The organism is Planomonospora corallina, from assembly GCF_042650625.1.
Lineage (GTDB): Bacteria > Actinomycetota > Actinomycetes > Streptosporangiales > Streptosporangiaceae > Planomonospora_B > Planomonospora_B corallina.
On the sequence record NZ_JBHSBM010000042.1, the window covers coordinates 68163 to 122879 of the forward strand.

Annotated in this window: 56 protein-coding genes and 3 pseudogenes; 32 read left to right on the forward strand and 27 right to left on the reverse strand. The window is 70.0% G+C overall.

Annotation, left to right across the window (positions count from 1 at the left end; genetic code table 11):
- Nucleotides 1-474 (reverse strand): annotated as a pseudogene (locus ACFOWE_RS28845) (hypothetical protein); the annotation flags it as partial.
- A gap of 133 nt (nt 475-607) precedes the next feature.
- Here ACFOWE_RS28845 and ACFOWE_RS28850 point away from each other — a divergent pair.
- From ACFOWE_RS28850 to ACFOWE_RS28870, 5 genes and pseudogenes are all read left to right on the forward strand, one after another.
- The gene (locus ACFOWE_RS28850) at nt 608-3112 is read left to right on the forward strand and encodes a GcvT family protein (protein WP_377293345.1); all 2505 of its coding nucleotides are present in this window, start codon (nt 608-610) and stop codon (nt 3110-3112) included.
- 222 nt (nt 3113-3334) lie between these two features.
- Nucleotides 3335-4381 (forward strand): hypothetical protein, encoded by a 1047-nt coding sequence (locus ACFOWE_RS28855; RefSeq protein ID WP_377293347.1) that lies wholly within the window; start codon nt 3335-3337, stop codon nt 4379-4381.
- A gap of 50 nt (nt 4382-4431) precedes the next feature.
- Nucleotides 4432-4713, forward strand: a complete 282-nt coding sequence (locus ACFOWE_RS28860) for a metal-sensitive transcriptional regulator (protein WP_377293349.1) — start codon at nt 4432-4434, stop codon at nt 4711-4713.
- Between the two features lie 152 nt (nt 4714-4865).
- Nucleotides 4866-5108: pseudogene (locus ACFOWE_RS28865) on the forward strand (heavy-metal-associated domain-containing protein); the annotation flags it as partial.
- 260 nt (nt 5109-5368) lie between these two features.
- On the forward strand, nt 5369-7594 hold the full coding sequence (locus ACFOWE_RS28870; RefSeq protein WP_377293351.1) for a heavy metal translocating P-type ATPase: 2226 nt from the start codon (nt 5369-5371) through the stop codon (nt 7592-7594).
- A gap of 66 nt (nt 7595-7660) precedes the next feature.
- On the opposite strand, the gene ACFOWE_RS28875 is transcribed toward ACFOWE_RS28870, so the two are convergent.
- The 5 genes from ACFOWE_RS28875 to ACFOWE_RS28895 all read right to left on the reverse strand — a co-directional run bounded on the left by ACFOWE_RS28875 (nt 7661) and on the right by ACFOWE_RS28895 (nt 11508).
- A complete protein-coding gene (locus ACFOWE_RS28875) occupies nt 7661-8308 on the reverse strand; it encodes a Pr6Pr family membrane protein (protein WP_377293353.1) in 648 nt (215 codons plus the stop codon).
- A gap of 27 nt (nt 8309-8335) precedes the next feature.
- Entirely contained in the window at nt 8336-9280 is a 945-nt protein-coding gene (locus ACFOWE_RS28880) for an inositol monophosphatase family protein (protein WP_377293355.1), read from the reverse strand.
- 236 nt (nt 9281-9516) lie between these two features.
- Entirely contained in the window at nt 9517-10131 is a 615-nt protein-coding gene (locus ACFOWE_RS28885) for an HAD-IA family hydrolase (protein ID WP_377293357.1), read from the reverse strand.
- Nucleotides 10091-10825: a thymidylate synthase gene (locus tag ACFOWE_RS28890; protein WP_377293359.1), complete on the reverse strand. Its 735-nt coding sequence runs from the start codon at nt 10823-10825 to the stop codon at nt 10091-10093. Before ACFOWE_RS28890 ends, ACFOWE_RS28885 begins: the two co-directional genes overlap by 41 nt.
- Nucleotides 10825-11508, reverse strand: a complete 684-nt coding sequence (locus ACFOWE_RS28895) for a hypothetical protein (RefSeq protein WP_377293361.1) — start codon at nt 11506-11508, stop codon at nt 10825-10827. Before ACFOWE_RS28895 ends, ACFOWE_RS28890 begins: the two co-directional genes overlap by 1 nt.
- Before the next feature lie 493 nt (nt 11509-12001).
- Here ACFOWE_RS28895 and ACFOWE_RS28900 point away from each other — a divergent pair, with 493 nt between their 5' ends.
- From ACFOWE_RS28900 to ACFOWE_RS28915, 4 genes are all read left to right on the forward strand, one after another.
- A complete protein-coding gene (locus tag ACFOWE_RS28900; protein WP_377293363.1) occupies nt 12002-12415 on the forward strand; it encodes a ribonuclease domain-containing protein in 414 nt (137 codons plus the stop codon).
- Between the two features lie 7 nt (nt 12416-12422).
- Complete coding sequence (locus tag ACFOWE_RS28905) at nt 12423-12803, forward strand: barstar family protein (RefSeq protein WP_377293365.1); 381 nt, start codon at nt 12423-12425, stop codon at nt 12801-12803.
- A 184-nt stretch (nt 12804-12987) separates the two neighbouring features.
- Complete coding sequence (locus ACFOWE_RS28910; RefSeq protein ID WP_377293367.1) at nt 12988-13626, forward strand: LysE family translocator; 639 nt, start codon at nt 12988-12990, stop codon at nt 13624-13626.
- 159 nt (nt 13627-13785) lie between these two features.
- Nucleotides 13786-14871, forward strand: coding sequence for a calcium:proton antiporter (locus ACFOWE_RS28915; protein WP_377293369.1), 1086 nt, complete (start codon nt 13786-13788; stop codon nt 14869-14871).
- A gap of 131 nt (nt 14872-15002) precedes the next feature.
- On the opposite strand, the gene ACFOWE_RS28920 is transcribed toward ACFOWE_RS28915, so the two are convergent.
- Nucleotides 15003-15245 (reverse strand): hypothetical protein, encoded by a 243-nt coding sequence (locus ACFOWE_RS28920; RefSeq protein ID WP_377293371.1) that lies wholly within the window; start codon nt 15243-15245, stop codon nt 15003-15005.
- A 208-nt stretch (nt 15246-15453) separates the two neighbouring features.
- On the opposite strand from ACFOWE_RS28920, the gene ACFOWE_RS28925 reads away from it, so the two are divergent.
- The gene (locus ACFOWE_RS28925; RefSeq protein WP_377293373.1) at nt 15454-16053 is read left to right on the forward strand and encodes a DUF1349 domain-containing protein; all 600 of its coding nucleotides are present in this window, start codon (nt 15454-15456) and stop codon (nt 16051-16053) included.
- Nucleotides 16054-16083: 30 nt separating this feature from the next.
- Nucleotides 16084-16452: a nuclear transport factor 2 family protein gene (locus ACFOWE_RS28930; RefSeq protein WP_377293374.1), complete on the forward strand. Its 369-nt coding sequence runs from the start codon at nt 16084-16086 to the stop codon at nt 16450-16452.
- 47 nt (nt 16453-16499) lie between these two features.
- On the opposite strand, the gene ACFOWE_RS28935 is transcribed toward ACFOWE_RS28930, so the two are convergent.
- The 3 genes and pseudogenes from ACFOWE_RS28935 to ACFOWE_RS28945 all read right to left on the reverse strand — a co-directional run bounded on the left by ACFOWE_RS28935 (nt 16500) and on the right by ACFOWE_RS28945 (nt 19302).
- Nucleotides 16500-18299, reverse strand: coding sequence for an AMP-dependent synthetase/ligase (locus ACFOWE_RS28935; RefSeq protein WP_377293376.1), 1800 nt, complete (start codon nt 18297-18299; stop codon nt 16500-16502).
- 308 nt (nt 18300-18607) lie between these two features.
- Nucleotides 18608-18805: pseudogene (locus ACFOWE_RS28940) on the reverse strand (helix-turn-helix domain-containing protein); the annotation flags it as partial.
- A complete protein-coding gene (locus ACFOWE_RS28945) occupies nt 18805-19302 on the reverse strand; it encodes a DUF2975 domain-containing protein (RefSeq protein WP_377293378.1) in 498 nt (165 codons plus the stop codon). The gene ACFOWE_RS28945 and the pseudogene ACFOWE_RS28940, both read right to left, overlap by 1 nt.
- Nucleotides 19303-19522: 220 nt before the next feature.
- Between ACFOWE_RS28945 and ACFOWE_RS28950 the strand changes: the two genes are divergently transcribed.
- Together ACFOWE_RS28950 and ACFOWE_RS28955 are read left to right on the forward strand one after the other, a co-directional pair.
- A complete protein-coding gene (locus ACFOWE_RS28950) occupies nt 19523-19876 on the forward strand; it encodes an ArsR/SmtB family transcription factor (RefSeq protein ID WP_377293380.1) in 354 nt (117 codons plus the stop codon).
- A complete protein-coding gene (locus ACFOWE_RS28955; protein WP_377293382.1) occupies nt 19873-20367 on the forward strand; it encodes an SRPBCC family protein in 495 nt (164 codons plus the stop codon). Before ACFOWE_RS28950 ends, ACFOWE_RS28955 begins: the two co-directional genes overlap by 4 nt.
- A gap of 63 nt (nt 20368-20430) precedes the next feature.
- Here ACFOWE_RS28955 and ACFOWE_RS28960 read toward each other — a convergent pair whose 3' ends face one another.
- Complete coding sequence (locus ACFOWE_RS28960; RefSeq protein ID WP_377293384.1) at nt 20431-20973, reverse strand: DUF6461 domain-containing protein; 543 nt, start codon at nt 20971-20973, stop codon at nt 20431-20433.
- Nucleotides 20974-21188: 215 nt separating this feature from the next.
- Here ACFOWE_RS28960 and ACFOWE_RS28965 point away from each other — a divergent pair, with 215 nt between their 5' ends.
- The 3 genes from ACFOWE_RS28965 (at nt 21189) to ACFOWE_RS28975 (ending at nt 23982) form a co-directional block, all read left to right on the forward strand.
- A complete protein-coding gene (locus ACFOWE_RS28965; protein WP_377293386.1) occupies nt 21189-21893 on the forward strand; it encodes a class I SAM-dependent methyltransferase in 705 nt (234 codons plus the stop codon).
- Nucleotides 21894-22135: 242 nt separating this feature from the next.
- The gene (locus tag ACFOWE_RS28970) at nt 22136-23107 is read left to right on the forward strand and encodes an ATP-binding cassette domain-containing protein (protein ID WP_377293388.1); all 972 of its coding nucleotides are present in this window, start codon (nt 22136-22138) and stop codon (nt 23105-23107) included.
- The gene (locus ACFOWE_RS28975) at nt 23104-23982 is read left to right on the forward strand and encodes an ABC transporter permease (RefSeq protein WP_377293390.1); all 879 of its coding nucleotides are present in this window, start codon (nt 23104-23106) and stop codon (nt 23980-23982) included. Before ACFOWE_RS28970 ends, ACFOWE_RS28975 begins: the two co-directional genes overlap by 4 nt.
- Before the next feature lie 73 nt (nt 23983-24055).
- Here the strand turns inward: ACFOWE_RS28975 and ACFOWE_RS28980 are convergent, their stop codons facing one another.
- Complete coding sequence (locus ACFOWE_RS28980) at nt 24056-27166, reverse strand: ATP-binding protein (protein ID WP_377293392.1); 3111 nt, start codon at nt 27164-27166, stop codon at nt 24056-24058.
- A gap of 152 nt (nt 27167-27318) precedes the next feature.
- Between ACFOWE_RS28980 and ACFOWE_RS28985 the strand changes: the two genes are divergently transcribed.
- The gene (locus ACFOWE_RS28985) at nt 27319-28119 is read left to right on the forward strand and encodes a MerR family transcriptional regulator (protein WP_377293394.1); all 801 of its coding nucleotides are present in this window, start codon (nt 27319-27321) and stop codon (nt 28117-28119) included.
- 319 nt (nt 28120-28438) lie between these two features.
- Here ACFOWE_RS28985 and ACFOWE_RS28990 read toward each other — a convergent pair whose 3' ends face one another.
- The 5 genes from ACFOWE_RS28990 to ACFOWE_RS29010 all read right to left on the reverse strand — a co-directional run bounded on the left by ACFOWE_RS28990 (nt 28439) and on the right by ACFOWE_RS29010 (nt 33270).
- A complete protein-coding gene (locus ACFOWE_RS28990; protein WP_377293396.1) occupies nt 28439-28942 on the reverse strand; it encodes an SRPBCC family protein in 504 nt (167 codons plus the stop codon).
- A 1104-nt stretch (nt 28943-30046) separates the two neighbouring features.
- Nucleotides 30047-30535: an SRPBCC family protein gene (locus ACFOWE_RS28995; protein WP_377293398.1), complete on the reverse strand. Its 489-nt coding sequence runs from the start codon at nt 30533-30535 to the stop codon at nt 30047-30049.
- A gap of 228 nt (nt 30536-30763) precedes the next feature.
- On the reverse strand, nt 30764-31198 hold the full coding sequence (locus tag ACFOWE_RS29000; RefSeq protein ID WP_377293400.1) for a hypothetical protein: 435 nt from the start codon (nt 31196-31198) through the stop codon (nt 30764-30766).
- A 183-nt stretch (nt 31199-31381) separates the two neighbouring features.
- Entirely contained in the window at nt 31382-31825 is a 444-nt protein-coding gene (locus ACFOWE_RS29005) for a hypothetical protein (protein ID WP_377293402.1), read from the reverse strand.
- A gap of 809 nt (nt 31826-32634) precedes the next feature.
- The gene (locus ACFOWE_RS29010; protein ID WP_377293404.1) at nt 32635-33270 is read right to left on the reverse strand and encodes a hypothetical protein; all 636 of its coding nucleotides are present in this window, start codon (nt 33268-33270) and stop codon (nt 32635-32637) included.
- Nucleotides 33271-34187: 917 nt separating this feature from the next.
- On the opposite strand from ACFOWE_RS29010, the gene ACFOWE_RS29015 reads away from it, so the two are divergent.
- The gene (locus ACFOWE_RS29015) at nt 34188-35057 is read left to right on the forward strand and encodes a DUF1963 domain-containing protein (protein WP_377293405.1); all 870 of its coding nucleotides are present in this window, start codon (nt 34188-34190) and stop codon (nt 35055-35057) included.
- A 38-nt stretch (nt 35058-35095) separates the two neighbouring features.
- On the opposite strand, the gene ACFOWE_RS29020 is transcribed toward ACFOWE_RS29015, so the two are convergent.
- Nucleotides 35096-35338, reverse strand: coding sequence for a hypothetical protein (locus ACFOWE_RS29020; RefSeq protein WP_377293407.1), 243 nt, complete (start codon nt 35336-35338; stop codon nt 35096-35098).
- Between the two features lie 279 nt (nt 35339-35617).
- On the opposite strand from ACFOWE_RS29020, the gene ACFOWE_RS29025 reads away from it, so the two are divergent.
- Nucleotides 35618-35953 carry a hypothetical protein gene (locus ACFOWE_RS29025; RefSeq protein WP_377293409.1) on the forward strand — a complete coding sequence of 112 codons (336 nt, stop codon included), beginning with the start codon at nt 35618-35620 and terminating at the stop codon, nt 35951-35953.
- A gap of 345 nt (nt 35954-36298) precedes the next feature.
- On the opposite strand, the gene ACFOWE_RS29030 is transcribed toward ACFOWE_RS29025, so the two are convergent.
- The 3 genes from ACFOWE_RS29030 to ACFOWE_RS29040 form a co-directional block, all read right to left on the reverse strand.
- Nucleotides 36299-36544 carry a hypothetical protein gene (locus tag ACFOWE_RS29030; RefSeq protein ID WP_377293411.1) on the reverse strand — a complete coding sequence of 82 codons (246 nt, stop codon included), beginning with the start codon at nt 36542-36544 and terminating at the stop codon, nt 36299-36301.
- Nucleotides 36545-36981: 437 nt separating this feature from the next.
- The gene (locus ACFOWE_RS29035) at nt 36982-37164 is read right to left on the reverse strand and encodes a hypothetical protein (protein ID WP_377293413.1); all 183 of its coding nucleotides are present in this window, start codon (nt 37162-37164) and stop codon (nt 36982-36984) included.
- Nucleotides 37165-37227: 63 nt separating this feature from the next.
- On the reverse strand, nt 37228-37560 hold the full coding sequence (locus ACFOWE_RS29040; RefSeq protein WP_377293415.1) for a DUF6247 family protein: 333 nt from the start codon (nt 37558-37560) through the stop codon (nt 37228-37230).
- Between the two features lie 284 nt (nt 37561-37844).
- On the opposite strand from ACFOWE_RS29040, the gene ACFOWE_RS29045 reads away from it, so the two are divergent.
- From ACFOWE_RS29045 to ACFOWE_RS29055, 3 genes are all read left to right on the forward strand, one after another.
- Entirely contained in the window at nt 37845-38456 is a 612-nt protein-coding gene (locus ACFOWE_RS29045; protein ID WP_377293417.1) for a hypothetical protein, read from the forward strand.
- A gap of 1416 nt (nt 38457-39872) precedes the next feature.
- Nucleotides 39873-40217: a type II toxin-antitoxin system RelE/ParE family toxin gene (locus tag ACFOWE_RS29050; protein ID WP_377293419.1), complete on the forward strand. Its 345-nt coding sequence runs from the start codon at nt 39873-39875 to the stop codon at nt 40215-40217.
- Nucleotides 40218-40222: 5 nt separating this feature from the next.
- On the forward strand, nt 40223-40522 hold the full coding sequence (locus ACFOWE_RS29055) for a helix-turn-helix domain-containing protein (RefSeq protein WP_377293421.1): 300 nt from the start codon (nt 40223-40225) through the stop codon (nt 40520-40522).
- 501 nt (nt 40523-41023) lie between these two features.
- Here the strand turns inward: ACFOWE_RS29055 and ACFOWE_RS29060 are convergent.
- Complete coding sequence (locus tag ACFOWE_RS29060; RefSeq protein ID WP_377293423.1) at nt 41024-41266, reverse strand: hypothetical protein; 243 nt, start codon at nt 41264-41266, stop codon at nt 41024-41026.
- 65 nt (nt 41267-41331) lie between these two features.
- Between ACFOWE_RS29060 and ACFOWE_RS29065 the strand changes: the two genes are divergently transcribed.
- Nucleotides 41332-41880: a DUF4829 domain-containing protein gene (locus tag ACFOWE_RS29065; RefSeq protein WP_377293425.1), complete on the forward strand. Its 549-nt coding sequence runs from the start codon at nt 41332-41334 to the stop codon at nt 41878-41880.
- Nucleotides 41881-42125: 245 nt separating this feature from the next.
- Here the strand turns inward: ACFOWE_RS29065 and ACFOWE_RS29070 are convergent, their stop codons facing one another.
- The 3 genes from ACFOWE_RS29070 to ACFOWE_RS29080 all read right to left on the reverse strand — a co-directional run bounded on the left by ACFOWE_RS29070 (nt 42126) and on the right by ACFOWE_RS29080 (nt 45873).
- Entirely contained in the window at nt 42126-43721 is a 1596-nt protein-coding gene (locus tag ACFOWE_RS29070) for a hypothetical protein (RefSeq protein ID WP_377293426.1), read from the reverse strand.
- 3 nt (nt 43722-43724) lie between these two features.
- On the reverse strand, nt 43725-44459 hold the full coding sequence (locus tag ACFOWE_RS29075) for a hypothetical protein (protein WP_377293428.1): 735 nt from the start codon (nt 44457-44459) through the stop codon (nt 43725-43727).
- A gap of 121 nt (nt 44460-44580) precedes the next feature.
- Nucleotides 44581-45873, reverse strand: a complete 1293-nt coding sequence (locus tag ACFOWE_RS29080; protein WP_377293430.1) for a hypothetical protein — start codon at nt 45871-45873, stop codon at nt 44581-44583.
- A gap of 346 nt (nt 45874-46219) precedes the next feature.
- Here ACFOWE_RS29080 and ACFOWE_RS29085 point away from each other — a divergent pair, with 346 nt between their 5' ends.
- Together ACFOWE_RS29085 and ACFOWE_RS29090 are read left to right on the forward strand one after the other, a co-directional pair.
- Nucleotides 46220-46510, forward strand: coding sequence for a hypothetical protein (locus ACFOWE_RS29085; protein ID WP_196466501.1), 291 nt, complete (start codon nt 46220-46222; stop codon nt 46508-46510).
- 261 nt (nt 46511-46771) lie between these two features.
- A complete protein-coding gene (locus ACFOWE_RS29090) occupies nt 46772-47506 on the forward strand; it encodes a GntR family transcriptional regulator (protein WP_377293433.1) in 735 nt (244 codons plus the stop codon).
- A 65-nt stretch (nt 47507-47571) separates the two neighbouring features.
- Here the strand turns inward: ACFOWE_RS29090 and ACFOWE_RS29095 are convergent, their stop codons facing one another.
- Entirely contained in the window at nt 47572-48015 is a 444-nt protein-coding gene (locus tag ACFOWE_RS29095; RefSeq protein WP_377293435.1) for a hypothetical protein, read from the reverse strand.
- A gap of 176 nt (nt 48016-48191) precedes the next feature.
- Here ACFOWE_RS29095 and ACFOWE_RS29100 point away from each other — a divergent pair, with 176 nt between their 5' ends.
- From ACFOWE_RS29100 to ACFOWE_RS29110, 3 genes are all read left to right on the forward strand, one after another.
- Nucleotides 48192-48620: a plasmid replication, integration and excision activator gene (locus ACFOWE_RS29100; RefSeq protein ID WP_377293437.1), complete on the forward strand. Its 429-nt coding sequence runs from the start codon at nt 48192-48194 to the stop codon at nt 48618-48620.
- A complete protein-coding gene (locus ACFOWE_RS29105; RefSeq protein WP_189236977.1) occupies nt 48620-48892 on the forward strand; it encodes a hypothetical protein in 273 nt (90 codons plus the stop codon). Before ACFOWE_RS29100 ends, ACFOWE_RS29105 begins: the two co-directional genes overlap by 1 nt.
- 82 nt (nt 48893-48974) lie before the next feature.
- The gene (locus tag ACFOWE_RS29110; RefSeq protein ID WP_377293439.1) at nt 48975-50399 is read left to right on the forward strand and encodes an FtsK/SpoIIIE domain-containing protein; all 1425 of its coding nucleotides are present in this window, start codon (nt 48975-48977) and stop codon (nt 50397-50399) included.
- Nucleotides 50400-50410: 11 nt separating this feature from the next.
- On the opposite strand, the gene ACFOWE_RS29115 is transcribed toward ACFOWE_RS29110, so the two are convergent.
- Nucleotides 50411-50935, reverse strand: a complete 525-nt coding sequence (locus tag ACFOWE_RS29115; RefSeq protein WP_377293441.1) for an Imm21 family immunity protein — start codon at nt 50933-50935, stop codon at nt 50411-50413.
- Nucleotides 50936-50991: 56 nt separating this feature from the next.
- Here ACFOWE_RS29115 and ACFOWE_RS29120 point away from each other — a divergent pair, with 56 nt between their 5' ends.
- From ACFOWE_RS29120 to ACFOWE_RS29135, 4 genes are read left to right on the forward strand one after another with little or no spacing between them, the layout of a single operon-like run.
- Complete coding sequence (locus ACFOWE_RS29120) at nt 50992-51144, forward strand: hypothetical protein (protein WP_377293443.1); 153 nt, start codon at nt 50992-50994, stop codon at nt 51142-51144.
- Nucleotides 51141-52802 (forward strand): replication initiator, encoded by a 1662-nt coding sequence (locus tag ACFOWE_RS29125; RefSeq protein WP_377293445.1) that lies wholly within the window; start codon nt 51141-51143, stop codon nt 52800-52802. Before ACFOWE_RS29120 ends, ACFOWE_RS29125 begins: the two co-directional genes overlap by 4 nt.
- A 12-nt stretch (nt 52803-52814) precedes the next feature.
- Nucleotides 52815-53021, forward strand: a complete 207-nt coding sequence (locus ACFOWE_RS29130) for a helix-turn-helix domain-containing protein (RefSeq protein WP_189236974.1) — start codon at nt 52815-52817, stop codon at nt 53019-53021.
- Nucleotides 53021-54349, forward strand: a complete 1329-nt coding sequence (locus ACFOWE_RS29135) for a tyrosine-type recombinase/integrase (protein ID WP_377293447.1) — start codon at nt 53021-53023, stop codon at nt 54347-54349. The genes ACFOWE_RS29130 and ACFOWE_RS29135 overlap by 1 nt, the downstream gene beginning before the upstream one ends.
- Nucleotides 54350-54717: the final 368 nt, after the last annotated feature.

A 54717-nucleotide genomic window follows, 5' to 3' on the forward strand; every position in this document is an offset into this window, starting at 1 on the left:
CGCCGGGAGCACGTCCTCGTAGCCGCCGGGGACGCGCAGGCCGTGCTCCCGGCAGAGGGCGAGGAACTCCTCCAGCTTCCGGAAGACGGAGAAGTCGTTCGCGAACCGGGGCCCCGCGTGCAGGCGACGGCAGGCCGCCGCGATCGGCTCCGGCGACTCCCGAACCGCCTGCGCGTCCAGCGTGACGCCGTCGAGGTACTCCAGCAGCAGGGCGCCGGGCATGCGGTGCAGGACCCGCGGGCCGACCCCCGCCTCGGCGGCCCGCAGGGTGTTGGTGATCTCCTGCTCCAGGGGGATGCCGAGACCGGCGGCCGAGACGCGCGGGTCGAGGACCCGCAGCAGCCAGCGACGCCCGTCGGCGGCCTCCAGCCGGGAGACCCGGTGGCTGAGGCCGCCTTTGAGGGGCGTCTCGGTGACGGGTTGTCCGGCCCAGTCGCGGACAAGCGTCAGGATGTGCGAGAGAGCGTCTGGCATGCCGCACTCCTTTGGCCTACCTTCAGACCATTGATCCGATTCTGCGGACGAGTCGTTACAGAGGCCGTCGCAGAGGCCGCCACAGAGGCCGTCGCAGAGAACGTCACAGAGAACGTCACAGGGGGGACCGGACGTGAGACTTCCCGGCTCCGCGCGGGCCGTCGTGATCGGCGGCGGCGTGGCCGGCTGCAGCGTCGCCTACCACCTGGCGAGGCTCGGCTGGAGCGAGGTGCTCCTGGTGGAGCGGCACGAGCTCACCGAGGGGACCACCTGGCACTCGGCCGGGTTCGTGGGCCAGCTCCGCTCCACCGTCACCCAGACAAAGATGATCATGTATTCGGCGGGCCTCTATCCCGAGCTGGCCGGGCTCACCGGCCTGGACCCCGGCTGGCGCGGGGTGGGCGGGCTCCGGCTGGCGACCACGCCCGAGCGGGTGGAGGAGTCGCTGCGCCTGGCGGGGGCCGCCGAGACCTACGGGCTCGACGTGGAGGTGGTCTCCGGCGCGCGGGCGGGGGAGATGCTGCCGCTGCTGGAGACGGCGGACGTGCGGGCCGCGCTCTGGCTGCCGGGCGACGGCCGGCTCGACCCGGCGCTGCTGGCCCGGGCCCTGGCGGCCGGGGCGGAGAAGCTGGGCGTGCGGATCCTCACCGGGACCCGGGTGACCGGGTTCGACGTCGCCGGGGGCGCGGTCACCGGCGTGCGGCTGGCCGCCCGGGACGGCGCCGGGGCGGGGGCCGGTCCGGCGGCGGGCCGGCGAGGGCCGTGGCCTCCGGAGGACCCGCGGGGCCTCCGGGCCCCGGAGGGCGCACCGGCCCCGGAGGAGGAGTGGACCGTCCGGGCCGAGACGGTCGTCATCGCCGCCGGGGCGGCCAGCGGGTCGCTCGGGCGGCTGGCGGGGGTGGACATCCCGGTCGTTCCGATCAAGCACCAGTACGTCGTCACCGAGCCCTTCGGAGTCTCGCCGTCCGTTCCCACGGTGCGGGACCCGGACAACATCGTGTACTTCCGCGAGGAGGGCGGGGGCATCCTCGTCGGCGGCTACGTCAGGAGCCCCGAGGTCTGGGACACACCCGCCCCGCTGGACGAGCCTCGCACGCTCTTCCCCGCCGACATGCCGAAGTTCCAGGAGTCGTGGGACTCGGCGGTGCGGCGGGTCCCGGCGCTGGGCCGTACGGGGATCGTGCGGGTGGTGCACGGGCCGGAGGCGTTCACCCCGGACGGGGAGTTCCTGCTCGGCCCGACCGCGGTGCGGGGCCTGTGGGCGGCGGCCGGGTTCTGCGTGCACGGGCTGGCCGCGGCGGGCGGCGTGGGCAAGGTCATGGCCGAGTGGATCGTGGACGGCGCGCCGGAGTACGACCTGTTCGGCATGGACCTGCGCCGCTTCGGCGGCCACGCCCGCTCCGCCTCCTGGGCCCGGGCCAGGGCGCTGGACTCCTACTCGAAGTACTACGACATCGTCTACCCGGGTGAGGAGCGCACCGCCGCCCGGCCGCTGCGCCGTTCCCCCGCCTGGGCGCGGCACGCGGAGCTGGGCGCCGTCTTCGGGGAGAAGGCCGGCTGGGAGCGGGTCGACTGGTTCGCCTCGAACGCCGCGCCGGGCGCGGCGGGGGAGCACAGGCCCCGGGGGTGGGCGGGACGGGTCTGGTCTCCCGCCGTGCGCGCCGAGTGCCTGGCCACCCGGGACGCGGCGGGGCTGTTCGACCAGACCTCCTTCGCCAAGCTGGAGGTGTGCGGGCCGGACGCGCTGGAGCGGCTCCAGCGGGCCTGCGCCGCGCAGCTGGACCGGCCCGTCGGCTCGGTCGTCTACACCCAGCTGCTGAACGCCCGCGGCGGCGTCGAGGCCGACCTGACCGTCACCCGGCTGGCCGCCGACCGCTTCCGCCTGGTCACCGGGACCGCGTTCGGCGTGCACGACGCCGCGCTGCTGCGCGGGCACGGGCTGGAGGCGCGGGACGTCACCTCCGCCCACGCCTGCTACTGCCTGTGGGGCCCGCGCGCCCTCGACGTCCTCGGCTCGCTCTCCCCCGACGACCTGTCCTTCGGGTACATGCGGGCGCGGGAGATCAGCGTCGGGAACGTCCCGGTGCTCGCCCAGCGGGTGACGTTCGTCGGCGAGTTCGGCTGGGAGCTGTACTGCCCGTCGGAGTACGGGCTCACGCTCTGGGACGTGCTCATGGAGGCCGGCGCGCCGTACGGCATGCGCCCGGCCGGCTACCGGGCGATCGACTCGATGCGGCTGGAGAAGGGCTACCGGGTCTGGGGCCTGGACATCACCCCGGAGACCACCCCGCTGGAGGCGGGCCTGGGCTTCGCGGTGGCCCGGGACAAGGACTTCCTCGGCCGGGCCGCGCTCGCCGAGCCCGCCCGGCGGCTGTGCTGCCTGGTCCTCGACGACCCCGCCGAGGTCTGCCTGGGCGGCGAGCCGGTCCGGCTGGACGGCGCGCCCGCCTCCCGCGTGACGAGCGGCGGGTACGGCCACCGCGTGGACCGCTCGATCGCCTACGCCTATCTCCCGGCCGGCACCGCCCCCGGCACCCGCGTCCGGATCGGCGTCACCGGCGTCTGGGTGGACGCCGTCGTGGCGGCGGAACCCCTCTACGACCCGGCCTCCGAGCGGGTCAGGAGGCTCCCCGCCTGACAGGCCCGCCGGCGGCGGGATCTGCGAGGTGAGGGACGCCTCCGCCGCCGGAGGACCGGCCCTCGCCGAGGAGCCGGTCCCGGGTCCGCCGGCGCCGTCCGTGTGCCGAGGCGGTCCGCCCTCCTCCGAGACATACCCCCCCGGGGTTGCGGAATCCTGTCCGGGTGTGGCATGTTGGGGATGTCGAGATACCCTATAGGGGTATGAACGAAGGAGGCGGAGATGAACGGCGCAACCAAGGTGGGCGCGTACGTGCTCGGGTTGGCGGCGGTGTTCGGCGGGGCCCTGGGCGTCGGCAGGGCCGTCGGGCCGATCGGGGACACCGCGGCCGAGGCCTCCCGCACCACGGCCGGGGCCTCCCACGGCACGGACCATGCCGCCGCCCCCGCCGCCCCGGCGGCGTCCGGCGGGGCCGCAGGGGTGCCGGGCGGGCTCCAGGTGTCGGCGGGCGGATACACGCTGACGCCGCGGACCGACGTCGTGGAGCCGGGAGAGGAGGCGGACTTCCGCTTCTCGGTGACCGGCCCCGACGGCCGGCCGGTGACCCGGTTCACCCCGCAGCACGAGAAGGAGCTGCACTTCATCGTGGTCCGCCGCGACCTGACCGGTTTCCAGCACCTCCACCCGGAGATGGCGGCCGACGGCACCTGGTCGGTGCCGCTGACCCTGCCCGAGCCGGGGGAGTACCGCGCGTTCGCCGACTTCGCCCCCGGGGGGAAGGCGGGCATGACGCTCGGCATGGACCTGTCGGCCCCCGGCGACTACCGGCCGGAGACTCTCGGGGAGACCGCGCGCACCGCCACCGTGGACGGCTACACGGTCACACTCGCCGGCGACCTGGTCGCCGGGCGGTCGAGCGGGCTCACGCTCTCGGTGAGCAGGGACGGAGAGCCCGTCACCGACCTGGAGCCCTACCTCGGCGCCTACGGCCACCTCGTCGCGCTCCGCGACGGCGACCTGGCCTACCTGCACGTCCATCCCGGCGGCGAGCCCGGCGACGGGAAGACCGCGGCCGGGCCCGGCATCACCTTCCACGCGGAGGTGCCCAGCCCGGGGGCCTACCGGCTGTTCCTGGACTTCAAGCACGGCGGCACCGTGCGGACCGCCGAGTTCACCGCGGCCACCGCGGACGCGCCGGCCGGGCCGGCGTCGGAGCCGGAGGAGGGGGCGAAGGAAGGGCCGCAGGAGCCGCCCGCCGGGGAGGGGACGGGGAAGGCGAAGCCCGCGTCCGGAGACGACGGACACGCCGGCGACGGGCACGATCACTGACCGGAATACCCTGGGGGGGTAAGGTGTTGGCAGGGATGGGAGGGAACGACATGACCGGACACACCCATCGCAAGGACGACCGCCTGCGCCGCCTCCGCAAGATCGAGGGCCAGGTGCGCGGCCTGCAGCGCATGGTCGACGAGGACAGATACTGCATCGACATCCTGACGCAGGTCTCCGCCGTCACCCGGGCACTGCAGGCGTTCAGCCTGGACCTGCTCGACGAGCACATGCGGACCTGCGTCGCCGAGGCCGTCACCCGGGGCGGCGACGAGGCTGAGAGCAAGCTCCGCGAGGCCGGCGACGCCATCGCCCGCCTGGTCCGGTCCTGACGGCCACCCGCGCGGAGCACCGCCGGGAGCGCCGCCGCGGCGCCGGCCGCGGGGCGGCCCGCGTCACAGGGCCGCTCACGCCATAAGACCACTCGTGTCATAAGACCGCTCACGGAACGACCGATGAGACCACTCGAGAGGAAGAGAACACCATGACCACCGCGACCACCGCGACCACCGTGACCACCGTGACCACCGTGACCACCTACCGCGTCGAGGGCATGACCTGCGGCCACTGCGTCAGCTCGGTGACCGCCGAGGTGGGCCGGGTGCCCGGCGTGACCGGCGTGGACGTCGACCTGGCGGCCAAGCTGGTCACCGTGACCAGCCAGGGCCCGCTGGATGACGCCGCCGTCGGCGCCGCCGTGGACGAGGCGGGTTACGAGCTCACCGGACGCGCCGGCGCCCCGGCCGCGGAAGCCCCCACGGCCCCCGCCACCGGGCTCCCGGTCATCGACCTCCTGCCGGCGGGCGGGATCGCGGACGGGCAGGCGGACTCCTGCTGCGGCTCCGGCGGCTGCCACTGAGCGCGGCCGCCCCGTCCTCCCCCGGCCGGGCGGGCGACCGTACCCGCCCCCGGAGGAGACGGGGACCCCCGATTACCACTCGCGGCCGCGCGCCGCGCACGATTGAGTGACGAGTGACAGGAGAGGTCATGTCCGTGACCACCACCAGGCCGCCCGCGGGCGGCGGCGAGATCGAGCTGGCCATCGGCGGCATGACGTGCGCGTCGTGCGCCAACCGGATCGAGCGCAAGCTGAACAAGCTCGACGGCGTGACCGCCACGGTCAACTACGCCACCGAGAAGGCCAAGGTCGTCTACTCCGACGGCGTCAGCCCCGAGGACCTGGTCGCCGAGGTGGAGAAGGCCGGCTACACCGCCGAGCTTCCCCCCGCCCCCGAGGCGGAGGCGGCGCCGGAGGCGGCCGAGCGCGACGAGCTCGCCCCGCTCCGCCAGCGGCTGGTCACCTCGCTCGTGCTCTCCGTCCCGGTCATCGCGATGGCGATGATCCCGGCGCTGCAGTTCGACAACTGGCAGTGGCTCTCGCTCGCCCTGGCCGGGCCCGTCGTGGTCTACGGAGGCTGGCCGTTCCACAGGGCGGCCTGGACCAACCTGCGCCACGGCACGGCCACCATGGACACCCTGGTCTCGCTCGGCACCGTCGCCGCCTTCGGCTGGTCGCTGTGGGCACTGTTCTTCGGTACGGCCGGCATGCCGGGCATGCGGCACGGCTTCGAGTTCGCCCTGACCCGGGGCGACGGCTCGGGCAACATCTACCTCGAGGCCGCCGCCGGGGTGACCGCCTTCATCCTGGCCGGCCGCTACTTCGAGGCCCGCTCCAAGCGGCGGGCCGGCGCCGCGCTCCGCGCGCTGCTCTCGATGGGCGCCAAGGAGGTCACGCTCGCCTCCGGGAAGACCGTCCCGGTCGAGAAGCTCACGGCCGGCGACCTGTTCCTGGTCCGGCCCGGCGAGAAGATCGCCACCGACGGCGTGGTCGAGGAGGGCTCCTCGGCGGTGGACGCCTCGATGCTGACCGGCGAGTCGGTCCCGGTGGAGGTCCGCCCCGGCGACGCCGTGGTCGGCGCGACCGTGAACGCCGGCGGGCGGCTCGTGGTCCGGGCCACCCGGGTCGGCTCCGACACCCAGCTCGCCCAGATGGCCCGCCTGGTGGAGGAGGCGCAGAACGGCAAGGCCGCCGTGCAGCGGCTGGCCGACCGCATCTCCGGGGTGTTCGTGCCGATCGTGATCGCCCTCGCCCTCGCCACCCTCGGCTTCTGGCTCGGCACCGGCAACGGCACGGCCGCCGCCTTCACCGCCGCGGTCGCGGTGCTCATCATCGCCTGCCCCTGCGCGCTGGGCCTGGCCACGCCGACCGCGCTGATGGTCGGAACCGGCCGCGGCGCCCAGCTCGGCATCCTGATCAAGGGGCCGGAGGTGCTGGAGTCGACCCGCCGGGTGGACACGATCGTGCTGGACAAGACCGGCACCGTGACCTCGGGCAAGATGACCCTCAAGGACGTCGTCACCGCCGGCGGCACCGGCCGCGAGGAGGTCCTGCGGCTCGCCGGGGCCCTGGAGTCGGCCTCCGAGCACCCGATCGCCCAGGCGATCGCCCGCGCCGCCTCCTCCACCGCGAAGGTCGAGGACTTCGCCAACGTCGAGGGCCTGGGTGTGCAGGGGATCGTGGACGGCCACGCCGTGCTCGTCGGCCGCCCGCAGCTGCTGGCCGAGTGGTCGCAGCACCTGCCCGCCGAGCTGGAGCGGGCGATGACCGAGGCGCAGGCCCGGGGCGAGACCGCCGTCGCGGTCGGCTGGGACGGCGAGGCCCGCGCGGTCCTCACCGTGGCCGACGTGGTCAAGCCCACCTCGGCCGAGGCGATCGCCGAGCTGCGCCGGCTCGGGCTGCGCCCGGTCCTGCTCACCGGCGACCACGAGACGGTGGCCCGCCAGGTCGCCGCGGAGGTCGGCATCGACGAGGTCATCGCCGATGTGCTGCCCGCCGACAAGGTGGACGTGGTCAAGCGGCTGCAGGCCGAGGGCCGTACGGTCGCCATGGTCGGCGACGGCGTCAACGACGCCGCCGCGCTGGCCCAGGCCGACCTCGGCATGGCGATGGGCACCGGCACCGACGTCGCGATCGAGGCCTCCGACCTGACGCTGGTCCGCGGTGACCTGCGGGTGGCCGCCGACGCGATCCGCCTGTCGCGCCGGACGCTGGCCACCATCAGGGGCAACCTGTTCTGGGCCTTCGCCTACAACGTGGCCGCCCTGCCGCTGGCCGCGCTGGGCCTGCTCACCCCGATGATCGCCGGCGCCGCGATGGCGTTCTCCTCGGTCTTCGTGGTCAGCAACAGTCTCCGCCTGCGCCGCTTCAACTGAGCGGCCGGTCGTTCCGCGGCCCCGGTCTCCCGTGCGGGACCGGGGCCGCGCCGTGCGCGGGGCCGGTCAGCCCGCGGTCCCGGCCTCCGGCGTGAGCCGGGGCCGCGCCGTACGGGAGACCAGGCGGTGCAGGGCGACGACGGCGTAGCCGAGGACGGCGAAGGCGGCGGTGAGGACGACCGCCTGGAGCGCGACCCCGTCGTAGCCGAGCCGGTCCACGTCGAGGAACGGGTAGGGGTAGCGGCGCTCGGCGCCCGGCTCGAGCAGGGCGCCGCGGGTCAGCGCGAAGACGAGGTAGGCGAGCGGGTAGGCCAGCCAGAGCAGCGGCCCGGCCCAGCCGGGGCGCAGGGCGCGGTCGAAGAGCAGCCAGTCGGCGAAGGCCATGGCCGGCGTCACGTAGTGCAGCAGCAGGCTGCCCATCTGGCTGACGTCGTCGCCCCGGCCGTCGGGGAGCAGCCCCAGCGGGCTGGCGCCGTGGGCCAGCATGAAGTGGTAGACCAGGCCCGTGATCGAGATGAACAGGGTCACCGCGCCCTTGAGGGAGGCCGACGGCGCACCCCGGCCGGAGAGCTGCCAGGCGTAGTAGGCCGTCAGCATGATGTTGCTCTGCACCGTGAAGTAGATCAGCGGCTCGTTGCCGGAGATCCAGGTGCAGACCAGTCCCGCCAGTCCCGCGACGACCAGCACGGCGCGATAGATGTTCGTTCCACTCACGCGCCGACCATACCGGTAGGTATTGCACTAATCGGACAGCAAGGTCATCAATTCGCCGTAGACGGCCGGGGCGGCCACGACGAGGCCCTCGCCGTCCAGGTCCGGCGGGAGCGGGCCCGGGGCGAGGTTGCCGCGCCGGGCCCCGGCCTCGGTGGCGACCAGCCCGGCGGCGGCCACCTCCCAGGGGCGGAGCGTGCCGGTGCAGGCGTCCAGGCGCCCGCAGGCCGTCCAGCAGACGTCCAGCGAGGGCGCGCCGGAGCTGCGGACGCCCTCGCAACGGGTGAGCAGTCGCCGTACCCGCTCCACCACCGCCTCCACACCGGACCCGCCGGGGGACGGGTCAGCCACGGGCCGCGCGTTGGAGGCGCCGGGGGACAGACCTGCTCCGGGCTCCGCGCCGGACCTGCCGGACGGGCCCGCGGGCTCCGTGCCGGGCCCACCGGGCGGGAGGCCGAGCGGCTCCCTGCCCGGGCCGCGGGACGGGAGAACCGCGCCGACGACCGACCGTCCCAGACCCTCCGGCTCGCCGGCCCGGATCGGCCTGCCGTTCAGGAACGCCCCGCGCCCCCGGACGGCGGTGAAGGTCTCGTCCAGGAACGGCGCGTGCACGACCCCGGCGCGCACCTGCCCGTCGACGGCGTAGGCGATGGAGACGGTCACGTGGCGGTGGCCGCGGGAGAAGTCGGCGGCACCGCCGATCGGGTCCACGATCCAGAGCGGCCCGTCGAGGTCGTCGAGGTCGCCGAGGTCACTGAGGCCGCCGGGGCCGGGAAGAGGGGAGACGTCCCCCTCGGACAGGACCCGTCCGGGCAGGGAGTCGCGGATCAGGCCGTCGGAGGCGAGGTCCGCCACGGTGACCGGCTCGAACCCGCCCCGGTAGTCGGCCAGCGCCCTGCCCTCGGCCGAGTACTCGGTGATCAACCGGCCCGCGGCAACGGCGGTGCGGACGGCGAGATCCAGCTCGTAGGTCAACGTCGGACACCTCTCATCCGGGCGGGAACACCCCTGCGACGATGCCACAGCATCCACCGTGCCGTGTCCGGGGTCCGCGGTGGGTCCGTACCGTGTCCGGGGTCCGTGGTGGGGCTCGGGGGCCACGGTGGGTCCGGGGGCGGACCTGCGCCGCCGCCGCCGCACCGGCGGCTCCGGCGGAGCGTGCCGGGGACGCTCCCGCGAGGCTCAGAGGTGGCCGGAAGTCCAGAGGAGGCTCAGAGAAGTCCCAGGTGGGGGACCATCCGCTGGACGGGGACGCCGGGCACGGGCCGCACGCCGGTCCGGTTCACCCAGCAGAAGCCGACCCCGGCCTCCCGCGCGCACCCGCCGTCGCTCACCGGGGAGTCGCCGACCATCAGGGCGTCGTCGGGCTTGGCCTCCAGCAGCGCCAGGGCGTGGTGGAGCAGCGCGCCGTCCGGCTTGCGCAGGCCCACCTCGGGCGCGATCACGACGTGCTCGAAGAACCGCTCGATCCGCGTGCGGCGGAGCTTGACCCGCTGGACGCGGGCGATGCCGTCGGTCACCAGCGCCAGCCGGAAGCGCCGCGAAAGCCGCCGCAGGGCCCCGCGCGCCTCAGGGAACAGCACCGTGTTGCGACCCAGGGCCTCCTCGAACGCGGCGGCCACCCCCGGACCCGCGCCCAGCCGGGCCCAGCGCTCCAGGCGCAGCTCGGACAGCTCGATCCGGCGCTCGCGGTAGGCGGCCCACAGGGGCTCGTTGGCCGTGTGGAAGGCGCGCAGGAACACCGGGAGATCCGGCAGGGCGCCGCGGAAGAAGCGGCGGTGCACCTCACGGAGCGCCCCGTCCTCGGTCCGGGCGTAGTCGACCACGGTCCCGTCCAGATCGACCAGCAGGACCTGGTGACCCCTCGCCGCTGTCCTCGCCCTCGCCGAGCCCATCGTGCTCCGAACGCCGGAGGATCTCCTCGACCGTCGCCGCGTCGGCGACGTAGATGTGCGGAACGTCGATGAAGACCCTCGTTGACCCACATCCGACCCCGAGGTCGTCGGCGACCTCGCTCTGGATACTACGCAGGGGTACGTAGTTCAGGTAGGACGTGAGCACGTTCTGCGACCGGAACGCCGCGGTCATGACCAGCCGCCCGTCCCTCAGCCGGAAGGCCAGGCTGGTCAGGCAGGGCACGGCGTCCGGCCGCTCGCCGGGCACGGTCAGCGAGATCCAGGCGCTCTTGCTGTACGGCCGGGCGCGCAGCAGGCCGGAGACCCAGGAGAGCTGGTCGGTGCCGAGCAGCCGGCGGAGCCGTCCGCCGTAGCTGTACTTGAACGGCGGAACGACCGTGACCTCGGTGAACTTGCTGGCGTACAGGGCGGTCTTCCCAGCGTCGCCGTACGCCGCCAGGACCGGGTCGTCCCAGCCGATCCGGTCGATCTCGAACAGTACGGCCGGCGCCTCGATGACCGGTCCCCGGTCGTCCTCGGCGGGCCCGCCCTCGTCCCGCACGTGGCGCATCAGCCACACCCAGCTCTCCCCACAGGTCGCGAATCGTCGGAGGAGATCGGCCATCAGGTCTCCACGTTGGGGAAATGGAACGGGTTCTGCGGGAGCCGGCGCTGGCGGGAGACGTTGGAGCGCACGTAGTAGACGAGGTAGTGGACCAGGGTGAGCAGTGCGATGACCAGCAGGAGCAGGGTCGTGGTGGGATCGGCCCCGGCCATGCCGAGCAGGCCGACCGCGATGTAGGTGGAGTTGACCAGGGCCAGCATCATCACGTTGATCCCCGGCCAGGCCAGCGGGGCGTAGGTCTCCGGGTAGCGGGGGTCCACCGGCAGGTTCGGCGACCAGCCCAGGCCGGAGAAGTGGTCCTTGAGCTGGACCACGTAGAGCAGCCGGAAGTTGTTGATCGCCCGCGCGGTGCGCATGTGCGCGTTCACCGCCTCGATCAGCCGCAGGAACGGCAGCACGCTCAGCAAGCCGAACGCGGCGGTGGTCGCGAACAGGTACCACGGCACGGTGCTCCAGGAGGTGAGCAGCGCCGGGCTGACGACCTTCGCGCTCGCCAGCGCTATGGCGGCGGCGAAGGGGGCGGAGAGCAGGCTCATGGAGAGCCGGGTCATTTTGATGCGCTCGTCCTTGGCCGCGAGGTAGACGTTGTAGGTCCCGGCGAAGTCCACGGTGACGAGCTGGAGGAAGTCCTTGGCGTTCACGGGAAGGTCGTCGAGGCGCTCGGGCAGGGATTCGGCGCTCATGCGCGGCAGCATCTTCCGCATCGGGACCTCGGCTTCACAAGGGGCGAACAGACCCGGTAAGGAAATTTTGACGCACTTGTAAGCCAGGTGCGCGTCTTTTACCGACTTATCTCAAATAACTTTGCCAAGGTCACGGGCTCGGTGGGGGGAATTGCCGGAAAAGGTTCGCCCCGCACGCCGTACCGGGACTCCAGGGCGTCTCGCGCGGCCGGAGATCCCGGTGAGAGGAGGCGGTGGGCCGGCGAAGGGGTCGGGGTGCGGGGCCGGTGGAGAGGCCAGGGTGGGGAGAGGTCAGGGCGGGGAGAGGCCGGGGTGCGGGGTCGGATGAGGCTGACGCCGGCCGGGTCGCTCCGATGTCGGCCCGGTGCCGCGAAGAGTTCACTGTGCCTTTGGCGACCTTTGCCTTTATCGCCGGGAGTGGAGGGTGATCAAATGAATGTCCGTCTCCCTTGGTTCCGTCGCTTCCGCCGGTTCCGTCCGCAAGGAGGTCCTCTTGCGCACCCTGCACGCCCAGAGAGTGTCCTGGCCGGCGCGGCTCGCCGTCGTGCTCGCCGCCCTCGTGTCCCTGACCGCCCTGGTCGGGGTCGTCCCCGCCGAGGCCTCGGTCCACAACTCCTGCACCATCTCCCGCTGCTCCGACGCGCGCTCGGCCGCGTCGATCTGGGCGGGTAAGGGCTACCCCACCACCCGCACCTGGCACTCCTGGCCGGACGGCAGGTACAACTTCGCCGGCGGACGCTTCTACAACCGGGAGGGGCAGCTTCCCGGCGGGGCCACCTACCACGAGTACGACGTGTACTCGCGGGCGAAGGGCGCCTCGCGTGACGCGTACCGGATCGTCGTCAACCGCAGCACGGGCGCGGTCTGGTTCTCGCCCAACCACTACACCGACTTCTACCGGCTCTAGGACCTCCATGACATCCGACGCACGTCCGCTGCCGCACTGGCTGACGATCTCCACCGGACCGGCGCCGGCGGTCGTCGACGGGCGCGCGTGCCGGACCCGGGCCGCCTTCTTCGAGGAGGTGGCCCGGGCCCTGCGGTTCCCCGCCCACTTCGGCCGCAACTGGGACGCCCTCACCGACTGCCTGCGCGATGTGACGGCCCGGGACGGGATCGTCGCCCTGGTCGTGGAGCACGCGGAGGACCTGCTCGCCGCCGACCCCCCCGGACGGTTCGCCACCTTGCTGGAGATCCTGGCGGAGTCCGCCGAGGACGGCCTGGCCGTGACGCTGTGCGCGACTCCCGGTCACGACGTCCCGCTCCGCGACCGGGTCACCGCAGCCCTGCCGTGACCGTTCTGCCGTGACCGTTCTGCCGTGACCGTTCTGCCGTGACCGCCTCGTCCCGGCAGCCCTGTCATGACCGCCTCGTCCTGACCGTCTCGTCCCGGCGGCCGGGAAGGGGCGGATGGCAGGGCCGCCGGGAAGGGACGGTGCGGCGAGACGGCGGTGGGGCGTCCCGGTGCCGGTCCCTACGATGAAGGCCGTGGACATCATCACCGCGCTCGCCTCGTTCGCCGTCGTCGTGGGCTTCCTGACGATCACTCCCGGCGTCGACACGGCGCTCGTGCTGCGCACCTCCCTGCTGGCCGGGCGGGGCTCCGCCTGGGGGGTGGTCCTCGGCATCCAGGCCGGGACGCTCACCTGGGGCGTGCTCTCCGCGGCGGGCGTCTCCGCCGTCCTGGCCGCCTCCCGGCTCGCCTACGACGTCCTGCGCTGGGCGGGCGCCGCCTACCTGATCTGGATGGGCGCCCGCATGCTCTGGGAGAGCCGTAGAGCGGCCGGGGCCGCGCAGGAGGCGGCCGGGCCCGCGGCGGGCGGGTTCCTCTCCGGTTTCCGGCGGGGTGTGGTCACCAACCTCCTCAACCCGAAGGTGGGCGTCTTCTACGTCGCGATGATCCCCCAGTTCATGCCAGAGGGTGTGCCGCACGCGGTGATGGGGCTGCTGCTCGCGGGCGTCCACGTGTGCGAGGGGCTGCTGTGGAGTCTCCTGCTCGTCGGGTTCACCGCCCTGCTGCGCGGCTGGCTGAGCCGGCCGGCGGTCAGGCGCGGCCTGGACCAGCTGACGGGGCTCGTCGTGGTCGGCTTCGGACTGCGTCTCGCCGTGCAGGACTGAGCCCCGTGCAGGACTGGGCCCCGTGCAGGACTGAGCCCCGCGCGCAGGGGCGGGCTCCGCCGTACGGGATCGGGTCCCGGGGGACCGGTGCCGGATGCGCGGGTCGGCGCCCGTCAGCGGCCCGTCATGGACTCTGCCTGGCTGGGCAGGATGAGGCACATGGTCCGCCTTCCTGCCGTCTCGTGGAGTTCGGTCGTCCCCGTGCTCGCGATCGTGGCACTCGCCCTGGCCTGGGGGCGGGAACTCTCGGTCGCCGGGGCGCTGATCCTGGGGGTGTTCCTGGCGGGCGCCGTGCTCGCGGCGGTGCACCACGCGGAGGTGGTCGCGCACCGGGTCGGCGAGCCGTTCGGCTCCCTCGTCCTCGCGGTGGCGGTGACGGTGATCGAGGTGGGGCTGATCGTCAGCCTGATGGTCTCCGGCGGCCCGGGGACGGCCTCCTTGGCCCGGGACACGGTCTTCGCCGCGGTGATGATCACCTGCAACGGGATCGTCGGCCTGTCGCTGATGGCCAGGACGATCGGCGGGAGGGTCGCGATGTTCAACGCCGAGGGCGCCGGCGGCATGCTCGCCACCGTGGCGACGCTCGCCACGGTGAGCCTGGTGCTGCCGACCTTCACCACGAGCACGCCGGGACCGGAGTTCTCCCCGGCCCAGCTGGGGTTCGCCGCGGTGGCCTCGATCACGCTGTACGGGATGTTCGTCATCACGCAGACCGTCCGGCACCGCGACTACTTCCTGCCGATCACGGTCGGTGGGGACGTCGTCGACGAGCACGCCGCTCCGCCGTCGGCGCGGAGCGCCGTGCTGAGCCTCGGCATGCTGCTGGTCTCGCTCGTCGCCGTCGTCGGGCTGGCGAAGACCGAGTCCCCGGCGATCGAGGCGGCGGTCACGGCCGCGGAGCTGCCCCACTCGGTGGTGGGAGTGGTGATCGCGCTGCTGGTGCTGCTCCCCGAGACCCTCGCCGCGGTGCGGGCCGCGCTCCGGGACCGGGTGCAGATCAGCCTCAACCTCGCGCTGGGCTCGGCGATGGCCAGCATCGGTCTCACCATCCCGACGATCGCCGTCGCCTCGCTCTGGCTCGACGGAAGGCTGGTGCTCGGCCTGGACGCCACGCACATGGTGCTGCTGGGGCTGACGGTCGTCGTGGGGACCCTGACGGTGGTCCCCGGCCGGGCGACCATGCTGCAGAGCGGGGTGCACCTGGTCCTGCTCGCGTGCTTCCTTTTCCTCGCCGTCAGCCCGTGACCCACGTGCCGGTCGTGACCCACGTGCCGGTCGTGACCCACGTGCCGGTCGTGACCCACGTGCCGGTCGTGACCCACGCGCCGACCGGGATCCGCGGTCGCGGAATCCCGGTGCGGACGGGCGGGCGGGGGTCAGGCCTGGAAGGGGCCGCCCTCGACGTAGTCGGCGACGCCGTCGGCGTTGAGGTCGACGCGGGTCTCGTCGACGTAGCCGTCGCCGTCGTGGTCGAGGTAGACGACGTCGGTGATGCCGTCGCCGTTGGTGTCGTAGCGCTCCTCGTCGGCCCGGCCGTCGCCGTCGTAGTCGATCAGCTGGGCGTCGGTGTCGCCGTCGCCGTCGTAGTCGATGTAGTCGCTCGCCACGAAGTCGCTCATTGTCCCGATCCTTTCGGTCTGTGCCGTTCGCTGGATGAGAGTCGCATGCGAGCCGCTTTGTTACACCGGGATCGGAGAATTTTCTCGCCCGGATCTCTCCGGCGGATCACTCCGCCGAGGCGCCCGCCGCGGGAACGGGGTACCGGCCTCCCCTCTCCTTTGTCATGATCGGAATCTGCCCTGCCGTACTCCCCGGGAGGAAGTCCCCGTGAACGAGACAGCCGATCTGCCCGCCGTACCCGTTCCACTGCGCCTGCTGAACCGTCCGGAGAGCTGGAAGGTCGAGGGTGAGGACACTCTCGTCGTCGGCGCGGGCGCCCGCACCGACCTGTTCTCCGATCCCGGCGGCCCGGACCGCTTCGCCGACGCGCCCGCCCTCGTCGGCCGGCTGGACGGGGACTTCATGCTCAGCGCGCGGGTCCGGCTCGACACCCGGGCCACCTACGACGCGGGTGTCCTGCTGCTGTACGGCGACGCCGGCCGCTGGGCCAAGCTCTGCCTGGAGCTCTCTCCGCAGGGCAGGCCGACGATCGTCTCGGTCGTCACCCGCGGGGTGTCCGACGACTGCAACTCCTTCCCGGTGGAGGGCGACGACGTCCGGCTGCGGATCTCCCGCATCGGTACGGCCTTCGCCTTCCACGCCGATCCGGGGACCGGCTTCTGGCACCTCGTCAGGTACTTCGCGCTCGACGGGGACCTCGAGTGCGGCTTCCTCGCGCAGAGTCCCACGGGGGAGGGCTGCACCGTGCGGTTCGAGGAGATCCGTTTCCGCGCCGAACGCCTGAAGGGGCTGCGCACCGGTGAATGACCGCCCGGGCGCCGCCGAAGGATCGATCACATGACGGACGGATCCGAGGACGCGGTCCGGGCCGCGATCGCGGGAGAGCTCCGGCTCCTCGACCCGGAGGTCCGCTCCTCGGCGGCGCTCGCGGGCGAGCTCCTGGACCCGGAGTTCACCGAGATCGGCGCCTCCGGGCGGCTCTGGGACCGCGAATCGATGCTCACCGCGCTCTCCCAAGACCCGGACCCGGCGGTGGAGCCGATCACCGCGACCGGCATGCGGGCCACGGTCCTCGCCCCCGGGGTCGTCCATCTGACCTACGTCACCGACCCCGGCGGCCGCCGGGCACGGCGCAGCTCGATCTGGCGCCGTACCGGGCAGGGCTGGCGGCTCTACTTCCACCAGGGGACGCTGAGCGACCTCTGAGGGGGCCGAGGCGCGCGGTCCGGGGCCTCGGGGGCGGGGCGGGACGGTCAGGCCGGGCCGTAGAGCGCCTCCACCTCGTGGGCGTACCTGTCCAGCACGTAGTGGCGCCGGACCTTCTGCGTGGGGGTGAGCTCCCGGCCGACGGCGAAGGCGGCGTCCAGGAGGCGGAAGCGCCTGACCGACTCGGCCCGTGACACCGCCCGGTTGGCCGTGTCCACGGCCTCCTGGATCGTGCGCAGCAGGTCGGGGTCCTCGCGCAGCTCGGACAGGCCCGCCTCCGGCGGCTTGCCGTGGTCCTGCTTCCAGCGCGGGAAGACCTCCGCGTCCACCGTGATCAGAGCCCCCACGTACGGCCGGCCCTCGCCCACGACGACGCACTGGTCGACGAGCCAGTGGGCGCGCAGCTGGTCCTCGATGACGGCCGGGGAGACGTTCTTGCCGGAGGCGGTGACGATGATCTCCTTCTTCCGGCCGGTGACGCGCACGGACCCGTCGCCGTCCACCTCCCCGAAGTCGCCGGTGTGCATCCAGCCGTCGGGATCGAAGGACGCGGCGGTGGCCTCCGGGTTGCGCCAGTAGCCCGGGAACACGTTCGGTCCCTTGACCAGCAGCTCCCCGTCGGGCGCCACCCGTACGGCGTAGCCCGGCAGCGGCGGGCCCACGGTGCCCATCCGCGGACGGGCGGGCAGGTTGATCGTGTGCCCGGACGTGGTCTCGGTCAGCCCCCAGCCCTCCACCACGGTGATCCCGGCGCCGCGCATGAAGTGTCCCAGGCGGACGCCGAGGGGGGCGGCGCCGCTGACCGCGTGACGGGCCCGGCCGCCCATGGCCGCGCGGAGCTTGCGGTAGACCAGGCGGTCGAACACCGCCCGCCGCAGGCGCAGGAGCGGGCCCGGCCCGCCGCGGTCGAGTGCCTGGCTGTAGGCGACCGCCGTGGCGTCGGCCATCGCGAAGATCCTCCCGTGGCCCTCGGCCTCCGCCTTGAGCAGCGCGGTGTTGTAGGCCTTCTCCAGCACCCGGGGCACGATGAGCAGGAGCGTGGGCCGGAAGTCCCGCAGGTCGGCGGCGAGGTCCTTCAGGCTGGGGCTGTAGCCGACGAGCGTGCCCCGGTGCATGGCGGCCAGCTGGACGGCGCGCGCGAAGATGTGGGCCAGCGGCAGGAAGAGCAGGACCGACGACTCCTCGTGCAGGACCAGCTCGCCGACGCCCGGGACCCGCGTCACGTTCCGCACCTCCGCGACCAGGTTCGCGTGGGTCAGCATGCAGCCCTTCGCCGGTCCGGTGGTGCCCGAGGTGTAGACGATCGTGGCGAGGTCGGCGGAGGTCAGCGCCCGGCGGCGCGACTCCACCTCGGCGGCCGGGACCGTCTCACCCGGGCCGGTCACCTCACCGAGCCGGTCCAGGTGCCAGACGTGCCGTACGGAGGCCGTCACGGCCTGCCGTGCCACCGCCTCGCACCTGTCGTCGCCGGCGAACACCGCCACGGCGCCCGAGTCGGCGAGGATCCACTCCACCTGCTCCGCCGACGAGGTCTCGTAGATCGGTACGGTCACCGCACCCGCCGCCCAGATGGCGAAGTCGCACAGCATCCACTCCATCCGGGTGGCCGACATCAGCGCCACCCGGTCCCCGGGCCCGACCCCCGCGGCGATCAGCCCCCGGGCCAGTGCCACGACCTCCGCGGCGAGCTCCCGCCAGGTGAGCGGTGTCCAGACTCCCCCCACCCGGCGGCTCGCCGCGGCGTGGTCCGGCCGCCGGGCCGCCTGCTCGAAGACGTCGTCCAGCGCCGTGTCCGTCTCCCGGACCTCCGCGCCGGAACCCGCCGGCGGTGTCCGCCACTCACTCACCTGAGAGGAATGCCTCATATCTGCAATCTGCCCCGCTTCCGGCCTTCAAGACAGGGACGGTGGTCCTTCGCGGGGAGGGCAGTCAGGCCTTCCCGCCGCCATGACCGCCTCCACCGCCGCCTCCACCGCCGCCTCCATGACCGCCTCCACCGCCGTCGCCGCCGACGGCGTCACCTCTCCACGGCGTTCACGGTGTTCACGGTGTTCACGGCGTCCGTGGCGCCCTCGGCGTCCACCGCGCTCCCGGGGCCACCGGTGCCCCCGGTGACCCCGCCGGTGGCCCCTGCGGCGTCCCCGGTGTCCGCGGCCTCCCAGCGCAGCAGATCTCCCGGCTGGCACTCGAGCGCCTCGCAGAGCGCGGCGAGCGTCGTGAAGCGCACCGCCTTGGCGCGGCCGTTCTTGAGCACCGCCAGGTTGGCGGGTGTGATCCCGATGCGGTCGGCGAGCTCGCCCACGGACATCTTCCGCCTGGCCAGCATCACGTCGATGTCGACGACGATCGGCATCAGATCACGTCCTCCAGCTCGGCCTGCATCTGCGCGGCCTCGGCGTCGCGCGCGATGGCCTGGGCGAGCAGCATCCGCAGCACGAGCACGATGAGCGCGACCCCCAGGGCCGCCAGGGCGACCCCGCAGATCAGCAGGACCACACCCGGGGCGACGGGGTCGCCCGGCGCCAGGACGACCGCGAGCGCGAACACCAGGAGGGCGGCCGCCACGATCGCGCCGATGATGATGTGCACGTACCGGAAGGCGGCGGAGGAGAACACGGTCCCGCGCCGCACCATCGTCACCAGCCGCCAAACGCAGACCAGGACGACCTGGACCGTCACCACGCCCAGGAACGGGATCACGATGAGCGGGGCGCGCAGGTACGCGAACTCCGGGCGGAGCACGTCCAGGTCGGCGGCCCACAGTGGTGCGATCACCGCCTGCACGAACACCGAACCGGCGAGCAGCACCGCGAGCACGGCACGCAGCGCGAGCACTGTCAGTTGTCCCATCGCCTCTCCTTCTATCGAACAACGATTAAAATATATCGATAATCGATAGGTGGTGCAAGAGTCGGCCGGTGGAGTGGGACTCCGGGGCGAACGCGGTACCGCTCGTGGAGGGGATGGCCGTGCGATCCGCGCGGTGGGCGGGGAGGCCGCCCGTGCGGCGGTGCGGCACGGGTGTGCCCGTGCTTGCCTCCGGAGGAGATCGCCGCTAACGTACAACCATATGGTTGTAGATGAGTTGAGCGGGGCGGACGCCGACCGCGTGTTCCACGCTCTGGCGGACGCCACCCGCCGCGACATCATGGCCCGGGTGATCCGCGAGGGGCAGTCGGTGTCCGCGCTCGCACGGCACTACCCCATGAGCTTCGCGGCGGTGCAGAAGCACGTGGCGGTCCTGGAGCGCGCCGCGCTCGTCACCAAGCACAGGCGCGGGAGGGAGCAGATCGTGCACGGCGACGTGACGGCGCTCCGCAGGGCGGCCCGCCTGCTCGACGCCTACGAGCAGATCTGGCTGCACCGGGCCCGGGGTATCGAACAGGTCCTGACCGAAGACCGGGAAGAGGAGGCGGATCCATGACCGTGATCAGCTCGCACAAGGACACCGAGGCGCTGACGCTCACGTTCGTCGCCGAGTTCGACGCCGGCATCGAGCGCGTGTGGCAGGTGTGGCAGGACCCGCGCCTGCTGGAGCGGTGGTGGGGCCCGCCGACCTGGCCCGCCACCTTCGAGCAGCACGACTTCACGGTCGGCGGCTGGTCTCACTACTACATGACCGGCCCCGAGGGGCAGAGGTCCCACGGCTGGTGGACGATCACCACGATCGACGCGCCGCACCGGCTGGAGTTCGACGACGGCTTCGCCGACGAGAACGGCAAGCCCCTCGACCCCGAGGACGTGACCCACGGCGTCGTCACGCTCGAGCCGACCGGGACCGGGACGCGCATGACGACGGTCTCGACCTTCACCAGCGTCGAGCAGCTCGAGCGGATGGCGGACATGGGCATGGAGGAGGGCATGCGCCTGGCCATGGGCCAGATCGACGACGTGCTCGCCGCCGCCCCGCGCTGAACCGCGCCTTCCGTGCCCTGCCCCGTGCCCGTGCGGGGCGGCCCCGCCCCGCACGGGCACGGCTCACTGGAGGTGGTCGCTCGCGCCGCTCAGCGCGGCGCGGCCGTAGTGCCCGCGCGTGAAGCGCACACCGGTGGCGCGGGAGGCGAGGGCGAGGGCCGCGGGGACGGGGTCGGCGGGATCGTCGCGGTCGAGCCCCAGCTCCCGGAGGTCGGGGAGGAGACGCCCGGGGAGGTCCCCGTCGCGGTAGGCGTAGCCGCCGCCGTACAGTCCGAACTTGGTGATCGGCTCCCCGTCGGCGAGGAGGCTGAAGCCGTCGTCACCGACGTTGGAGAACACCGCGGCCATCGTCGTGCCCGACGACAGCAGCCCCGGCGCCGCGCCCACCGACGTGCCCCACCCGTAGTCGATCAGGACCGTCCCGCCGCCCGCCGCGTAGGCCTCGACGCCGAAGTCACCGACGGTCCCGGGGACGACGTCGATCCGGCGCAGCACCTCGCGGGGCGGCAGGCCCTGCACGAAGCTCACGCAGAGCCAGGTGTCACCGACGCCGTCGGTGAACTCCTGATGGAGCCATTCGTACTCTCCCGCCGTCGCGCCGCTCATCGCCCCGCCTCTCCTGAAGGACCGAACCGCAGGGATCCTCGCAGCGGGAGCCGACAATCCTCCGCCGGGAGCCGCGCCGTACCCGCGCCGACGGCACAGGGAGGCCGCGGTCCGGGCGCCCGGCGCCGTGCGGGCACGCCGTACCCGCGCCGACGGCACCGGGAAGCATGCGGATCATGGCCCGCGGGGGCACCGCCCGGGTAGCGTTGCCCGCCATGACCGACTTCATCTCCCTCCCCTTCTACGACCTGCTTCACGAGAACGGGCACGTGCCGGAGATCCGGAGGAAACTGCCCCCGCTGCTGGCCGGAGTACGGCGGAGCATCCTGGAGATCGGCGCGGGAACCGGTCTGATCACCGTCTCCCTGGCCGACTGGACCCCGGCGGAGATCTTCGCGCTGGAGCCCTCGGCCGGGATGCGCGGGGTGCTGCTGTCCCGGCTGGGCGCGCGCCCGGAGCTGCTCGAGCGGGTGACCGTGCTCCCCTGCGACGCGCTGAGCGTGGACCTGGCCGAGCCGGTCGAGGCCATGGTGATGATCAACGTGATGTACGCCCTGGAACCGGATTACCGCGAGCGGCTCTGGCCGGTGCTGGCGTCCCACCTGGAACCCGGCGGCCTGCTGGTCTTCACCTGGCGCGGCGACGCTCCCCCGGAACCGCGTCCCCTCCAGGAGCTGAGCTCCCGCCGGGTGGGCCGGCACACCTACACGATCCTGTCGGAGATCCTCGAGACCGGCGAGGAAGCGCTCAAGGCCCGCTTCGTCCACCGGATCACCGAGGGCGACAGGGTGGTCGACGAGGACGAGATCACCGGCTACGGCTACCGGCCCCGGTGGAAGACCATCGAAGCGGAGCTGACCGGGGCGGGTTTCACCCGGGCCGACGCGCCCGAGGGGCTCCTCGCCTGGCGGCTCGCCTGACCTGACCGGGGAGGACGTGACGGGCCTCGGCGGCGGTGCTCCGCCGAGGCCGAGTCCGGGTACGGTGGCCGGTCGCCTCCGGGGAAGAGGACGGCCGGTGGCGCGCCGTACCGGAGAGGGGGTCCGGAGCCGGTGAAACCGGCAGGCCGGGGGTGAAACCAGCGTGAAGCGGCGATGAAGCCGACGACGTGGAGGCTCTCCTCAGACGCCGGGAGGTACCCGGCGGAGAGAGGAGACGCGTCATGGCGGACCTCAGCGCCGTCCGGGCCGACGACCTGGTCAAGGAGTTCGGGGACATCCGGGCCGTGGACGGGATCGACCTCCACGTACGGCAGGGCGAGATCTTCGGAGTCCTCGGCCCCAACGGGGCGGGCAAGACCACCACGCTCCGGATGCTCGCCACCCTGCTCCCGATCGACGGCGGCCACGCGGAGGTCTTCGGCGTCGACGTCCGGCGGGAACCGCACCGCGTCCGGCAGCTGGTGGGCGTCACCGGCCAGTACGCCTCGGTGGACGAGGACCTGACCGCCCGGGAGAACCTCTGGCTCTTCGCCCGCCTGCAGGGCCTGGCCGGCACCCGGGCCAGGGCCGTCGCCGACGACCTGCTCGAGCGCTTCGGCCTGGCGGAGGCGGCCGACCGCCCCCTGTCCCAGTTCAGCGGCGGCATGCGCCGCCGCCTGGACCTCGCGTCGAGCCTGATCACCCGCCCGCCCCTGATCTTCCTGGACGAGCCCACGACCGGCCTCGACCCGAGGACCCGGGGCCAGATGTGGGACACCATCCGCGAGCTGGTCACCGACGGCTCCACGATCCTGCTCACCACCCAGTACCTGGACGAGGCCGACCAGCTGGCCGACCGTGTGGCCGTGATCGACCGGGGCCGGAAGGTCGCCGAGGACACCCCCGACGCCCTGAAGACCCAGGTCGGCGACTCGACCCTGCAGCTCCGCCTCGCGGACGGCTCCGACGCCGCCCTGGCCGCGGACGTCGTCCGCCGGCTGCTGGGCGAGGACCCCGTCCTGACCCCGGAGTCAGGACGGATGAACGTCCCCCTCCCCGACCCGGACCGGGCCGCGGACGTCCTGATCGGCCTGCGGGAGGCGGGCCTCGGCATCTCCTCGGTGAGCGTCGCCAAGCCGACGCTGGACGAGGTCTTCCTGGCGCTGACCGGCCACGGCGCCGACGACGAACCCCGGATGGAGGCGGCCCGATGACCACCGCGAACACAGTGCCCCCGGCGGCCCCGGCGGCCCCGGAGGTCCGGGCCGCCCCCGGCTCCCGGCGCGTCGACCCGTCCGCAGCGGTCGCCCGCACCACGTCCCACAGCTCGCTCCAGGATTCCTGGGCCCAGACCCTGGCGATGGCGTGGCGGGCCCTGAAGAAGATGCGCCGCAAGCCCGAGCAGTTCTTCGACGTCCTCATCCAGCCCCTGCTGTTCACCGCGATGTTCGCGTTCATCTTCGGCGGCGCGATCTCCGGCAGCGTGGCGGACTACCTCCCGGTGCTGATCCCCGGCATCCTCGCCCAGACGGCCCTGACCGTCTGCATGGCGACGGGCGTGCAGCTGCGCGAGGACATGGACAAGGGGGTCTTCGACCGCTTCAAGTCCCTGCCGATCGCGAGGATCGCCCCCCTGGCCGGCCCGATGATCGCCGACCTGATCCGGTACGGCATCGCGTCGGTGCTGACGCTCGTCACCGGCCTGGCCATCGGGTACCGGCCCGGCGGCGGCGTGCTCGGCTGCGTCGGTGGCGTCCTCCTCACCGTGTTCGCGGGCTGGTCGCTGGCGTGGATCTTCACCTGGCTGGGCACGATGGCGCGTTCGGCGCAGAGCGTCCAGGGCATCTCGATGATGATCATGTTCCCGCTCACCTTCCTGTCCAACGCCTTCGTCCCCGCCGAGACGCTGCCCGGCTGGCTGGAGGCGTTCGTGAAGGTCAACCCGGTCTCGCACGTCGTCTCCGCGGTGCGCGACCTGTTCAACGACGGGGCCGTGACGGCGGAGGTCGGCTGGGCGGTCGCCGGCTGCGTGGTCGTCATCGCGGTCTTCGCCCCGCTGGCGGTCCGCTCGTACTCCCGCAAGATGTGAACCGCACGGTGTGACCGCACGGTGTGACCGCAAGATGTGAGCCGCACGGTGTGACCGCGCGATGCGGGCGGCGTCAGGCCATCCGCTCCAGGACGGCGCGGGCCTCGGCCAGCAGGTCGGGGCCGCGCCGCTCGCCGTACTCGGCCTCGATCCGGGACATGACGCCGGGGGCGAGGCGCTCGGCGTGCGCGGCCAGCACCGGCCACCGCATCGTCGGGGCGAACCGGTTGTAGGCGAACCGGTCGGCGAGCACGAGCAGCCGGACCGCGTCCCCGGCGGGCATCACCCCCTTCAGCAGGCCCCAGACGCCCAGCCCGGCGAGCACCATCCCCGTCACCGGGTAGTCCCTGAACTCATGGCCCGGGCCGAGCACGACCAGGACCTTGGACCGCAGCGACTCGAAGAGGTCCGCTCCGTCGTCGCCCTCGCCGTACTGCGCGAACACCGGCAGCGCGAAGGCCTCGCCGACGATGGACCACGGGGTGAAACCGTCCGGCGCATGCGGGACGCGCAGGTCCCGGAGCAGTTCGGCGGCCTCCCTGTGCCGTCGCAGCCCCTCGGCGATGTCGCCGTCGGCGAGGGCCAACTGGGCCCTGGCGACGGCGACCGACAGGATCTCGCCGTAGGTGCTCCGGGAGGCGAGCGACTCCAGGTCGTCGATCATCCGCGCGGCCTCGTCACGGCGGCCCTCGGCGAGCGCCGCCATGGCGAGGGCGGCGCGGATCTGGACGGCGTCCTCCACCGCGCCGAGGCGCTCGAGCACCGGGAGCGCCTCGGCGGCGTGCCTGGAGGCCGGGACGAAGTCGCCGGAGTTCGCGTACAGGCCGGCCAGCTGGGTGTGCAGGGCCGCCCGGTTCCAAGGGCCGCCGTCCTCGCCGGCGAGCTCGAGGGCGGCCAGGGTCGCCTCGATCGCGCCGGCCGGATCGCCGGCGTTCTCCCGGCCGTGGCTCAGGAAGTGCAGCACGATCCGGCGGACCATCGGGTCGGGGTCGGCGGCCAGACCGTCGAGGCCGTCATAGGGGTCCGCCAGCATGGTGAGCAGCACGGTCACCAGCGCCCGGACGGCCGGGTTCGCCGAGTCGGCGCCCAGCCCGGACAGCATCCGCATCAGCTGCTCGACCTCTTCGGAGGAGACGATGACGGTGTTGAGCAGCGCGATGCCCAGGGCCACCCGGGTCCGGTCGAGCAGCCGGGGCGGCGGCGTCCAGCCGGTCAGGGCGGCGGTGACGGCCGGGGTGAGGACGATGCTGCGCGGATGGTCCCCCCGGATCGTCCAGTAGCCGGCCAGCGCGGAGAACAGCACCACCACCGCCTCCGGGTCGGGGTCGGCGAGGGCCTCGCGCAGGATGTCGCCGAGGTTCGTCTCCTCCGCACGGAGCCGGTCCACCGCGTCGACCTGCTCCGGCGAGTACAGCCGGGCGCCGTGCCGGCCGGCGTAACCGACGGCCCAGGCACGCACGGCGGCCCGCGCCCCGGCGGTCTCGCCGGCCTCCTCCAGCCGCACCCGGCCGAACTCGCGCACCGTCTCGAGCATGCGGTACCGGACGCCGCCGGCCGTCTCCACGACGGTGAGCAGGGACTGCTCCACGAGCTCGGCGACGTCGCCGAGGGCGTCGCCGCCGAGCACCTCCTCCGCCGCGTCGAGGGCGAAGCCGTCCGGGAAGACCGACAGGCGGCGCAGGGTCCGGCGCTCCTGCTCGCCGAGGAGGTTCCACGACCAGTCGATCACCGCCAGCAGCGTCCGGTGCCGGGAGTGGGCGCTCCGGTCGCCGCCGCGCAGCAGCGCGAACCTGTCCTCCAGCCGGCGGGCGATCTCGGCCGGCGACATCACCCGCACCTTCGCGGCGGCCAGCTCGATCGCGAGCGGCAGGCCGTCCAGGCGGGCCACGACGGCGCGCACGTCCTCCTCGTCGAGGCGCACGCCGGGCCGGGCCGCGGTCGCGCGGTCGCGGAACAGCTCGACGGCGTCACCGGTCCCCAGCTGGGGCAGCGGGTAGACACGTTCGGCGGCGATCGACAGCGGCGCGCGGGTCGTGGTGAGCACGCGCAGCTCCCGTGTGGTCGCGGCCAGATAGGCGACCAGGTCGGCGACCGCCTCCACCAGGTGCTCGCAGTTGTCGAGCACCAGCAGCGCCGGGGCCAGGCCGAGCCGCTGGGCGATCCGGGCGCGGACGTCGGCGAGCTGCCGCGGGGTGAGGGTACGGCGCCCGGTCACCGAGTCGCGGACGCCGAGCGCCGAGCCGACCTCGCCGACCAGGTCCTCGGGCGCTGTCACGCCGACCAGCTCGACGAAGTGCACCACCGGCTCCGGAGCCTCGCGGGCGACGGCATGGGCGAGCCGGGTCTTGCCGAGCCCGCCCGGACCGAGGATCGAGACCACCCGGGAGGTGGCGAGCAGCGCCCGCACCCGCCGGAGGTCGTCGTCGCGGCCGAGCAGCGGGGTGGTGTCGAACCGCACGCCGGCGCGCACGGGACTGTCGAGCGCCAGCAGCTCGCGGTGGACCCGCCGCAGCTCCGGGCCGACGTCGGCGCCGATCCGGCCGCGCAGGTCCGACCGGTAGCGCTCGAAGCGGTCCAGCGCGGCGCCCGTCCCGCGCACCGCCGCCTCGCTGCGCAGCAGGTCGGCGAGGAGCCCCTCGTCCCCGGGGTGGGCGCGCACGGCCTCCTCCAGCCCGGGCAGGGCCGAGCCGTGGTCACCGCTCCGGCTCCGGGCCCGGGCGAGCACGGCCCGCGCGGAGGCCAGGTCGCGTTGCGCGCGCCGGCGCACCTCGGCCAGTGGACCGCCGCCCTCCGGGGCCAGCGCCCCGGTACCCAGCGCGAGCGCCGCCTGCGCCTCCTGCGCCGCCGCGGCCGCGTCCTCGGCGAGCAGCGCCCGCGCCCGGCCCGCCAGGGCGTGCAGCAGGCCGGCGTCGACGCGGTCGGGCGGGACCCCGAGCCGGTAGCCGCCCTCCTCCGTGACCAGCGCCTGCGGCCCCACGACCGACCTGGTCCGCGACACCAGGACCTGCAGCGCCTTCACCGGATTGGCCGGCTCGTCGTCCTCCCACACCTCCGCGACGAGCCGGTCGGCGTTCACGGTACGGCCGGCGAGCACGAGGGCGGCGAGCAGCGCCTGAGCCCTCTCACCGACCAGCGGCCGCCCCTGCCACCGGACACCGTCGAGCAGGCTCAGGTCGATCGGCATGGCCCAAGTCTAGGCTCCGCCGCGCCGCCCGCCGGCTCTCCATGATCGGCCGCCGGGATTCCGGCCGAGGCCCGAGCGGGGACATGCACGCCCGCGCGGCGGTGGCGGGCGGGACTTGAGTCTCAAGCCGCTTGAGATCCCATAGCGGCGGCATGGACGACATCCGCCGGCTGCTCGGCGGCGAGACGTCACTGCACGACCTCCTCACCGCGCACCTGGAACTCGTCGAACGTCAGGAGCGCGCGCTCCATGCTCGACGGGCCGTGCTGAGGACCCTCGTCAAGCAGGGCGGTACGGCCGCGCAGGCGGCCCTGATGCACGGACTCGTCTCGATGCCCGATGAGGAGCGCGAGCGGCTCATCGACGATTTCTGGAACGAGGCCGGTGAAGGCCTCGGCGTGCCCTCCGGCTTCGTCGAGCGGCTGCGGACGATGCGGCCGCATCTGCCGGAGGACCCCGCCGCCACCCAGATCGAAGCCGGGATCGAGCTGGCCGACCTGGTACGGGACGAGGAGTTCCGCGGCGCGGTCCGCTCCTACCTGCGGGACACGTACGCCACATTCCCGGGACGGGTCGTGGCCACCTCACCGATGCAGGGCTTCATCCACCCGGAAGGGGCGCAGATCACCGGGGAGATCCTGGAGGCGTACCGCTCCGGACTGCCGGCGGACTCTCCGCGGGCACGGGAGCTGGTCGTCCGCATGGCGGACGCGGCCGCCGAGGTCGCCGGCGGGCGGGCCACGGCCGAATCGCGTGAACGGCCGGCCACGGCCTTCCTCATGGTCGAGGAGATCCGGCGCGAGGACTCCCAGGAGGAGGTCCGGTTCGGCGCCACTCACGGCAGGTACCTGTCCCTGGTGGTCTCGATCAACGGGACCCCGCCCGCCGCGGGCGAGGATGATCCCGCGCTCTTCGCGTGGATCGCGGCGGCCCTGCGGGCTCCGGCCGGATAAGGGGGTGAACCGGGTGCGCCGGAAGGAGACGATGGACGGGGCCGGGAACCGGTGCGGGCACTGATCACGGCGTCGTGCCGTCCGCAGCGGACCGAACCGCGAGCGCGGGCCGCTCCGGAGTGGGGAAGTCCTACGACTGTGCGATCACATGGCGGCTTCTCGCCGGTCATGGGCCTTCGTCGCAGGTGAGTCCTGAGGCGGATCCGTCGCGGAGCGCCTGGCCGAGAGCAGGGACAGCGGGTGGCGGGTCGACGGTCGTCAGCTCCGCAGGTCCTGCCCCGCGTGGCCGGTGTTCCACGGCCAGGTGGTGCGAAGCCCTTCACCCGGCCGCGGGCGTGGTTTCGGCGACCTGCTTGATGTACCGGTTCCGAACCCGGATCAGATCGGGCATGTAACTGCGGAGTGCCAGGATTTCAGCGACCTTTCCGAGGGGACCGAGAGGCGCGGCGAATTCAACGACGTCGATCATCATCGTGTCGCCGTGGTCGTCGGACTCGAAATGGTGAGCATGGTGCCAGCGCTTGAAAGGGCCGGAAACCTGCTCGTCAACGAAGTAACCGGGGCGGTCGTAGGCACTTATCACAGACGTCATCCGCCAGAGAACACCGAAATGCCTGGCCCGCCACGTAACGGTGTCTCCCGGTCTCAATCCGCCGCTGGTCACGCCAGCGACCGGCTCCTCGGAGGAACCCGCCATCGAGGCGGTGTGGACCTCCACGTCCAACGAGAGATCGAAGACCCGCTCAGGCGGTGCCATGACATGTGTGACGATCTCAAATCCCGGCATGCGCCGATCGTAGAACGGTGCGCTCCAGGTGAGCACTCGGGATCGCCTCCTGCCGAACCCGACCGGATAGCGAGCGGGATGAACGAATCGCATCAGCAGTTCGCATCCTTTCTGTGCCGATCGTTTCACTCCGAACCGACGGGCGTGACCGGTCCGCCCGGAACGGTGGGACGGAGGTGAACTGCGACCCGGACCGGCTCACGGCCCGCACGGAATGGACACCCCGGCCGCCGAGGTCTCTCCCGGAATCGCTGTCAGACGACCGGGACCCCGTGGGCTCCGCTCTCCGGATCCCCGTCGGGGCACCCGGGCCGTCCGCCGACTGTGAGGTTTCCTGCTCCGTCGGCCCACGCGATGTCAGCGGGCAGGAGCATGCCCGAGCCTCCGTCCGGCGTGAACGTGCCGCGACCGTCTGCGAGCACGTGGGCGGTCCCACCGGCGGAAGACATGCGTTTCGCCCCGGGTGGAAGGTCGTCGGCGAGTGACTCGTGACCGCAAAGGGTTGGACAGTGCCTCCGCGCGGACAAGAAGATCTCGGCATGGGAACCGACATCCACGGGTTCATCGAGTGCCGCACATGGACTCCCGGTCTCGACGCCGGCGAGACCGCTTGGTGCGCTGCCATCTCGCTGAAGATGTTGGTCGGTAGAGATTACGAAGCCTTCGATTGTCTCTTCGGGGTTCGCAGCTCGGGTCACTGGCGACCGGTAGCGGCCGGTCGCGGGCTCCCCCAGGACGCGTCGGAGAGCACCAGAGCGGGGTTGGCGGAACGGGGGGAAGCCGCCTTCGGCGTCACGTGGTTGAACTGGGATGAGGTCACCGCGATCGACTGGGATGAACCCGCCCTTCGTCCGACCGACATAGCCCAGTACCGGAGGCTTCCCGATCAGAGCCTGGAACTCGTTCGCCGCCCGGTATGGAGCCGCGGATTCGCTCCGAACAGCGCTTTTTGCACGTGGACCGGGTGCCGTCCACCGAGACCGTACGCAGCCCGTAGGCGGCGGCTCGCCGGTGGACCTCCTCATCCCACAGCGCGTCCCGGGTGAGGCGCTTGGCGAGCATTTCTTCTGGACCGTGGGGATCCCCATGCGGCTCGGGCCCGGTGCGAAAACGCCACGGGATCCCGTCCCCGAACAGCTCCTAGCGGCGTGTGCTCCGGACTCGCCGCAGCACGCGCACCCACACCGGCCAGCGCGCGGGGCGGCGGCTGAGCCCACCGGCCGCGGCACGCTCGGCGTTGTCGAAGAGATCCTGCATCAGCGCCTCGTGCAGCCAGCGGATCAGTAGCGGCCACAGGATCCTCATGCGCCCTCGGGTGGTGCCGATGATCGTGTGCGTGAGGCGGGAACGATCCGGTCCCTCCGCGGTGATGACGAGCTCGTGGTGACCGTCGAGGCCCAGCTCAGGGTCGAAAGAGAACCGCAGACGGCGGCCGGGCTCGTATTCGGTGACGCTGTAGCGGATGGGGCCGTGACCGCCGCGCGATCCGGGAGTCAGTCCCGCGTCGAGGACGAGCGGCGGCCAGGACGGGGTGGGCCAGAGGCGGTCATCGGCGGTCGACACCCGGTCCAGCAACGCGCCGAGCCTGTCCGCCGACGCGTTGATCGACCGCTGCTGGACGTTCCTCATGCCGCTTCCCCATCCGCCGGTCTCCAGTGGAACCGTACGGCATCAGCTGATCGCGAAGGAACGCGAGTGCGGTCCTTGCGGTCCGGTATGACCGGGCCCCGGCATGCCGCCTGGCCGCACTCCGCCTGGGCGGGCTGTCGGATGGATGCGGAACCTCCGGTTCCAGCTGAAGATCAGAACCCCGGACAGGCCAGAGCGGGGCGGCCTTTGCGGTGGTCCGATGCGGGTTCAGGGGTGACCGGCTCCATGTTCGGCGGTGTCCATGTCGTCGTCGGTGACCGTCCTCATGCCCGCGATGAGGAGGAGGGTGAGTGCGGCCATGACGACGAACACGATGTCGTTGTGCTGGAACGGCGTATCGGAAGCATGGCCGGTGAGGCGCTTCAGGCTGTCATCACCGAGTCCGTCACCAAGATCATAAAAGGTGGAGCACCCTGAGCCTCCTGCCCGGCTTCTCCGGGCGCGGTGTCCGTCGGCCCGCCTGGTCGGTGGGTCCGTCATCGGCATCATCACACGCGTCGTGGGTGGCTTGATCGAGTAGGCCGGGGCGGCGAGAAACGAGCGCTCGGCGGGTTGTGACGAACCGTCATGGAACTCTTGAGCGAGGGCTTCGTGGTGACAGCGCTGGCGTAGGACACGGTCCAGGTCTCCGGCTCGGTCCACGCCGCCATCTCGCAGGCCCGGCCCATGAGCTCGCCGTGCCCGACCTGGCGGCCCACCTCGTAGGCGGGTCCTGCTCCCGGCCGACCGGCACGAGTCGGAAGCCGCCCACCCGATCAGCCGAAGGTCGGGCGCAAGCATCCGAGGGCACGTGCTGTCGACGCGGTCGGCGAATGCCGTCACTTCTCATTCGCAGAACCAGGGCACCTCTGCGGAGCCGTCCGGCGGTGCCGTGCAGATCGAGGGGGCGACGAAGGCGTAATCGACGTAGCGGTGGCCGAACGGGCCCGGCGCCATCCGGATGACGGCGACGGACAGGACCGCCAAAGAGACGGCGAACACCGCCGCCGTCATCCTCCTTCTCCTCGCCAGAGAGATCACCAACCCGATCACCGGTATGCCGCCACCGACGACCAGGGCGACGATGGCGAACCACTCCTTGCGGGTGAAGGGGTCGGGTGACGACGTGCTGAGTGTCGGGCTCCACATCAAGATGTGGTCCGTTTCCCACCACCACATGAAGTGGTCCATGAAGGTCAGCGCGGTCAGGATCAGTGCTCCGACCAGCCAGAAGATCCCCAGCCATAGCGGCCGTGCGCTGTTACCCCGTCGGGCGCCGTCAGACTCCATGATCGAGATTATTCACCGTCGCGGCCGGGACGAATGGAAACAAGGCCCTCATGCCTGTTCGAGCGCACCTGTCCGGCCGAACGACTCCGCCCAGTCGCTCGACCTATCAAGTTGAGGCATCGTGCTCTCGGAGCGTTCGGCAGGTCGAGTGTCTGTCGGGCGGCGGGAGGAATCCACCATGGCTCTGCAAGGTCCCATCTCTGTCGGCTTCGCCCAGGTCTTCCCGCACGGCTGCTACGTCGTCGGGGAGGTGGAGGCGGTCCAGGACTTCGACGCCTCGACCAACGGCCGCTTCGTCCAGGTCCGTGACAAGTCCACCGGAGAGCCGGTGTGGCAGGTCGCGGTCATGGACGCCGACCCAGCCGTGAGCCCGGACAGAAGACCGCCGCCGTCAAGATCCTCTCCTCGGTCCAGCCCGTGCCGTGGCTCCTATGGCGGGTCTGCCCCGCACCCCGGCCGAGTCCGGCCACGTCACCGTCATGCCCTACGGCAGCGGCGCCGGCCCTCTCGTCTGCTCGATCCGGCGCGCTCGTCTTCCCCGGGTCAAGGACGCTCCTGCTCCGCTGTGCCGGCTTCAGCACCCGTACGTGCTTGATCAAGGAGACTGGGGTGCCCGTGGTCTGCACTTCCATGATCTGCGGCCCTCGACGACACCACGCCCACAAGCTCGGTGAGCGCACACTAATTGCGCGGTTTTCTGTCTTTTCCGGCACGGATCCGGCACGCGATCATGGCCTGGCCTTTCCCTCGTCGGGGCCGTCCCCGCCATGTACCCCTGTTGCAGTAGCTATTGCGGTACGAGAATCCGTTCAAGGGCATCCCGGCGCCTGAGGCAGGCGGAGATGGGTCGCGACCTCGGTGACGAGGGATTCGACGGAACGGGTGCCGTCCACCGGGATCGTACGCAGCCCGTAGGCGGCGGCTCGCCGGTGGACCTCCTCATCCCACAGCGCGTCCCGGGTGAGGCGCTTGGCGAGCATTTCTTCTGGACCGTGGGATCCCCATGTGGCTCGGGCCCGCGAAGGGTCGGCATAGCGCATGGCCAGAACACGCCGGCGGAACTCGGCTGAAGGCAGCAGGAACACCGCCTGGTGAAGGCCGGCGAGCAGGGGTGCCACATCGCGGGGCAGGACGCCGAAGTAGTCGACCAGGACGATCCGGTCATCGGGAAGGGCAAGGAGATCCTCGATGAGGAGGCCGATCACCTCTCCATGCAGGCCGGCCATCGACTGGAACACGTCCCGCGCCGACCGGTCCGCCCATACCTGTCCAGGTGCAGTGCCCGACAGGGCGTGCAGGTGAGGGTGATGCTGCTGCGTGCTCCGGGCCACCCAGTCGTGTTCTGCTCGGTCGCCGTTGTAGAGCCGGGCATCGTGTCGGCGGGCCAGCGCCGTGGTCACCGTGCTCTTGCCGGCTCCTGTTCCACCGGCGATCCAACTGATCATCCCGTGACCCGGATCCTTCCGCGCGCCTCGTCCGCCTGGTCACCCCCTTCGCCATCGATCCACCCGAGGGGGAAGCGGGCCAATGCCGCCGGATCCAGGTGGAGCGCCCGACTGGATGCGGCCACGAGCGACCTGGCGCCCCGGTCCGTGGTCTGCTTGTCCAGGGTCGAGGGCGGACGGGATGCACAGGCCCTATCCCAGCCGCCAATCGGCTGACGGCGATGAGCGCGCCCGTAGTGCTCATCGCCCTGGTGCCGGCCGTCGTTGGCGCGCTCTGGGTGGTACGAGTTCGGCGCTGATGGACAGGGTGGCGGTGCGGCCCATGTGCTGCGGGTCGGCCAGGTACGGCGGGGCCGGATGGCCGGTGGGCGGCCCGAGTACGGCTCCGGCCGTGACCGGCTCCCAGGCCGCATGCGCGGCGGAGGTCCGTGAGGCTGGGCCGTGCGGCGGCGCGCCGCGCCGTCGCTTGACCACCCGGGCCGCGTTGATCTATCCGCCCGCCGGGAGCGAGCGTGACCGGAAGACCGCCGATGGTATGGGCAGGTTCGCCGAGGAGTCCTGAAAGGCGAAGATCAAGAGAGATCGGGCACGTAACGGGCACGGAAGCGTGAGAGGGTCCCGAGAAAGATCAGGGCCCGGGTCGGGGATCTCTTCCCGACCTGGGTTCGGTGCGCGGAGCGGGTGACGGGAATCGAACCCGCACCATCGGTCTGGGAAGTGCATCGATCACGCCTCGTAGAGCGGCTGAGCTGGGTGTTCGGCCGGTCGTGAGTGACCGTGGCCGACCCCTCGTCACCCTGTCCGATGGTCTGCCGATGGCTCGTCGATCATGCCTGGAGGAGGGGGATTCCATTCTGCCGGGCCGCCGGCCTACGGTGTGCGGTCACGGTGTTCCGTGATGATCGGAGTGAGAAGGCGTGGGACTGACGACACCACCCGCACCGGTGGGCGTGGCGGTGCTCTTCCCGGAGCTGGCCGGACAGAGCAGGACCACCGTCCGATTGCATCCCCGCCGCGGGGCTCCGGCCGTCACGGACAGCTCCATGGGCGGGCCCCTGCTCTGGCCCGCCGGCGAGCCCTGGCCGCACTGTGAGGCGCGTCGGCATGACGACCCGTCGGGGCTGTGGGGGCGGGTGGCGATGGTGCCCATCCTGCAGCTGTACGCCCGTGACGTTCCGGAGCTGCCGTTCCCGGCCGGGACGGATCTGTGTCAGGTGCTGTGGTGCCCGGTGACCCATGAGCCCGACTACGTGCCCGTGGTCCGGGTGGTCTGGCGGGACTCGCGGCCTGTCACGGACGTTCTCGGCGAGGTTCCCGCACCGATCGAGAGCGAGGAGGAGTACCTTCCGGTGCCGTGCGTGCTGTCTCCGGAGCGGGTGCGGGAGTATCCGTCCGTATGGGAGCTGCCGGCGAAGCTGTACAAGAAGGTCGCGGCGTGGGACGAGTCCGCGGACAACCCCGGGGAGTGGAGCTACCAGTATCACCTGTCCACGGCCCCGGGCACCAAGGTCGGTGGATGGGTCGACTGGGACCAGGGCTCACTCTCGATGGAATGTGATCACGGCCACGAGATGCGGCACCTGCTCACGATCGCGAGCTGGGAGCACGACGGCGCGTCCTGCCGGACCTGGACACCCGTGGAAGAGCGGCACCTGCTCGGCCCGTACCAGGTTCCCGAGATCCTGGAACCCGCGGGCATCATGATCGGTGATGCTGGATCGATGTACCTTTTCACCTGCGTCGAATGCCCTGGCCACCCCGTGATGGCGGCCAGCCAGTGGTCATGACCTGAGGGTCCGCACACCCGCGCACTCCGCCTGCCTGATCATCCTGGATCCGGAGCGCTCCCGCAGGCGGCTTTGTTCGCCTTCCGTTCGCGGTCGCGCTCCCGGAGGGAGCGAAGAAACAGCCAGACGAGTCCCACCAGGAAGGCGGTCCCTACGGGAACGGTGATCCATCGGTTGTAGTCGCCGATGAGGGCGTTGATTACGACTGCGGCGGCGAAGGCCGCCCACCACGCGCGATCGTAGCGACGGCGCATCGAGGACGGGACCGCTTCCATGCTCACCCTCCGAGGGTATGGGACCTTCTGCCCTGCTCAGACGCGCATCCTGCGGCGCTGCCGGGTGTGGCATGGCCAGCCGTTACATAAGCTCTGGTGAGCTCGTTGGGGGCTCTGCGGGTGAAAGCCATGTTGTGGTGGGTGGGTCCTGTGAGGGTCTCTGTCAGGGGTGTCGTCGCGTTCGCTCTCGCGGTTATGGGGGCCGTGCTGGTCGCAGGTTGCCAGGATGGTGACGAGGGGACGGCTTCGCCTGGGCTCTCCGCCAGTGCGCCGCCGCAGGAGGTCGTGAAGGCCTACGTCGCCGCGATCAACGCGCATGACACGGCTGCGGGGCAGGAGCTGTCGACGCCGTACTTCGCCGAGCAGAAAGAGAACGTGGTGGACAGCCTGTTCGAGGATGCGAAGCTCTCCGAGGTGGTGGTCCACGCACCGGATCCCATGCCCGGGTACGAGTCTCCGGATGGCAAGCGGTACCGGGAAGCGGTGTACGTCTCGGTGTCGTTCACGCTCCGGCACAGCGACGAGGGCTCGATGCCGAACGGTCCCACCGCCTGGGGACACATGCTGGTCCGCGACGATTCGGGCCGGCCGTGGCGGATCAACGGAGACGGGATTCACTGATCGCTGCGGCGGCGCAACCCCGGTTCGGGCGGTTTGCTCGCGTACGGCGGGGCCCACGGGCGGTGCGCGGCCCGAGTGCGGCCCCGGCCGTGACCGGCCCCCAGGCCGCAGCGCGGCCGGGGTCCGCGACGCCGGGCCGTGCGGCGCCGCGGCGCGCCGCCGCCTTGATACCTCATGAGAACAATCCGGCAACCTGCTGAGCCCGCTCTGAAGAACTTCTCAGGGCGCCTCCTGTTCGTCCGATGGGTGGGGGCCAGCGGAGACGCGATAGCCCCGGTCGCGCCGGGGCTGCTTGCACCGGTCGCGCTGTTCATCCGCGGTAGGAAACAGATGCTCAGAGATCTTCTACTGAAAGCCCGGTCCCTGACCGTCGGCCGGATCGTTCTGGCGCTCGTGGAACTCCTGGGCGAGGGTTTCACGTCGGTGGCGCTGGCGTAGGACACGGTCCAGGTCTCCGGCTCGGTTCACCAGGCCGGCAAGGGACTTGCGTTCGATGTCGAAGGCGGCCATGCCGTGTTCCACGGCGGAGTCGAGGTCGCCGCGTCGGGCGTGGACGATGCCGAGGTCGATGTGGGTGTCGGCGACGCGCATCGGGGGCCGGGGTGCTGATCCCGGTGGGCTGATCGATAGCTAATGGCACGAGAAGATCGAAGAGCCCTGAAAACGATCAAGGCCCGGATCGGGAGCCTCTTCCTGACCGCGGCCTTGGCGATTGGAGCGGGTGACGGGGATCGAACCCGCGCTGTCAGCTCGGGAAGTGCATCGATCACGCCTCGTAGGACGCCTGAGCTGGGTGTTCGGCCGGTCGTGAGTGACCGTGGCTGCCCCCTCGCCACCCTGTCTAATGGCACGCTAATGGCACGAGCGGCAGGACGGCCCGGTGAAGCCGGAGGAGAAAGTCACGGCGGGGATCGCGGAGAAGCATCTGGACCGGTGGCGACGTATCCGCTGATCCGCGAAGCGGTCATGCGTTCGGACGGTACCCGTGTGAGGTGGGAGCAGAGCGGTCGAGCCCGAATCTGGAACCGTTACGGCCACTCGATTCGGATGAGGTAGACCTCGCGTTGTTCGTCCAGCGCGATGTACGTCGCGAGACCCCGTTCACCGAAGGCGTGGGTGAGCATGCTCGCCTTGGGGTTGGCGGGGTTGTACGGTTGCCCGCTCCACGGCGCGATCTCCAGGAGGGCGAGCAGTTCCGCGAGCGGACGCAAGGCTTCCTCGGGGAGTTCGGCGATCTGTCCCTCAGCGATCGGGTCGAGCAGGACGTGGTACACCTACAGCTCGATCCCGCGCTCCGTCAGAACCTCACGCCACGGCCTGCCCCGGCGGGATGGTTCGCCGGCGATGGTCTGCTCGGCCCTGGCGTGCATCTGGCGGCGTCCTTCGGGATCCTTCGCCGAGTCGCACGCGGAGATCCACCAGCGGTGGACGAAGGAGTTCAGCACGCTGAGATCCAGACTGACCCGGACCTCGTCGAGTACGGCTCTGAGCCCGGCGTCGAATGCTTCGCGGTCTTGGGACGTGACCAGGGCGGCGCGGATGGCACGCAGGTTCTTCTCCGGTACCGGTGGGATGGAAGCGGGGAAGTCCTGTGGCTGCGCGGTCATGTGGCGGCTCCTCTCGCTGGCTATGAGCTTACAGAGGAGAGATGGGGAGAATCCCGGCTTCACCGCGCTGGCGGTGAACCTCCGGGGAGACGGGTCGCAGGCTCTAGAAACGATCAAGACCCAGGTCGGGCATGTCTCCCTGACCTGGGCCTCGGTGTGTGGAGCGGGTGACGGGAATCGAACCCGCGCTGTCAGCTTGGGAACCGGCTACTGATCATGCTGGGCTGAGCTGGGGAAACGGGGGTGCTGGTCAGGGCGGGCCGGTTGACCGTGAGTGTCCGTGGGTGACCGCGGTTCCCCGTCTGTTCTGGCACACGATCGTGATGGCTCGGTCCGCGCGAGGTGCGGTCGCTCGCATCAGCGGGCAGCATGGCGGGGTGCCGAAATTGGTGTGGGATGAGGTCAGTCCCGGCCTGATGGGGACGCTGCCGGATGTCTGGGTTACGGACACCTCGGTTGAGGACTGGCAGATGGTCCTCGATTTGATCGAAGTCCATGGCTGGGGAAGCGAGTATCGCGAAGGCGACGTCGTCATGCCGTTGCCCCGCGCCGAGCAGGTGCTATCCCGGCCTGTGGATGCCGAGTGCCCGGAGCTTCGCGTTTGGCCGGCGCCTGATGTACTGGCGATCTTCCGGTTCCTGGACGATGAGGCGATCGACTTCGACGTCGACCTGCGAGAGCTCCAAGGGCAGGAGCGGCTGGACATCCTGTGCGAGTTCATGACGGTGATCGGGCGGCGGCTGGGCAAGCCGGTGATGATGTCGCCAGAGGGGGACTGGGATCGGAGCGACCCGGTGCTCGGGTTCGATGTCGAGGCCGATCGAGTAGTGCTGCTGGCACAGCCTTGGGTCGACTGCCCTCGCCGCGAACGGAGGTCGGGAGAATGGAGCGGGTGACGGCAATCGAACCCACGCTGTCAGCTCGGGAGGTGCATAGAGCACGCCTCGTAGAGCGACTGAGCTGGGTGTTCGGCCGGTCATGAGTACCGTGGCTGACCCCTCGTCACCCTGTCGAATGGCACGATGATCAGCTCGTGCCCTGGCCTTACCTGTGCGGCGCGCGCACTCCGCCCGCCTGCCGTCGACCCGCCTGTAGGGGAAGCGGCCCAGGGCCAGGGGGGCAAGGTGGAGCGCCCTGCCGGACGAACGACCTTGACCCCCTGGCCCTGGGCCGCTCGGTTTGTCCCGGGTGACGGCGGACGGGATGAGCAGACCCCCTACCTCAGCCACCGACAAGCCAACGGTGGTGAGCACGCCCGTGGTGAGCACGCCCGTGGTGGTCATCCCGGAGCCGGAGCGCCCCCGCCGGAGGCATAACGCGTCTGGCCGCAGGTCAACGGTTGATCATCTTGCAGAGAATGACGTTCCGTACTCTGGCCGCTTCAGGCCAGGGTGGCCCTACGGGCGTGGAGGTGTCGTCGGCGTAGCGACGGTTTCCTTCCGCGCTGCGTTCAGCTTCGTACGGGTGGCAGGCGGCTTCGTATTCCGCTTCCGACACCCAGGAGTCGAGGGGGGCGGATGCGCCGGTGACCATCAAGGTCAGCAGAGCTGCGGGAGCAGCGAGGGCGCGTACAGCCCATCTGGTCATGTGGGTTCAGCCTTCCGGAGGTTCAGCTATCTGATCACGGTAGAGCGGCTGCGGGGCGCGTTGGGCGGCGGTGTGCCGGTGGTCGGCGCGGTGGTGTGGTGCGGCGCGCCGCCGCCTTGACGCGGGAACGGTGCGCGTCCGGGCGGCCTACATCGAACGCTCGACCGGCGGCCTGGTCCTCGGCCCGCCCAAATCCAAAGCCGGTCGGCGGGTGGTCGGCATCCCGAAGGGCATCGTCCCGGCTCTGCGGGAGCCCCCTTTGGCTCCCTTTTTGACGGGCACGTGAGGGATGCGAAACGTCTGCACCTTCGTTGCCGTGGTGTCCGGCGGTCCGGGGCCGAAGAACGAGGCCTTGGACTGGTGATCGTCCCCGAGTCCGTATGGTCACCAGCCACAGTCAGGCGATCATGGGGGTGGCACTCGGCTTCGAGGCCACGTGCCACGGCCGGGCTGCTGGGCATATACGGCGGGGCTGAGCAGTGTAAGGGGCGTCCGCGTAATGACAGAACTAATCAGCTTCGTGATCTTTGCGATCCTTCTGGGGGCCTACTCGTTCTTCATCATCTATGCGGCCGTACGGCTGGCGCTCAAGCGTGATCGGCTACGTCGCGGTCGGTGAACGGCGGGTGTTCACAGACGCTTCCACGGGGAAGGGCCGGTCACCGGAGAAGCCGGGCTTCACGTTCTCGGGACGTGACCCTTGCTCTCGCTATAACGTCCGTGTTATGAACTGGGGAGAGGTGGAACTGGAGCCGGAGGTCGATGAGTGGTTCGACACGCTTGATCAGGAGGACCAGGAAACGGTGGCGTTCTACGTCGATCTGCTGGCCGAGCGTGGTGTCCTGCTCGACGAGCCCTACACCCGTCAACTCCGCGGCAAGCTGCGAGAGCTGCGGTTCCATCTGCACCGGGAGGCGGTACGGATCACCTACTGGATCGCTCCGGGGAGGCGGATCATCATGCTGACGGTGTTCCGCAAGCAGCGGATGCAGGAGTCCGCCGAGATCGAGCGTGCGTGGCGGGCCATGCGGCGGTGCATCGCTGAGGCCCACACCGCAGATGAGGAGTGAGCGGCATGGGGGAGCGCAGAGCCTGGGCGGACAAGAAGGCCGAGATCATGAGCCGCCCGGGTGCGGGAGCGGCGTATGAGGCGGCCAGGATCCGGTTCGAGCTGGGTGAGGCGGTGCGGCTGCGACGTGAGCAGCTCGGGCTGACTCAGGCCGAGCTGGCCGAACGTTCAGGGTTGAAGCAGCCGGCGGTGGCGCGGTTCGAGGCGGGTGGGACGATGCCTACCATCCCGATGCTGGAGCGGCTGGCGGAGGCTCTGGAAATGCGGCTGAGCGTCCAGTTCCAGCCGCTGCGGGAGGCGAGCTGATCTCACCGGAGCGGCGTTCGGCCTCGCACGGTGCCGAAGCGGCTAAGGAATGATCAAGGCCCGGGTCGGGATTCTCTCCCTGACCTGGGCCTCGGTGTGTGGAGCGGGTGACGGGAATCGAACCCGCGCTGTCAGCTTGGGAAGTGCATCGATCATGCCTCGTGGAGCGGCTGAGCTGGGCGTTCGGCCGGTCGTGAGTGACCGTGGTTGACCCCTCGTTACCCTGTCTAATTGCACGCTAATTGCACGACGATCAGCCCGTGGCCTGCCCTTACTTGCGCGGTGCGCACACCCACCCACCTGCTCATCCCGTCTGCCGTCGACCCGCCCGCAGGGGAAGCGGGACAGGGTCAGGCGGTCAAGGTGGAGCGCCCCACGGACGAACGACCTTGACCGCCTGACCCTGGTCCGCTCGGCTTGTCCTGGGTCGACGGCAGACGGGATGAGCAGGCCCTACCCCAGCCATTGACAGGCCGACGGTGACGAGCGCGTCCTTGGTGATCATCCCGGAGCTGGAGCGCCCCCGCCGGAGGCTTTGTTTGCCTTCCGTTCGCGGTCGTGCTCCCGGAGGGAGAGAAGAAACAGCCATACGAGTCCCACCAGAAAGGCGATCCCTACGGGAACGGTGATCCATCGGCTGTAGTCGCCGATGAGAGTGTTGATCACAACTGCGGTGACGAAGGTCGCCCACCATGCGCGATCGTAGCGACGGCGCATCGGGGACGGTGCCGCTTCTATGCTCACCCTCCGAGGGTATGCGGCCTTCTGCCCTGCTCAGGCGCGCGTCCTGTGGTGCTGCCGGGTGTGGCATGGCCAGTCTTTACATAGGCTCTGGTGAGCCCGTTGGGGGCTCTGGGGTGAGAGCCATGTTGTGGTGGGTGGGTCCTGTGAGGGTCTCTGTCAGGATTGTCGTCGCGTTCATCCTCGCGATTATGGGGACCGTGCTGGTCGCAGGTTGCCAGGATGGTGACGAGGGGACGGCTTTGCCTGGGCTCTCCGCCGGCGCGTCGCCGCAGGAGGTCGTGAGGGCCTACGTCGCCGCGATCAACGCACATGACATGACTGCGGGGCAGGAGCTGTCGACGCCGTACTTCGCCGAGCGGAAAGAGGGCGTGGTAGACAGCCTGTTCGAGGATGCGAAGCTCTCCGACGTGGTGATCCACGCTCCGGATCCCATATCCGGGTACGAGTCTCCGGATGGCAAGCGGTACCGGGAAGCGGTGTACGTCTCGGTGTCGTTCACGCTCTGGCACAGTGACGAGGGTTCGATGCCGAACGGTTCCACCGTCTGGGGGTACATGCTGGTTCGCGATGATCCGGGTCGGCCGTGGCGGATCAACGGAGACGGGATTCACTGATCGCTGCGGCGGCGCAACCCCAGTGCGGCGGTTTGCTCGCGTACGGCGGGGCCGGCGGTCGGTGCGCGGCCCGAGTGCGGTCCCGGCCGTGACCGGCCCCCAGGCCGCATGCGCGGCCGGGGTCCGCGACGCTGGGCCGTGCGGCGGCGCGCCGCGCCGCCGCCTTGATTCATACTAAGAACAATTCGGCAGTGACATGCAGCTCACAGCCGAAACCAGTATCCTTCAGCGGGAGAGAAGAATGCTCATCCGGACAGGTACTCCAACACTGCAGCGATAGCTGCATTGCTTACCTTCCGAGCGCGCTTTGGTCCAACATAATGGGCTTTCATGAATTCTTCCTCGCTTGCTGCGAGAACTTCACCGATAGTACTTAGGCCGAGATCGCGGATTCTTTGCTTCTGCCATTCGGTGATGTCTAAGAGGTCACTTGATTTTTGAAGCTGAGATTCTAGTGCTTGGTTCCCGCCGGTGCTTATGTTTTCTAGTGAAAGCTTACTGATCGGTCGATAGGCAGAGTGGTTGGCGCCGAATTCGGGGAATCGTTTGATGGATAGATGTTGCCGGATTTTGGCCCCAAAAGATACGGGCTCTGCATCGAGAGAGAATAGGCATCCTAGGTTCACCATGTATCTGGTTCCTACTTCGCTGCGCGTTGCTCGGATTCCCGAAACACCTTCTTGCAGGATGCCGCTGTAGCACAGCAGGCGCAGCGCTTCCTTTATGCTTTGGGGCGCATCTCGATGGATCCAAAAATGAGATTGAGTTTCGCTCTTGCGACCTTTGTTTGTTTCGTACAGTTTCGGAAGTACGTGCCCTTCGATGAATTGGCGACCCCAGTCAATCAAATCCCTGTGACCGGGATACCGTTCCGTTAGACCTGAATGTTCGGACCATATGTCTTCTCTGTAATACTGGCGGATTACTTCCTGGGCGTTCCTTCTATTGAAAGGCTTACTTCGGTCTAGCGTTTTTAGTAGAATTCTGGGGTTGCCTGTTGCGGCGTAAGCTAGGGTATCGAATACCTCTCCATTCTGCTCAATTATTTTTCGCAGATCTGGATCCTGTTTGAATACGATCTCCCGCATTCCCGCCGCGTACTCGTGATCCGTAACGCTGCGATCGACAATCAGGACAGTCGCATCATGTATCGGCTGGAATGAATCCCCATACGATGTTGCTCCAGGATAGACGGCTGCTTTAATGGAAAGATAAGGGCTCCGCAAGTCTCTCATAAGCGTAAAGAACTGACGCTGCTGTTCTGGGATGAATACGTGTGCGGCTTCATCTACGAATAGAATGATGCGATTTAGATTTGCGTGAAGACACAGATCTTCTACGGCGTCCTTGAGGACTTCTGGGTCGGGAACAATGGCCGGCAAGGGGGCCTCGCCGCTATTCTTCCATGAATCCTCGAATATTTTTTCAACTACTTCCATTTTGGAAGGAGTTCCAGGTGACCCCCCTCCGCGAATTGCGGCGATAGTAGATCCGCCCGGCAGTGTTAGTCCAGCTGACGATGCGGCACGAATTATGCTGTTGCATATTTTCGCCATCATCCATAGCAGGAATTTGTCTGGAGCGTTGGCGCGGATAAGCCCTGCTCGCGCGAATGTAACGTATACGGGTAGAATGCGTCTGGATGTAAAATTGTTTTTTATCTCAGCTTCGGCGGCGCGCATAAGAAAAGATTTACCCACCCCGCGGCTTCCTTTAAGAATTACTGGGGAGCGACCCTTTAGTTGCTCGATTAAATCTCTGTCTGTAGGAGTCTCTACCAAGTATCCGAGGATTTCGTCTTGTCTGATGTCTTCGGTTCTAAAGAAGAGCTCTCCGCCCATTAATTACTCCCCCTCTATCGGAAGACCTAGAAGCTTTCTGATTGTGCGTAGATGAGAGAATGAATGTTCCAGAGTGTCGCATAATGCAGAATCGCTTGTATCGAATACTTCCTCAGAATATCTGCAATAGAGGAGATAAAGGACCGACTCTGCGGCATCCTTTGCGGTTGTTGACCAATCTGCCAATATCTCGAAAGAGTAGGAGAGGTCTTCTGGAAGCAGGCTTGTGGTTATATCCTTCCCGTGTACGAACTGCGAACAATGGCGATAGCATTTTGCGGCAATGGTCGCATATTTCGGGGCATCATTCAAGCCGGCTTCGCAAAACTCCCGAACGAATTCTTGTGAAAGAACGCCGCTCTCTTTGTCTAGAGCGCTAGACCAAGAGAAATCCTTGCGATCTGCAATCCACTTTCGCCTGTGGAGCTCATTGGCGGAAAAGTAAACAGATGCGAAGCTCAGCTCTAGGAATAGCCGCAAGCCGGCGTAGGCTAGTCGATAAAGTCCGGATGAAGCCGCATAGACAGCAAAAGCTAACTCCCTCCGTGCATCGCCCAGCTGTTTCTTTTCTGGCCTACTGGCGATCCGTGTTTCCCATATCCCGATATCTAGATCGAGCCTTAGTATTGGCCCTAGATGCTTCGCGTTATTCTGGGAAGATGACAGGATTATCTTTCTGCTCTTGTCGTGCAATCCAAGAAGGTGACTCTCAACTCTGCTTTGTGATTCATTGGTCACAGCCGGAAACCTTATACCTAATGAGTCATCTTGTCATCTGTCGAGTATCTTTTTTGTCTGTTTGGTGATATATGTCCAACTAGTCTTCTTTGTGTAGCGATGAAATATTTATGCTGTTCGGCTAGTCCAGAAGGTCGGGACGATTTGAGGTGAGGGCGCGGCGAGCTGTGATGTAACGCTCGTGGAAGTCTCTGGCCAGAGCCTCGCGTCTGTAGCTCTGCCGTAAGATGCGATCTAGATCTCCGGCGCGGTTGACCAGGTCGGTGAGGGAGCGGCGCTCGATGTCGAAGGCTGCCATGCCTTGCTCCACGGCGGCGTCAAGGTTGCCGCGTCGGGCGTGGATGATGCCGAGGTCGATGTGGGCGTCGGCGACGCGCATGGGGGCGTTGGAGGTGCCGTCCGGGCGGGTGTGCATCTGGATCGTCTCTCGCGCGTGTTCCTCGGCCCGGTCGTTGTCCTCCAGCCAGGTGTAGGCGGTGGCGGCGTAGAAGACCCACTTGGCGTGGTCGAACACGAAGTGGTGGTCGGGGTTGTCCGGGAGCGGGAGCCTGCCCAGGATGTCGGCGCCACGGGTAAGGGCCTTGTCGGCTTCGCGACGGTCGCCAATGCGGGCCAGTCCGCGGGCCTCTTGCAGGGTAAGTTGGACCATGGCGCTGGATTGGCCGGCGGCGGCCTGGCCCATGCGGGCGGAGGTGACCACGTCCTCGTAGCGGCCCTCGACGAGAGCGAACCACGCGGACATCTCGTAGGCCCAGCCCATGAGTTCGCCGTGCCCGACCTGGCGGCCCATCTCGTAGGCGGCTCGGCGGGCGGTCTCGGCCTCCTCCCGCTCGCCCAGGTCGTAATGCACGCACCCGAGTAGCGCGGTCAGCCATCCGGTGATGACCAGGAGTTCCCGGTGCTGGTCCAGGGTGACCCGGCCGGACAGGAGCCGGGTGATCTGGGCGAGGCGCTTCTGTGTCCGGTCGCGCAACGTGGCGGCGGGAACGACCGGGTAAGCCCGGCACAACAGGTCGACGGCCTCGGCGAGTGCTTCGAGTGTGCCGTTTCCGACGTCGGACGCCTGAAGCTGCTGGGCGAGCTCCATCGTCCCGTACAGGTCGGCCTCGGCCCGGAGCGCGTCCGCAGGAGGCATCACCGTGGCCTCGATCAAGCGGCTCTGACCGCGCCGGTTCTGGCGGAACCCCAGGGCTTCGGGCTGCAAGCCGGTCAACTGGGTGAGGGCGACCCGGTAGGACGTGTGCGGCCAGGAGACCTCACCCGCCTCCCATCGCCGGATTCGCTCCTCGTCACAGTTCAGGCGTTCTTTTATACCGGCCGGAGTGGCGTTGATTCGGTCGGCCATATCGGCGCGAGTGAGCCGGTGCTCATTGCGCCATGCTCGGAGTTGGACGTTCGGGATGTTGTCGGGCATCTCGGGTCTTCCTCGCGGCTGGGGGCTCAAGAGGGGGAAAGGAGGGGGGCTTTTCGGGGGTCCTGCCATTCGGGAATTGCCGGTGGACTTGCCATCAAGCAACCACGGTACGTCAGCGCGCCTTCCGCCGCAGGGAGCGCGGTTCAAACAAGGAGATGGCGACGGTGACCCGGCCAGACGAGAACAGCGAGACACGCCCTTGCCCTGCGTGCCGGGGTCGTGGAACCAAGCTGCGCACCTCGCGCCGTGCCCTTCTCCTCGGCGAGAGCAGCGCAGATCACGAGACGTACGGAGAACAGGAATGTCTCGACTGCCTCGCAAGCGGCCGGGCCGAAGGGAACGCCAAATGAACCCGATCATGCAGGCCACCGCGGCCTTCGTCGACCACCAACGCAACCTGCACGACGCGCGTGCCCTCATGCGCCTGCGCGACGAGCTGCTGAAGCTCAAGGTCCGCGCCGAACTGCGCGACAACGACAGTGCGCTCATGGTCCACCGCCCCGAGCCGGGCCTTCCGGTGTGGGTCTTCGTCGGGTACGGCGGGGCCTACTACTCCTGGCAGTCCGCCGAGAAGCGCCACCCGGTGAGGGACCCGAACGGGGCCGCCCAGGTCCTGGCCGAGTACGTCGGCCGCTGAAGACGGGCACGGCGGGGCAGTGAGCCCGTCGGCATGGAGGGTGCTCGATGAGTGTCACCCCTGCCCCGTCGTGTCTCCGCTCCCCGGCAGGCAGTAGAGCATTCGCCGCACAAGCCCACCCCCTGTGCATGCTTCCCCCGTCTCTGCTGCCTGCCGGGGCTTCCTCATGTCGGTCGCCCTTCTCCCGGTCCGGGGTGACAGGACGGCCGGGTGGGGATACGCTCAAACTTGGTAAAACAACCTGTCGGGTGCAGGATGGTCATGATGTCGCTTGAGTCCGTACCGCCGAAGTATGCACAGCTCGTGCAGACGCTCCAACGGCGGATCGAGGCGGGAACCTATCCTCCCGGCTCGCTCCTCCCGAGCGAGAACCAGTTCATCCAGGAGTTCGGCGTCTCCCGGCCCACCGTGGTCGCCGCCCTGCGCATGCTGCGCGAACAGGGCTGGATCGACTCCCAGCAGGGCAAGGGCCGGTTTGTGCGCGGACGCCCCGCCCTGGCCTCGGCCGAACAGCCCCGACCCGGACAGGCGTACCTGATCGCTCCGGAGAACGCGTCACAGGGCGAGGTCATCGAGGCGGCGGCGATCACCGCCCCCAACCGCATCGCCTCCCTGCTCGGCCTGGCCCCGAAGAGCAAGGCGTTCCTGCGCCGGCGACTGGTCAGCCGGGACGGCGAGCCGACCGAGATGGTCTCTCTATGGCTGCCGGTCGAGCTGTCTCAGGGCACCGACCTGACCAGCTCCGAACCACTGGCCCAGGGCCTCCGGGAGCACCTCCAGTCCCGCAAGGGCGTGCGCTTCGACCACGTGGTGGAGCAGATTACCGCCCGCATGCCCACGAGCGACGAGGCCAAGCGACTCGGCATGCCGAAGAACACGCCGCTGTTGGCCGTCTACGGCGCGGTCCGGGACGCCTCGGGCACGGCGTTGGCCGTGGTGGAGGTCCTACTCCCCGCCGACCGGCACGAACTGGAAGACGCCTACCCGATCAGCTGACAGTCCGGTACGGGTGTCTCCGAGGGCGGGGACTGGCGGCTCCGGCCGACGAAGGCTGTCACTGCTCAATCGCAAAACCAGGGAACCTCTGCGGAACTGTCCGGTGATGCCTCGCATATCGAAGGGGCGACGATCGCGTAATCGATGTAGCGGAGGGCGAACGGCCCCGGGGCCATGCGGATGACCGCGATGGTCAGAACCGCCAAAGAGGCGGCGAACACCGACGCTACCGCCATCCTTCTCCTCACCAGAGAGATCACCAGCCCGATCACTGGTATGCCGCCGCCGCCGACCAGGGCGACGATGGCGAGCCATTCCTTGCGGGTGAAGGGATCGGGTGACAAAGCGCTGAGGGTTGGGCTCCACATCAAGATGTGATCCGTTTCCCACCACGCCATGAAGATGTCCACGAAGGTCAGCGCGACCAGGAACACTGCTCCGACCAGCCAGAAGCTCCCCAGCCAGAGGAGCCATGCACCGTTGCCCCGGCGGGTGCCATCAGACTTCATGATCGAGATTATGTACCGTTACCGTCGGGGCAGATGGCGGTGAAGTCCTCTATGTCCGCCCGAGCGGTCTGTCTGGCCGAACATCTCTGCCTAGTTACTTGACCTACCAAGTTGGCCGCCGTACTCTCAAGTCAGTTGATAGATTAAGTGCCTATCACTCGACAGGAGGAATCTTCATGGCTCTGCAAGGCCCCATCCCCGTCACCTTCGCCCAGGTCTTCCCGCACGGCTGCTACGTCGTCGGGGAGGTCGAGGCGGTCAAGGACTTCGACGCCTCCACCAACGGCCGGTTCGTCCAGGCCCGTGACAAGTCCACCGGAGAGCTGGTGTGGCAGGTCGCGGTCATGGACGCCGACCCGGCCGTCAAGCCCGGACAGAAGACCGTCGCCGTCAAGATCCTCGCCCCGGTCCAGCCCGTGCCCCCGGCGCCCATGCCGGGCCTGCCCTTCACTCCGGTCGAGTTCGACCACGTCACCGTCACGCCCTACGTCAACGGCACCGGACGCCTCGCCTACTCGATCAAGGTCCGCGAGATGCGCGCCCCGCGCACCGGTACCGCTCCCGCCAAGCCCGCCACCGCCACCACCGCGAAGGACGCCGCCTGATGACCCGTCGTAGGAACCACCGCGTCAGCATCATCAACCTCAACACCGGCCGGGGCGCTCGCGCCACCAGCCACCCCTACCCGGCCCGCACGCCGGTCCTGGCGCTGGACTTTGGGGCCGTCTCGGTCCTGGTCACCACCACCGCCGGCGACCGGGTGACCGCCGCCGACGTCGAGTTCGCCCGCCAGCTCGCCCGCGAGGCGCAGACGTTCGCCCGCTCGGTCGAACGCTCCTTCCACGGCATGCCCGACGGCACGGGCCTCGCGGCCTGACATGGAAACGGGGCCGCTGGAACTGGTCCTTCCGGCGGCCCCTCGTCTCCCCAGATGCGATTCAAGAGAGAGCTGAAGTCTAATGTTCAAGAAACTGCCCGGCGACGAGGCCCGTACCCTCGTCTCCACCACCCCTGACACCGCCGTCGTCTTCCGCCCGGCCGTCGTCCAGACCCCGGCGATCATCACCATCGTCATCTTCGCCTGGCGGCTCCTGGCCGGCCTCGTCCGGCTCACCTGGCGTCACCCGATCGCCCTGGCCGTGCTCACCGCCCCCGCCGTCCTCGGCTGGCTGTACGGCTGGCGCGTCGCCCTGGTCGCGGTCACGATCCCCCTCTCCGTCCTCGGCCCCTGGGCGCTGTTCGACCGGCCGACCTTCAACGCCTGGATCGGCTGGCGGCTGCTCGCCTGGTGGCGGCTGGTCTGGGTCTACCGGCGGCACTGGCAACCGGTGATGATGATCTCCGGGCTCGGCCGTCACCTCCGGGGCCGCGACTGCCTGCCCCGCCTGCTCAAGGTCACCTGCACCTCGTGGGCCGACGTGGTCACCGTGAAGATGCTCAGCGGGCAGGCCGTCACCGACTGGGCCGACCGGACCGAACACCTCGCCCACGGCTTCGGCGCCGCCTCCTGCCGGGTCACCGTGGCCCGCGCCGGCCGGTTGCTGCTGACCTTCCCCCGCTGCGATCCGCTGGCCGTACCGCTCCCGGCCGTCTCCGTCCCCGAGACCCCCTCGGTCGGCCCGGTGGAGGTCGGCAGGCAGGAGAACGTGCAACCGTGGCGGCTCAAGGTCCACGGGACTCACGTCCTGGTCGCCGGGGCCACCGGAGCAGGCAAGGGCTCCGTCATCTGGTCGGCGGTCCGCGGGCTCCTCCCCGCCGTCCGGGCCGGGCTCGTGGAGCTGTGGGCGCTGGACCCCAAGCTCATGGAGCTGTCCTACGGCCGCGCCGTCTTCGGCGACCGGTACGCGGCCGATCCCAAGGAGTGCGCCGACCTGCTCGACGAGGCGGTCTCGGTCATGCGGGAACGGGCGGGCCGGTTTGCCGGGGCCCAGCGCAGCCACGTCCCGACCGTCGACGACCCGTTCATCCTCGTGATCGTCGACGAGGTCGCGTTCCTGACCGCCTACCAGTCCGACAAAGGACTACGGCAGCGCATCACGGCCGCGCTCGCCACCCTGACCACGCAGGGCCGGGCGGTCGGCGTCGGCGTCCTGGCCGCGCTCCAGGACCCGCGCAAGGAGGTCATGAACATCCGGAACCTGTTCCCCGACAAGATCGCGCTCCGGCTCGACGAGTCCGAACAGGTGGACATGGTCCTCGGCGACGGTGCCCGCGACCGGGGCGCGCTGGCCGATCACATCTCGCCGATCCCGGAGCAGGGCGCGGGTGTCGGGTTCGTTCGGCTCGAAACCAGTCCCGACCCGATCCGAGTCCGAGCGGCCTACGTCTCCGACGCCGACATCCGGCACATGGTCAGGGAACACCTGGCCGGGGAGGCGGCCTGATGGAGTTCCTGTCATGCCTCGCCGAGAGGAACGAGCCGGTACAGCCGGAAGCAGGACCGCTCGTCGGGCTCCACGTCCGCCCACTCCACCCGGTACCTGCCGGGCGGGAGCTCGACGTTGACGGCCTCCGCGCTGGAGGCGTCACGGGCAGGCCGGTTGATCGTGACATCCGTTCCCGGCATGGCGGCATCCAGCAAGACGAGGGGTCCGGCGACCTCGAAAACGGGTCCTGCTTCCCATACGACGCCTGTGGTGTCCCGGGCGGCACGGGCGGCGTCGGTACCGGGGTCGGCGTACAGCCACTGGACGAAGGTTCTCACCTCCGGCAGGAAGGCCGTGGCGGCCGGTTCGTCCCACAAGATGAGCGCCCTGCGGCTCTCGCCGAAGGTGATCACATCGACGACCTCGACCTCACAGGCCCGCTCGTAGTCGCCTCCGTAGCCGGTCCAGTCGTCCAGCGCCTGCCGTTCGATCACGGCCAGGGGGCCGCCGGCCGATTCCGTCCAGACCAGTGGCGTCCGTTCCTCCTGCTGCATGCGGCGATGAGATCACGGGCGGTCCGGGACATCAACGACAGGCGGGAGGCGATGGCATGAGCAGTCTGGCCCACTTCCTCGACAACCTGCGCTGCTCGATCTGCGGCACCCTCAACGCGCTCTGGCTCGACCCCGTCCGGGGCCTGGTCGAGTGCCAGGAGTGCGGACAGCGGGCGCTCGCCTTCCCGGAGATCGGAGAGAGCGAATGACCGAAGCAGAGACCACGCTCCCGGAGTCCCCGGCCCGGCTGGTGAAGACCGTCCTGCCCTCCGCTCTGGAGGTCCTGGAGGCGGTGGCCGTACAGAACGGCGTCTGCATCCGGCCCGTGCCGCTCAAGCGGATCGATCTGGCGACCGGCAGGGCCGAGATCGTCGACGTGCCGTGCGGCGCGACCCTGGAGAGCAAGTGCCCGGCCTGCGCCAAGCGGAACCGGCAACTCCGCATGGCCCAGTGCCGGGAGGGCTGGCACCTCGACCACGAGCCGGTCGTCGTCAAGAGCGATCCCGACGAGGAACAGCGGCGGCTCGTCGAACGGCGGGCGGACCTCCAGGCGGCGCGGGACCGGATGGAAGAGGCCGGCGACTCCACCGCCGACCTCGACGCGGTCATCTCCGACCTGGACGCCCAGATCAGAGCGGCCGGGGTCCGCGGTGAGATCCTGCCCGACGACAGGCCCAAGCGCGCCCGTTCGACCCGGCGGCGGCAGGACGCCCCCGACCTGCCCAGGCGGACCCGTGAGGCCCGGACCGTGGGGCAGACCTTCACGGCTCCGGACGGGAAGACCTACCGGCCGTCGCTGTTCGTCACGCTCACCCTGCCCGGCTACGGCCGGGTCCGGCAGGACGGCACCCCCGTCGACCCGGACACCTACGACTACGTCCGGGCGGCCCGCGACGCGCTGCACTTCTCCAAGCTCGTCGACCGGTTCGTGCAGAACCTTCGGCGGGTGGCGGGCTATGACGTGCAGTACTTCTCCTCCGTCGAACCACAGCGGCGGCTCGCCCCGCACCTGCACATGGCGATCCGGGGCACCCTGCCGCGCAGGGAGGTCAAGGCCATCGCCGCCGCGACCTACCACCAGGTGTGGTGGCCTCCGGTCGAGACGGTCGTCTTCGAGGGCGACCACCTGCCCGTCTGGGCGGACCGGCCCGAGCGGGCGGAGCCGTACCCGGACCGGCAGGCCGGCGACTACCTCGACCCGGCGACAGGGGAGCTGCTGCCCACCTGGGACCAGGCCCTCGACCGGCTCGACGCCGACTCCGGCGCGGAGCCGTTCCACGTGCTGCGCTTCGGCGTCCAGGTGGACGTTCAGGGCGTGCTCGCCGGGACCCCGGACGCCGACCAGTGCATCCGCTACCTCGGCAAGTACCTGACCAAGTCGGTCGGCGAGTGCCACACTCCCGATACGGCCGCCCAGCGGGGCCACGTGCAGCGCCTGGCCGACGTGCTGCGCTACGAGCCGTGCGCGCCGACCTGCCCCAACTGGCTCCGGTACGGCGTGCAGCCCAAGAACGCCAAGGCGGGCATGCGGCCCGGTGCCTGCCGGTCCAAGGCCCACAAGCCCGAACACCTCGGCTACGCGGGCCGCCGCGTCCTGGTCTCCCGCAAGTGGTCCGGCAAGACCCTCCGCGAGCACAAGGCCGACCGGCGGGCCTGGGTGATGGAAGCGCTCGGCCTCACCGACGACCAGCCCGCCGACCGCTACGCCTGGCGGCCGGTCGTGGCCGGTGACCCCGACCTACTGCCCCGTGCCCGCCGCCTGCTCAGGCAGATCTCCGAACGCCAGCGGTGGCGCAGGGCCATGCAGCAGGCGGAGGCGAGAGCGACGGGACAACAAGATCTTTCGGCAACTCCGCTGGCCGCCTGACGGGAGAACCCATTGGACGAACTTCTCAAGGCCCATGAGGCCGCCGCACTGCTGCACACCTCCGAGCGCTTCGTCCGCCGACTGATCGCGGAACGCCGGATCGAGTTCGTGAAGATCGGCCGACACGTCCGTATCCGGGAGTCGGCCCTGCTCGCCTTCATCGCCGCCGGGACGGTCGAACCCCTGGCGGCCTCCGACGTCACCGGGAGGGCCGCCTGATGGCCAACAGAGATGGTCGCCGACGTTTCGGCAACATCCGCAAGCGTGAGTCCGGCCGCTACCAGATCCGGTACCCCGGCCCGGACGGGCAGATGCGCAGCGGTACCGAGACGTACGAGCGCAAGAGCGACGCCGAACGGGCGCTGTCGCTGATCGAGGCGCAGATCATCAGGGGTGAGTGGACCGACCCGGAGCGCGGCAAGGTCAAGCTCAAGGACTACGCCGAGACGTGGATCTCCCAGCGGCCCGGCCTCCGGCCTCGCACGGTCGACCTCTACCGCTGGCTCCTCAAGAAGCACATCGCCCCGCATCTCGGCAACGCGGCCATCGGGAAGCTCTCCACCGCGATGATCCGGCAGTGGCGGGCCGATCTGCTCGGCAACGGGGTCTCGGTCTCCGTGGCGGCCAAGGCGTACCGCCTGCTGCGGGCCGTACTGATGACGGCGGCCGAAGAGGACCACATCATCCCGCGCAACCCGTGCCGGATCCGAGGTGCCGGCGACGAGCACGCCCAGGAACGGCCGGTGCTCACCGTGGCACAGGTCTTCGAGCTGGCCGACCTGGTGGGCCGCCGACCGGTCGGCAACGTGCGCAAGCTCAAGGAGAACGCCTACCAGCTCCGCTTCCAGCGGCACGGCGAGATGCGCACCCACCCCGAGGTCTTCGGCAACCGCGCCGCCGCCGAGCGGGTGCTGTGGAAGATGGGCATGGACGGCCGGGCCGACTGCACCCATGACCGGCGCTTCCGCGCCCTGGTGCTCCTGGCCACCTTCGCCAGTCTGCGCTGGGGCGAGGTGAGCGCGCTGCGCCGCAGTGACCTCGACCTCGACGCGGGGACGGTGCGCGTCCGGGCGGCCTACGTCGAGCGCTCCACGGGGGAGCTGGTCCTCGGCCCGCCCAAGTCCAAGGCCGGGCGGCGCATCGTCGGCATCCCGCAGGGGATCGTCCCGGCGCTCCGCGAACACCTGGACACCTACGTCCAGACCGATCCCGGCGCGCTCGTCTTCCCCGGCGCCAAGGGCGGACCGCTCCGCCGCAGCGGCTTCAACACCCGCACGCGCTGGGTGGACGTGGTCCGGGAGATGGGCCTGCTCGGCCTGCATCTCCATGATCTGCGTCACACGGGCAACATGCTCGCCGCCGAGTCGGGCGCGGGGCTCAAGGACCTGATGGCCCGGATGGGGCACGACAACGTGCGAGCGGCGATGATCTATCAGCACGCCGTAAGGGGTGCCGATCGGACGATCACCGATGCGATCGATCGCCAGATCATCCGGCGCGATGACGACGAGGACGGCCCGGCCGGTGCGCTGGTCCCGGCGGGTTAATGGCCCGCCAATGGCCCGAGAAGATCAAAGAGCTCTAGAAACGATCAAGGCCCGGGTCGGGATTCTCTCCCTGACCTGGGCCTCGGTGTGTGGAGCGGGTGACGGGAATCGAACCCGCGCTGTCAGCTTGGGAACCGGCTACTGATCACGCCGGGCTGAGCTGGGAAAACGGGGGCGCAGGTCAGGGTGGGCCGGTTGCCCGTGAGTGTCCGTGAGTGACCACGGTTCCCCGCCTGTTCTGGCACGGATCTGGCACGCGGTCTACACGGAGACCTTGCACCTGCGTCGCCCCGGTGTCCGGTGGGCCGAGGCTGAGGAACGAAGCCTCGGACCGTCGATCGCCCCCGACCCCGTACGGTGACCAGCCA

Excerpts from the sequence above, each read along its gene's own strand:
- ACFOWE_RS28970 (WP_377293388.1), top strand. The coding sequence starts at position 22,136 with ATGGCGGACCTCAGCGCCGTCCGGGCCGACGACCTGGTCAAGGAGTTC.
- ACFOWE_RS28920 (WP_377293371.1), bottom strand. The coding sequence starts at position 15,245 with ATGAGCGACTTCGTGGCGAGCGACTACATCGACTACGACGGCGACGGC.
- ACFOWE_RS29010 (WP_377293404.1), bottom strand. The coding sequence starts at position 33,270 with ATGATCAGTTGGATCGCCGGTGGAACAGGAGCCGGCAAGAGCACGGTG.
- ACFOWE_RS28995 (WP_377293398.1), bottom strand. The coding sequence starts at position 30,535 with ATGAGGAACGTCCAGCAGCGGTCGATCAACGCGTCGGCGGACAGGCTC.
- ACFOWE_RS29135 (WP_377293447.1), top strand. The coding sequence starts at position 53,021 with ATGGCCAACAGAGATGGTCGCCGACGTTTCGGCAACATCCGCAAGCGT.
- ACFOWE_RS28930 (WP_377293374.1), top strand. The coding sequence starts at position 16,084 with ATGACGGACGGATCCGAGGACGCGGTCCGGGCCGCGATCGCGGGAGAG.
- ACFOWE_RS28915 (WP_377293369.1), top strand. The coding sequence starts at position 13,786 with ATGGTCCGCCTTCCTGCCGTCTCGTGGAGTTCGGTCGTCCCCGTGCTC.
- ACFOWE_RS29095 (WP_377293435.1), bottom strand. The coding sequence starts at position 48,015 with ATGAAGTCTGATGGCACCCGCCGGGGCAACGGTGCATGGCTCCTCTGG.
- ACFOWE_RS29085 (WP_196466501.1), top strand. The coding sequence starts at position 46,220 with ATGAACCCGATCATGCAGGCCACCGCGGCCTTCGTCGACCACCAACGC.
- ACFOWE_RS28910 (WP_377293367.1), top strand. The coding sequence starts at position 12,988 with ATGAAGGCCGTGGACATCATCACCGCGCTCGCCTCGTTCGCCGTCGTC.
- ACFOWE_RS28980 (WP_377293392.1), bottom strand. The coding sequence starts at position 27,166 with ATGCCGATCGACCTGAGCCTGCTCGACGGTGTCCGGTGGCAGGGGCGG.
- ACFOWE_RS29050 (WP_377293419.1), top strand. The coding sequence starts at position 39,873 with ATGAACTGGGGAGAGGTGGAACTGGAGCCGGAGGTCGATGAGTGGTTC.
- ACFOWE_RS29090 (WP_377293433.1), top strand. The coding sequence starts at position 46,772 with ATGATGTCGCTTGAGTCCGTACCGCCGAAGTATGCACAGCTCGTGCAG.
- ACFOWE_RS29005 (WP_377293402.1), bottom strand. The coding sequence starts at position 31,825 with ATGGAGTCTGACGGCGCCCGACGGGGTAACAGCGCACGGCCGCTATGG.
- ACFOWE_RS29080 (WP_377293430.1), bottom strand. The coding sequence starts at position 45,873 with ATGCCCGACAACATCCCGAACGTCCAACTCCGAGCATGGCGCAATGAG.
- ACFOWE_RS28955 (WP_377293382.1), top strand. The coding sequence starts at position 19,873 with ATGACCGTGATCAGCTCGCACAAGGACACCGAGGCGCTGACGCTCACG.
- ACFOWE_RS28860 (WP_377293349.1), top strand. The coding sequence starts at position 4,432 with ATGACCGGACACACCCATCGCAAGGACGACCGCCTGCGCCGCCTCCGC.
- ACFOWE_RS29055 (WP_377293421.1), top strand. The coding sequence starts at position 40,223 with ATGGGGGAGCGCAGAGCCTGGGCGGACAAGAAGGCCGAGATCATGAGC.
- ACFOWE_RS29040 (WP_377293415.1), bottom strand. The coding sequence starts at position 37,560 with ATGACCGCGCAGCCACAGGACTTCCCCGCTTCCATCCCACCGGTACCG.
- ACFOWE_RS28975 (WP_377293390.1), top strand. The coding sequence starts at position 23,104 with ATGACCACCGCGAACACAGTGCCCCCGGCGGCCCCGGCGGCCCCGGAG.
- ACFOWE_RS29065 (WP_377293425.1), top strand. The coding sequence starts at position 41,332 with ATGGCCAGTCTTTACATAGGCTCTGGTGAGCCCGTTGGGGGCTCTGGG.
- ACFOWE_RS28985 (WP_377293394.1), top strand. The coding sequence starts at position 27,319 with ATGGACGACATCCGCCGGCTGCTCGGCGGCGAGACGTCACTGCACGAC.
- ACFOWE_RS28890 (WP_377293359.1), bottom strand. The coding sequence starts at position 10,825 with ATGGCCGATCTCCTCCGACGATTCGCGACCTGTGGGGAGAGCTGGGTG.
- ACFOWE_RS29120 (WP_377293443.1), top strand. The coding sequence starts at position 50,992 with ATGAGCAGTCTGGCCCACTTCCTCGACAACCTGCGCTGCTCGATCTGC.
- ACFOWE_RS29100 (WP_377293437.1), top strand. The coding sequence starts at position 48,192 with ATGGCTCTGCAAGGCCCCATCCCCGTCACCTTCGCCCAGGTCTTCCCG.
- ACFOWE_RS28870 (WP_377293351.1), top strand. The coding sequence starts at position 5,369 with ATGTCCGTGACCACCACCAGGCCGCCCGCGGGCGGCGGCGAGATCGAG.
- ACFOWE_RS28945 (WP_377293378.1), bottom strand. The coding sequence starts at position 19,302 with ATGGGACAACTGACAGTGCTCGCGCTGCGTGCCGTGCTCGCGGTGCTG.
- ACFOWE_RS28905 (WP_377293365.1), top strand. The coding sequence starts at position 12,423 with ATGACATCCGACGCACGTCCGCTGCCGCACTGGCTGACGATCTCCACC.
- ACFOWE_RS29030 (WP_377293411.1), bottom strand. The coding sequence starts at position 36,544 with ATGCGCGTCGCCGACACCCACATCGACCTCGGCATCGTCCACGCCCGA.
- ACFOWE_RS29110 (WP_377293439.1), top strand. The coding sequence starts at position 48,975 with ATGTTCAAGAAACTGCCCGGCGACGAGGCCCGTACCCTCGTCTCCACC.
- ACFOWE_RS28855 (WP_377293347.1), top strand. The coding sequence starts at position 3,335 with ATGAACGGCGCAACCAAGGTGGGCGCGTACGTGCTCGGGTTGGCGGCG.
- ACFOWE_RS29105 (WP_189236977.1), top strand. The coding sequence starts at position 48,620 with ATGACCCGTCGTAGGAACCACCGCGTCAGCATCATCAACCTCAACACC.
- ACFOWE_RS28965 (WP_377293386.1), top strand. The coding sequence starts at position 21,189 with ATGACCGACTTCATCTCCCTCCCCTTCTACGACCTGCTTCACGAGAAC.
- ACFOWE_RS28960 (WP_377293384.1), bottom strand. The coding sequence starts at position 20,973 with ATGAGCGGCGCGACGGCGGGAGAGTACGAATGGCTCCATCAGGAGTTC.
- ACFOWE_RS29125 (WP_377293445.1), top strand. The coding sequence starts at position 51,141 with ATGACCGAAGCAGAGACCACGCTCCCGGAGTCCCCGGCCCGGCTGGTG.
- ACFOWE_RS28895 (WP_377293361.1), bottom strand. The coding sequence starts at position 11,508 with ATGAGCGCCGAATCCCTGCCCGAGCGCCTCGACGACCTTCCCGTGAAC.
- ACFOWE_RS28950 (WP_377293380.1), top strand. The coding sequence starts at position 19,523 with ATGGTTGTAGATGAGTTGAGCGGGGCGGACGCCGACCGCGTGTTCCAC.
- ACFOWE_RS29070 (WP_377293426.1), bottom strand. The coding sequence starts at position 43,721 with ATGGGCGGAGAGCTCTTCTTTAGAACCGAAGACATCAGACAAGACGAA.
- ACFOWE_RS29115 (WP_377293441.1), bottom strand. The coding sequence starts at position 50,935 with ATGCAGCAGGAGGAACGGACGCCACTGGTCTGGACGGAATCGGCCGGC.